Origin of the sequence: Streptomyces sp. NPDC006997 (assembly GCF_040635175.1) — a bacterium.
In the GTDB taxonomy this organism is placed as follows: domain Bacteria; phylum Actinomycetota; class Actinomycetes; order Streptomycetales; family Streptomycetaceae; genus Streptomyces.
In genome coordinates, this window is record NZ_JBEYHH010000017.1 from 1 (window position 1) to 57671 (window position 57671).

General features: G+C 71.5%; 50 protein-coding genes, 9 tRNA genes and 1 other RNA gene (1 of these 60 running past the window's edge). 37 read left to right on the forward strand and 23 right to left on the reverse strand.

The window, feature by feature from the left end:
* From ABZ659_RS18280 to ABZ659_RS18335, 12 genes are all read left to right on the forward strand, one after another.
* Positions 1–298, forward strand: a 298-nt coding sequence (locus ABZ659_RS18280; protein WP_360220562.1) for a hypothetical protein, incomplete at its 5' end; no start/stop codon positions are given.
* A complete protein-coding gene (locus ABZ659_RS18285; RefSeq protein WP_360220565.1) occupies positions 298–816 on the forward strand; it encodes a hypothetical protein in 519 nt (172 codons plus the stop codon). The genes ABZ659_RS18280 and ABZ659_RS18285, both read left to right, overlap by 1 nt.
* 20 nt (positions 817–836) lie before the next feature.
* Entirely contained in the window at positions 837–1121 is a 285-nt protein-coding gene (locus tag ABZ659_RS18290) for a hypothetical protein (RefSeq protein ID WP_360220568.1), read from the forward strand.
* Between the two features lie 37 nt (positions 1122–1158).
* Positions 1159–5235: a phage tail tape measure protein gene (locus tag ABZ659_RS18295; protein ID WP_360220571.1), complete on the forward strand. Its 4077-nt coding sequence runs from the start codon at positions 1159–1161 to the stop codon at positions 5233–5235.
* Positions 5236–5244: 9 nt separating this feature from the next.
* Complete coding sequence (locus ABZ659_RS18300; protein WP_360220574.1) at positions 5245–6114, forward strand: hypothetical protein; 870 nt, start codon at positions 5245–5247, stop codon at positions 6112–6114.
* A gap of 13 nt (positions 6115–6127) precedes the next feature.
* Entirely contained in the window at positions 6128–7192 is a 1065-nt protein-coding gene (locus tag ABZ659_RS18305; RefSeq protein WP_360220577.1) for a hypothetical protein, read from the forward strand.
* Positions 7189–8262 (forward strand): hypothetical protein, encoded by a 1074-nt coding sequence (locus ABZ659_RS18310; RefSeq protein ID WP_360220580.1) that lies wholly within the window; start codon positions 7189–7191, stop codon positions 8260–8262. Before ABZ659_RS18305 ends, ABZ659_RS18310 begins: the two co-directional genes overlap by 4 nt.
* A 3-nt stretch (positions 8263–8265) precedes the next feature.
* Positions 8266–9030, forward strand: a complete 765-nt coding sequence (locus ABZ659_RS18315) for a hypothetical protein (protein ID WP_360220583.1) — start codon at positions 8266–8268, stop codon at positions 9028–9030.
* A 2-nt stretch (positions 9031–9032) separates the two neighbouring features.
* Entirely contained in the window at positions 9033–9266 is a 234-nt protein-coding gene (locus tag ABZ659_RS18320; protein WP_360220586.1) for a hypothetical protein, read from the forward strand.
* 62 nt (positions 9267–9328) lie between these two features.
* Complete coding sequence (locus tag ABZ659_RS18325; RefSeq protein WP_360220589.1) at positions 9329–10297, forward strand: N-acetylmuramoyl-L-alanine amidase; 969 nt, start codon at positions 9329–9331, stop codon at positions 10295–10297.
* 12 nt (positions 10298–10309) lie between these two features.
* The gene (locus ABZ659_RS18330) at positions 10310–10540 is read left to right on the forward strand and encodes a hypothetical protein (protein ID WP_360220592.1); all 231 of its coding nucleotides are present in this window, start codon (positions 10310–10312) and stop codon (positions 10538–10540) included.
* On the forward strand, positions 10537–10797 hold the full coding sequence (locus ABZ659_RS18335) for a hypothetical protein (protein WP_360220595.1): 261 nt from the start codon (positions 10537–10539) through the stop codon (positions 10795–10797). The genes ABZ659_RS18330 and ABZ659_RS18335 overlap by 4 nt, the downstream gene beginning before the upstream one ends.
* Before the next feature lie 51 nt (positions 10798–10848).
* On the opposite strand, the gene ABZ659_RS18340 is transcribed toward ABZ659_RS18335, so the two are convergent.
* From ABZ659_RS18340 to ABZ659_RS18350, 3 genes are read right to left on the reverse strand one after another with little or no spacing between them, the layout of a single operon-like run.
* Entirely contained in the window at positions 10849–11703 is an 855-nt protein-coding gene (locus ABZ659_RS18340) for a helix-turn-helix transcriptional regulator (protein WP_360220598.1), read from the reverse strand.
* Between the two features lie 24 nt (positions 11704–11727).
* Positions 11728–12255: a DUF6879 family protein gene (locus ABZ659_RS18345; RefSeq protein ID WP_360220601.1), complete on the reverse strand. Its 528-nt coding sequence runs from the start codon at positions 12253–12255 to the stop codon at positions 11728–11730.
* Complete coding sequence (locus ABZ659_RS18350; RefSeq protein WP_360220604.1) at positions 12227–12487, reverse strand: hypothetical protein; 261 nt, start codon at positions 12485–12487, stop codon at positions 12227–12229. The genes ABZ659_RS18345 and ABZ659_RS18350 overlap by 29 nt, the downstream gene beginning before the upstream one ends.
* A gap of 232 nt (positions 12488–12719) precedes the next feature.
* Between ABZ659_RS18350 and ABZ659_RS18355 the strand changes: the two genes are divergently transcribed.
* The 4 genes from ABZ659_RS18355 (at position 12720) to ABZ659_RS18370 (ending at position 15140) form a co-directional block, all read left to right on the forward strand.
* Positions 12720–12962 (forward strand): hypothetical protein, encoded by a 243-nt coding sequence (locus ABZ659_RS18355; RefSeq protein ID WP_360220607.1) that lies wholly within the window; start codon positions 12720–12722, stop codon positions 12960–12962.
* Positions 12959–13156, forward strand: coding sequence for a hypothetical protein (locus tag ABZ659_RS18360; RefSeq protein ID WP_360220610.1), 198 nt, complete (start codon positions 12959–12961; stop codon positions 13154–13156). The genes ABZ659_RS18355 and ABZ659_RS18360 overlap by 4 nt, the downstream gene beginning before the upstream one ends.
* 313 nt (positions 13157–13469) lie before the next feature.
* Complete coding sequence (locus ABZ659_RS18365; protein ID WP_360220998.1) at positions 13470–14678, forward strand: IS701 family transposase; 1209 nt, start codon at positions 13470–13472, stop codon at positions 14676–14678.
* 123 nt (positions 14679–14801) lie between these two features.
* Positions 14802–15140 (forward strand): hypothetical protein, encoded by a 339-nt coding sequence (locus ABZ659_RS18370; RefSeq protein WP_360220613.1) that lies wholly within the window; start codon positions 14802–14804, stop codon positions 15138–15140.
* A gap of 536 nt (positions 15141–15676) precedes the next feature.
* Here the strand turns inward: ABZ659_RS18370 and ABZ659_RS18375 are convergent.
* The 4 genes from ABZ659_RS18375 to ABZ659_RS18390 form a co-directional block, all read right to left on the reverse strand.
* A tRNA-Lys gene (locus ABZ659_RS18375) sits at positions 15677–15752 on the reverse strand.
* Positions 15753–16491: 739 nt separating this feature from the next.
* On the reverse strand, positions 16492–18633 hold the full coding sequence (locus ABZ659_RS18380) for a DEAD/DEAH box helicase (RefSeq protein WP_360220616.1): 2142 nt from the start codon (positions 18631–18633) through the stop codon (positions 16492–16494).
* 239 nt (positions 18634–18872) lie between these two features.
* The gene (locus ABZ659_RS18385) at positions 18873–19427 is read right to left on the reverse strand and encodes a hypothetical protein (RefSeq protein ID WP_360220619.1); all 555 of its coding nucleotides are present in this window, start codon (positions 19425–19427) and stop codon (positions 18873–18875) included.
* A gap of 96 nt (positions 19428–19523) precedes the next feature.
* Positions 19524–19874, reverse strand: coding sequence for a metallopeptidase family protein (locus ABZ659_RS18390; protein WP_360220622.1), 351 nt, complete (start codon positions 19872–19874; stop codon positions 19524–19526).
* A gap of 123 nt (positions 19875–19997) precedes the next feature.
* Here ABZ659_RS18390 and ABZ659_RS18395 point away from each other — a divergent pair, with 123 nt between their 5' ends.
* From ABZ659_RS18395 to ABZ659_RS18425, 7 genes are all read left to right on the forward strand, one after another.
* Entirely contained in the window at positions 19998–21647 is a 1650-nt protein-coding gene (locus ABZ659_RS18395; RefSeq protein WP_360220625.1) for a metallophosphoesterase, read from the forward strand.
* An 80-nt stretch (positions 21648–21727) separates the two neighbouring features.
* A tRNA-Glu gene (locus ABZ659_RS18400) sits at positions 21728–21800 on the forward strand.
* Between the two features lie 37 nt (positions 21801–21837).
* Positions 21838–21912: transfer RNA gene (locus tag ABZ659_RS18405), tRNA-Asp, on the forward strand.
* Positions 21913–21936: 24 nt separating this feature from the next.
* Positions 21937–22010, forward strand: a tRNA-Phe gene (locus ABZ659_RS18410).
* 117 nt (positions 22011–22127) lie between these two features.
* Positions 22128–26072 (forward strand): ATP-dependent RNA helicase HrpA, encoded by a 3945-nt coding sequence (gene hrpA, locus ABZ659_RS18415; protein ID WP_360220628.1) that lies wholly within the window; start codon positions 22128–22130, stop codon positions 26070–26072.
* Between the two features lie 93 nt (positions 26073–26165).
* Positions 26166–26240, forward strand: a tRNA-Asp gene (locus ABZ659_RS18420).
* Positions 26241–26359: 119 nt separating this feature from the next.
* Positions 26360–26560, forward strand: coding sequence for a DUF6274 family protein (locus tag ABZ659_RS18425; RefSeq protein ID WP_360220631.1), 201 nt, complete (start codon positions 26360–26362; stop codon positions 26558–26560).
* Between the two features lie 570 nt (positions 26561–27130).
* Here ABZ659_RS18425 and bldC read toward each other — a convergent pair.
* Entirely contained in the window at positions 27131–27337 is a 207-nt protein-coding gene (gene bldC / locus ABZ659_RS18430; protein WP_003949541.1) for a developmental transcriptional regulator BldC, read from the reverse strand.
* 523 nt (positions 27338–27860) lie between these two features.
* Positions 27861–28718, reverse strand: a complete 858-nt coding sequence (locus ABZ659_RS18435; protein ID WP_360220634.1) for a hypothetical protein — start codon at positions 28716–28718, stop codon at positions 27861–27863.
* A 232-nt stretch (positions 28719–28950) separates the two neighbouring features.
* Here ABZ659_RS18435 and ABZ659_RS18440 point away from each other — a divergent pair, with 232 nt between their 5' ends.
* A complete protein-coding gene (locus tag ABZ659_RS18440; protein ID WP_360220637.1) occupies positions 28951–30054 on the forward strand; it encodes a Glu/Leu/Phe/Val dehydrogenase dimerization domain-containing protein in 1104 nt (367 codons plus the stop codon).
* 303 nt (positions 30055–30357) lie between these two features.
* Positions 30358–30612 carry a DUF3073 domain-containing protein gene (locus ABZ659_RS18445; protein ID WP_360220640.1) on the forward strand — a complete coding sequence of 85 codons (255 nt, stop codon included), beginning with the start codon at positions 30358–30360 and terminating at the stop codon, positions 30610–30612.
* A gap of 81 nt (positions 30613–30693) precedes the next feature.
* Here the strand turns inward: ABZ659_RS18445 and purM are convergent, their stop codons facing one another.
* The 7 genes from purM to purS form a co-directional block, all read right to left on the reverse strand.
* The gene (gene purM / locus ABZ659_RS18450) at positions 30694–31770 is read right to left on the reverse strand and encodes a phosphoribosylformylglycinamidine cyclo-ligase (RefSeq protein ID WP_360220643.1); all 1077 of its coding nucleotides are present in this window, start codon (positions 31768–31770) and stop codon (positions 30694–30696) included.
* A 43-nt stretch (positions 31771–31813) separates the two neighbouring features.
* Positions 31814–33340: an amidophosphoribosyltransferase gene (gene purF / locus ABZ659_RS18455; RefSeq protein ID WP_360220646.1), complete on the reverse strand. Its 1527-nt coding sequence runs from the start codon at positions 33338–33340 to the stop codon at positions 31814–31816.
* A gap of 73 nt (positions 33341–33413) precedes the next feature.
* Positions 33414–34235, reverse strand: a complete 822-nt coding sequence (locus ABZ659_RS18460) for an META domain-containing protein (RefSeq protein ID WP_360220649.1) — start codon at positions 34233–34235, stop codon at positions 33414–33416.
* Between the two features lie 39 nt (positions 34236–34274).
* Positions 34275–35072, reverse strand: coding sequence for a sterol carrier family protein (locus tag ABZ659_RS18465; RefSeq protein WP_360220652.1), 798 nt, complete (start codon positions 35070–35072; stop codon positions 34275–34277).
* A 125-nt stretch (positions 35073–35197) separates the two neighbouring features.
* Complete coding sequence (gene purL / locus ABZ659_RS18470; protein WP_360220655.1) at positions 35198–37456, reverse strand: phosphoribosylformylglycinamidine synthase subunit PurL; 2259 nt, start codon at positions 37454–37456, stop codon at positions 35198–35200.
* The gene (purQ, locus tag ABZ659_RS18475; RefSeq protein ID WP_360220658.1) at positions 37453–38133 is read right to left on the reverse strand and encodes a phosphoribosylformylglycinamidine synthase subunit PurQ; all 681 of its coding nucleotides are present in this window, start codon (positions 38131–38133) and stop codon (positions 37453–37455) included. The genes purL and purQ overlap by 4 nt, the downstream gene beginning before the upstream one ends.
* Entirely contained in the window at positions 38130–38393 is a 264-nt protein-coding gene (gene purS / locus ABZ659_RS18480; RefSeq protein WP_360220661.1) for a phosphoribosylformylglycinamidine synthase subunit PurS, read from the reverse strand. Before purS ends, purQ begins: the two co-directional genes overlap by 4 nt.
* Before the next feature lie 294 nt (positions 38394–38687).
* On the opposite strand from purS, the gene ABZ659_RS18485 reads away from it, so the two are divergent.
* The 8 genes from ABZ659_RS18485 to ABZ659_RS18520 all read left to right on the forward strand — a co-directional run bounded on the left by ABZ659_RS18485 (position 38688) and on the right by ABZ659_RS18520 (position 43219).
* The gene (locus ABZ659_RS18485; RefSeq protein ID WP_360220664.1) at positions 38688–39005 is read left to right on the forward strand and encodes an Lsr2 family protein; all 318 of its coding nucleotides are present in this window, start codon (positions 38688–38690) and stop codon (positions 39003–39005) included.
* A gap of 118 nt (positions 39006–39123) precedes the next feature.
* A tRNA-Gly gene (locus tag ABZ659_RS18490) sits at positions 39124–39195 on the forward strand.
* Between the two features lie 80 nt (positions 39196–39275).
* Positions 39276–39351, forward strand: a tRNA-Gly gene (locus tag ABZ659_RS18495).
* A 149-nt stretch (positions 39352–39500) separates the two neighbouring features.
* Positions 39501–40475 carry an ABC transporter ATP-binding protein gene (locus ABZ659_RS18500; protein WP_360220667.1) on the forward strand — a complete coding sequence of 325 codons (975 nt, stop codon included), beginning with the start codon at positions 39501–39503 and terminating at the stop codon, positions 40473–40475.
* Positions 40472–41248: an ABC transporter permease gene (locus tag ABZ659_RS18505; protein WP_360220670.1), complete on the forward strand. Its 777-nt coding sequence runs from the start codon at positions 40472–40474 to the stop codon at positions 41246–41248. The genes ABZ659_RS18500 and ABZ659_RS18505 overlap by 4 nt, the downstream gene beginning before the upstream one ends.
* Before the next feature lie 46 nt (positions 41249–41294).
* Positions 41295–42518: a histidine kinase gene (locus tag ABZ659_RS18510; protein ID WP_360220673.1), complete on the forward strand. Its 1224-nt coding sequence runs from the start codon at positions 41295–41297 to the stop codon at positions 42516–42518.
* Positions 42519–42520: 2 nt separating this feature from the next.
* Positions 42521–43123 (forward strand): response regulator transcription factor, encoded by a 603-nt coding sequence (locus ABZ659_RS18515; RefSeq protein WP_360221001.1) that lies wholly within the window; start codon positions 42521–42523, stop codon positions 43121–43123.
* A gap of 23 nt (positions 43124–43146) precedes the next feature.
* Positions 43147–43219: transfer RNA gene (locus ABZ659_RS18520), tRNA-Gly, on the forward strand.
* A 43-nt stretch (positions 43220–43262) separates the two neighbouring features.
* Here ABZ659_RS18520 and ABZ659_RS18525 read toward each other — a convergent pair.
* The 6 genes from ABZ659_RS18525 to ffs all read right to left on the reverse strand — a co-directional run bounded on the left by ABZ659_RS18525 (position 43263) and on the right by ffs (position 52003).
* Positions 43263–44162 (reverse strand): phosphoribosylaminoimidazolesuccinocarboxamide synthase, encoded by a 900-nt coding sequence (locus tag ABZ659_RS18525; RefSeq protein WP_360220676.1) that lies wholly within the window; start codon positions 44160–44162, stop codon positions 43263–43265.
* A 68-nt stretch (positions 44163–44230) separates the two neighbouring features.
* Positions 44231–45727 carry a N,N-dimethylformamidase beta subunit family domain-containing protein gene (locus ABZ659_RS18530; protein ID WP_360220679.1) on the reverse strand — a complete coding sequence of 499 codons (1497 nt, stop codon included), beginning with the start codon at positions 45725–45727 and terminating at the stop codon, positions 44231–44233.
* A 206-nt stretch (positions 45728–45933) separates the two neighbouring features.
* A complete protein-coding gene (locus ABZ659_RS18535) occupies positions 45934–47832 on the reverse strand; it encodes a hypothetical protein (protein ID WP_360221004.1) in 1899 nt (632 codons plus the stop codon).
* Between the two features lie 363 nt (positions 47833–48195).
* A complete protein-coding gene (gene purD, locus ABZ659_RS18540) occupies positions 48196–49449 on the reverse strand; it encodes a phosphoribosylamine--glycine ligase (RefSeq protein ID WP_360220682.1) in 1254 nt (417 codons plus the stop codon).
* Between the two features lie 123 nt (positions 49450–49572).
* Positions 49573–51846: a DNA polymerase III subunit gamma and tau gene (locus tag ABZ659_RS18545; protein WP_360220685.1), complete on the reverse strand. Its 2274-nt coding sequence runs from the start codon at positions 51844–51846 to the stop codon at positions 49573–49575.
* Positions 51847–51904: 58 nt separating this feature from the next.
* An RNA gene (gene ffs / locus ABZ659_RS18550) (signal recognition particle sRNA small type) lies at positions 51905–52003 on the reverse strand.
* 71 nt (positions 52004–52074) lie between these two features.
* Here ffs and ABZ659_RS18555 point away from each other — a divergent pair.
* Positions 52075–52159, forward strand: a tRNA-Ser gene (locus ABZ659_RS18555).
* A 418-nt stretch (positions 52160–52577) separates the two neighbouring features.
* On the opposite strand, the gene ABZ659_RS18560 is transcribed toward ABZ659_RS18555, so the two are convergent.
* A complete protein-coding gene (locus ABZ659_RS18560) occupies positions 52578–54917 on the reverse strand; it encodes a 2OG-Fe(II) oxygenase (protein WP_360220688.1) in 2340 nt (779 codons plus the stop codon).
* Positions 54918–55154: 237 nt separating this feature from the next.
* On the opposite strand from ABZ659_RS18560, the gene ABZ659_RS18565 reads away from it, so the two are divergent.
* The 3 genes from ABZ659_RS18565 to ABZ659_RS18575 all read left to right on the forward strand — a co-directional run.
* A complete protein-coding gene (locus ABZ659_RS18565; protein WP_360220691.1) occupies positions 55155–55883 on the forward strand; it encodes a hypothetical protein in 729 nt (242 codons plus the stop codon).
* Entirely contained in the window at positions 55880–57196 is a 1317-nt protein-coding gene (locus ABZ659_RS18570) for a helicase-associated domain-containing protein (protein WP_360220694.1), read from the forward strand. The genes ABZ659_RS18565 and ABZ659_RS18570 overlap by 4 nt, the downstream gene beginning before the upstream one ends.
* 174 nt (positions 57197–57370) lie before the next feature.
* Positions 57371–57671: the 5' portion of a DUF234 domain-containing protein gene (locus tag ABZ659_RS18575; protein ID WP_360220697.1), read on the forward strand. The gene runs 1121 nt beyond the window's last position; the window shows 301 of its 1422 coding nt (coding positions 1–301); the start codon lies at positions 57371–57373; its stop codon lies beyond the right edge, outside the window.

Consider the following 57671-nt stretch of genomic DNA (forward strand, 5'->3'; position numbering starts at 1 on the left):
CGGCGGACGGGACCGCAAGGGCGACGCCGTCAACATCTCCCACCAGTGGGGCGGCCCGCGCGGGCGCTGGTGGCAGGGCGAGCAGGGTCTGTTCCACCGCGACTGCTCATCCATCGAGCGGGCCCACTCCACCTGTGTGTGCACGCGGCCCGTACTGGACCACGACGTCTACGGGGCGTGCGCCCGCTGCAATGGGTTCCGGCCCTTCGGGTTCACCGACGCCGACCTCGCCCATGCACGGGCGCTGCGAGCCGTCCCCCACGGCGGCCGACGTATCGACGAGGAGGCCACGGTCTGATGCCGAGCATCAAGGACATCCTGAAGCAGGCCAAGCCCCGCCAGCGCACCGTCAACGTGTGCGTGCGGGGCGACCTGGCGGGTGAGGCCGAGCGGCTGTCCGCGGAGCTGGCCCGCGCCGCGGAGGACTGGGAGCCCTCCGACCTCACCGAGGTGCACCCGGGCCGGGAGCTGGCCGCGAAGCTGAAGGCGGTACGCGAGCAAGTCCGCGAGGCCGAAGTGCCGTTCCTGCTGCGGTACATCGGGGACCGGGCGTACAGCGACCTGGTGGCCGCGCACCCCTCGGAGAAGGACGAGGAGCTGTTCGACAGCGACACCTTCCCCAAGGCCCTGATCGCGGCGTCCTGCGCCGATCCGGTCATGACCGAGGACGAGGTCGCCGAGCTGTTCGAGGTCATCAACGAGGGCGAGATCAAGAAGCTGTTCGATGCCGCCTGGGACGTCCACCACGCCTCCGACGTCGTCCCTTTCTCGCTGGCCGCCTCCGCACTCCTGGCGGGCCTTGGCGGCGAGAGCTAGAAACCGCCCGCGCCTGGGGGGTGCCCCGCTCGGTCTTCCTCGGCCGCGTCGTCGCCGACGGCGAGCCGCTGTGGCTGGAGGAAGACCGGGCCTGGGCGCTGGCGCTGACGCAGGTCGAGGCGGACATCTGCCCGGACTGCGGACAGCCCTGGGCTGAGGCCACCAGCACGGACGCCGAGTTCGCCTACCGGGCGGAGCTGATCCGGTGCCACGCCTGCACCGCCTCGGCGCAGGCCGTGAAGGCGTACCAGGACCAGGGCGGCGCCTCCGAGGGCCTCCACGTCCACCTCACACGCTCCACCTGACGGCCGCGCGCGGCCCTCTGTACCCGGGGAGGTCGCCGTGGCCGTCCGTACCGTCACCGTCCGGCTCCGCGCCGACGTCAGCCAGTACACCCGCAGCCTGCGGCAGGCGTCCGACCGGACCAGCCGCCTGGCGGGGGCCGGTGCGAAGGTCGGCGCGGTCATGCTCACCGGTTTCGCGGTCGCCGCCGCGGCGGCAGCGCGCTTCGACAAGGCCCTGTCCAACGTCCGCGCCGTGTCCGGCGCCAGCTCCGCCGAGATGGCCAAGCTGCGGGCCTCCGCTCTGGCAGCGGCCAAGACCACCCAGTACACCGCCACCCAGGCCGCGGACGCTCAGGCTGAGCTGGCGCGTGCGGGTATCTCGGTGGCGGACATCACCGGCGGCGCCCTGAAGGGGTCGCTGGCCCTGGCGGCGTCCGGACAGCTCGACCTGTCCGAGTCTGCGATCATCTCCGCGCAGGCGATGAACACGTTCGGGCTGAAGGGCAAGGACGTCACCCACGTCGCCGACGTGCTGTCCGCCGCGGCGAACAAGAGCGCCAGCAACGTGCACGGACTGGGCATGTCGCTGCGGATGGGCGGTCTGCTCGCGCACCAGACCGGCCTGTCCATCGAGGAGACCGTCGGCACGCTGGCCGCGTTCGCCGACCACGCCCTCATCGGCTCGGACGCCGGTACCTCGCTGAAGGTCATGCTTCAGCGGCTGGTCCCGCAGTCCAAAGAGGCCGCAGGGATGATGGACCGGATCGGCTTCTCCGCCTACGACTCCACGGGCAAGTTCGTGGGCCTCACCGAACTGGCCGCCCGGATGAAGACCAGCTTCAGCAAGCTGACGCCGGAAGCACGCAACGCGGCGATGGCGACCATCTTCGGTGCGGACGCGGTGCGCTCGGCGACCATCCTCTACGAGCTGGGCGCCGAGGGCATCAACCGGTACGTCCGGGCCGTCGACGACCAGGGCGCGGCCGGGCGGATGGCCTCGATCCAGACCGACAACCTCGTCGGTGACCTGGAGCGTCTGCGGAGCGCCATCGAGGTCGCGCTGATCGAGGGCGGGTCCGCAGCGAACGGAACGCTGCGGGCCATGACGCAGTGGGTCACCCGCCTGGTGAACGCCTACAGCTCCCTGCCCCCGGAGTTGCAGCGCGCGGTGACCGGGTTCATGGGGATCGGGGGTGCCGCCGCCCTGGTCGGGGCCGCGATCCTGCTGCTGATCCCGCGGATCGCGGCGACCCGGGCCGCGCTGGTCTCCCTCGGCGTGACCGCGCAGACAACCCGGTCCGCGCTGTTGGGCCTGGGCCGCTTCGGTGTGGTGGTGGCCGGTCTGGCCGCCATGTCCTGGGGCACCGAGAAACTGATCAGCCAGTTCGACGCCGCTCCGCCGAGCGTCACCAGGCTCCAGAACAGCCTGCTGAACTTCGCGAAGACCGGCAAAGCCGCCGGTGAACTGACGAAGACCTTCGGCGAGGACCTGGACGGCTTCGGTGAGGCCGTCGCCCGTATCGCGCACCCAGGCGTCCTGGACCGGGTCGGGGACTCGCTGTACACAATCACGCACCTGGGCAGCGACTCCTACGGCCTCGACGACGCCCGCACGAAGATCAAGGGCGTGGACGAGGCGCTGAAGGGGCTCGTTGAGGGCGGGGCGCCGGATATCGCGGCGGACGCCTTCGCCCGGATGGCCACCGAGGCCGAGAAGCAGGGCACCAGCACCGAGAAGCTGCGCACGCTGCTGCCCGGCTACGCCGAGGCCCTCACCGCGGCGGACACCCAGACCCAGGTGTCCGCCGAGTCCCAGGCCAAGCTCGCCAAAGAGGCTGGCCTGACAGCAGACCAGCTTCAGGACCAGCGCACCGAGGCGGAGAAGCTGTCCGACGCCCTGAACACGCTGAACGGCGTGTCCATCGGCGCGGCCGAGCGGGAGATCTCCTTCCGGCAGTCCCTGGCCGACCTGACCGAGACGGTCAAGGACAACGGGCGCTCGCTGGACGTCACGACCGAGAAGGGCCGCAAGGTCAAGAGCGCGTTCCTCGACGCGGCGCAGGCCGCGATGGACCACGCTGAGGCGGTCGCTGAGCAGAAGAACAGCCAGAAGACCGGGCAGAAGGTGCTGGAGAAGGACATCAGTCTGCTGCGCAAGCAGATGGACCAGGCCGGGTTCTCCAAGGACGCCATCAACGACCTCACCAAGGCGTATCTGAATCTGCCCGGGTCGGCGACCACGAAGGTGGACGCCGAGACCAAGGACGCCATCCGTGACCTGGAAGCGGTGAAGGCCAAGGTCGCCTCCACCAAGGGCAAGACCATCACCATGGCGGCGCCGACCGCCGAGGCCCGCAAGCAGCTCGAAGCCCTCGGCTTCAAGATCAAGAACACCAAGGGCAAGAAGGTCGAGATCACCGTCCCCACGGGCGGGCAGAAGGCGGGCGTGGACGCGCTGCGCCGGGCGATCGAGGCCCTGCGGTCCAAGACCGTCACGCTCACCACCCGGCACGTGGTGACGGGCACCGGCGAGGCCACCCACGGCAGCAAGCTGGCCCCCGGCCACTACGCGACGGGCGGACGGGTCCGCGGCTACGCCAGCGGCGGCTCCCCGGTGCAGTTCGCCCCCAGCGGCCTGCTCAGCGGGCCCGGAACCGGCACCTCGGACAGCATCACGGCGGTGCTCGCGTCCGGCGCCGTGGCCCGGGTGTCGAACACCGAGTTCGTGGTGAACGCCGCGGCGACCAAGCGGTACCTGCCGCTGCTGACCGCGCTCAACAGCGGCAAACTCCCCGGCTTCGCGGGCGGGGGCCTGGCAAGTGGGGGTCTGGCCGGGTTCACGTACACGCCGACCGGCAGGCCGGTGCTGGGCGGCCCGACCGACGCCAAGCAGCGCTACGACCAGGAGGTGGCCGACCTCAAGAAGGCGTGGGCCGACCTCACCCGGGCGCTGTCCGACCAGCGCAAGGCGGCCGACAAGCTGAAGGACGCCGAGCGGGACCTGGCCAGGACCCGCAAGCGCAAGCACACCAAGGCCCAGCTGGAGAACGCCCAGGACCGCGTCGACGACGCCCGCAAGGCCAAGCGGCGCTCCGATGCCGCGGTCAGGCGGGAACGCTCCGACGTCGCCGCGGCGAACCGGGAGCTGGGCCGCCGCGGCAACGCCGGACCCCTGAAGGGCTTCAGCCTGTCCGCGTACCAGACGCAGCTGGCGGAGTCGGTGAAGGCCACCGAGAAGTGGCGCCGCAACCTCACCCGGATCGGGCAGCGGGGCGGGTCCGAGCTGCAGGCCATGCTGGAGGGCATGGGCGAGGAGGGCTACCACCTCGTCAACGCCCTGGCCGGGGCGAGCAACAAGCAGTTCCAGTCCATCGTGGCGAACCTGACGAAGACCGGGGACCTCGCCAAGGCGACCCTGGCCGACTTCACCCAGCAGCTCGGCGCCAGCACCAAGGAGAGCCAGCAGTTCGCCGCGGATCTCCAGACGCTGGCCGCGCGCGGCTTCGGGGACCTCGCGCAGGCCCTGGCCGCGCAGGGCGACGCCTCCGCCATGACGCTCGCCCACCAGGCCGCGACCGACCGCAAGGCCGCGTCGCAGGCGAACGCCCAGGTCGGCAAGGCCGAAAGCGTGCTCACCGGGGAGGAACTGGCGGCATCGCTGACGCTGCTGTCCACGCTGCGCGGGGCGCCAGGCCGCGGCTACGCCGACCTGATCGCCGCGGGGCTGGACGTCGCCGTGATCAAGGCGATCGTGCCGAAGATGACCCGGCAGATCGGCGCCCTGCCCGCACCGTACAAGGACACCTTCGTGCGGCAGTGGGTGGCGCAGGGAGGCACGGCCATGGCGAGGGGCGGCATCCTCAGCCAGCCGACGATGGTCCTCGGCGGCGAGGCCGGGGTGCCGGAGACGTGGATCCCCTGGAACAACTCCCGGAGGTCTGCGGCTCTGCTGGCCACGACCGCGGCCGCGATGGGCTACCAGCTTGTCCCCGCCCGCCGGTACGGGACGGCGCCGTCCGCCGCGGCGTCGGCGCGGGAGGTGACCCGGCACATCGAGGTGCACCTGCACGGCGCCAAGCAGACGGCCGCCGAGCAGGCCCACGACATCGCCCGCTACATCACGTTCGTGGGCTGAGGAGGCCAGATGCCGTACACGCCGGGCGCCGCCCTGGACGGTCTGCGGGCCACCCTGGGCGACGTCGCCCTCGGGGCGGTCGACTCTGCCGGGGTGGCCTGGCGCCTGCAGACGCTGGAGGGCTGGGACGCACCCGACGTGCGTGCCGAGGTCACCGAACGGGAGGGCGACCACGGGGCGTGGGCGTCGCCCGTCTACCTCGGCGCTCGCCCCATCACGCTGGCGGGCACGATCGTCGCGCCGTCGCAGCGCCAGCTGGAGCAGGCGATGGACCGGCTGCGGGTGGCGGCCGGGCTGTCCGACACGCTGCTGACGGTGTGGGAGACCACACCCAAGCAGGCTCTGGTACGGCGGTCGGGCAAGCCGCTCATGCAGTACGTCACCGACACCACGGCGACGTACTCGGTGATGGTGACGGCCGCCGACCCCCGCCGATACGGCACCGACCTGCAGACCCTGACCACGGGACTGCCGACCGTCACCGGCGGTCTGACCCTGCCCGCCACCACACCGTGGCTGCTGTCGGCGACGACGACGGACGGCCTGCTCCAGACCGTCAACGAGGGCGACTTCGAGACCCGGCCCATCCTCACGGTGACCGGACCGGTCCTCGCCCCGGTCATCCAGGCGCAGATGCCCGCCGGCCACGTCCGCATCCTGACCTACAGCCAGGACCTCGCGGACGGGGACGTGCTGACGATCGACACCGACGCGCACTCCGTCATCCTCAACGGCGACGTCTCCCGTAGGCGGTTCCTGGCCGCACCGTCCGGGTGGCCCGTCATCCCGGCCCAGTCGGCGACCACGTTCTTCTTCACGTCCACCGCCTACAACCCGACAGCGACGCTGACCGCCACCTGGCGTTCGGCCTGGCAATGAGAGGGAGGAACCAGTGGCGGACTCGCTGCCGAAGTTCATCGACGGCCTCAGCTACACCGGGCTGAGCCTGCGCCGGGGAGACCTGACGACGGTGATGCACGACGGAAACGGCACAGGCGGCCGGACCGGGGTCCGGCCGGGCGGTACCGGCCTGGCCGTCACCCTGGCCGGTACCACCATCACCGTCGCCGCTGGCGTCGCCTGCCTGCAATACCAGCCAGGGCAGGGCGTCTACCGGGCGTGCCTGGCGTCCTCCACCGCCCTGACGCTCACGGCCGCACACGCCACCCTCTCCCGCATCGACCTGGTGTACCTGCGAGTCTGGGACAACCTGGTCGACGCCTCCGGCCAGAACCTGGCGGACGCCGTCTACCTCGCCGGGACCCCGGGCGCCTCCCCGTCCGCGCCCGCCCCCAGCGCATCCGAGATCTACATCCCCCTCGCCACCATCACCGTGCCCCCCTCGGGTGGCGGAGCACCGACCGTGTCCACCGCGGTACGCCCGTACACGGTCGCTCCGGGCGGCATCCTGCCAAGCAGCACCGCCCCGGACGGGCCTTACGTCGGGCAGTACTACGACGACGGCACGGGTCTGCGCCGCTGGAACGGCAGCACCTGGGACACCTACCTCAAGGCGCCCACCAGCTTCACCTCCTGGACCCCGGTCTGGTCGACCACCACCGGCGTCCATCTGCCGTCCTACGGCAACGCGACCGTGAACTGTCGGTACGTCAAGCTCGGGCGCCTGGTGACGTACACCATGCTCATCGTCTTCGGGTCCACCACGAACTTCGGCAGCGGCGCCACCACGGCGGACAACTGGCAGCTCTCCCTGCCGGTCGCCGCCGCGCAAGCCTCGTACCCGATCGGCACCGCGACCCTCGACGCGGGCGCCAGCAGAGGACTCATCGCCCTCGCCCAGTCCAGCAGCGACGGCACCACCCTGGTGCTGTACCCGGCTTCCGGCACGGTGAACGCCTCCGCCGTGTCCTCCGCTGTCGTCGACAGCGTCTCGCCCTGGACATGGGCGTCGGGCAGCCAGCTCACCGTGATCGGCCAGTACGAGGCCGTCTCGTGACCCCCTACCGGCTGGCCTGGTACGGCGTCGACATGCGCAGCGGCGGCATCGTCGAGGATCTGCCGTCCCTGCGCCCGACCGGCGCTCTCTCCCGGCGGCTGGGCACCTACACCACCCTCCAGCTCGACCTTCCCCTCAGCGGCGCCCCCCGGGAGTGGGAGGCCGCCACCGCACCCGGCAGGTCCCTCCTCGTCGCTGTCGACACCGCCACGGACGTGCCGCTGTGGGCGGGTGCGGTCCTGCCCCGCGACGGCGGCAGCGCCACCACCGTGCAGCTCGGCGCCGCCACCCTGGAGGCGTACCTGGACGCCCGCTACCCCGGCACCCAGACCCTCATCGGCATAGACCAGGCCGACGTGATCGCCGCCCTCGCGGCGCCTGCCCTGACCGACGGCCCGCCCATCGTCCTGGACACCGTCGCGACCGGCACGGCCATGACCTACCTGAGCGACGACGGTGATGACCGGTCCTGCCTGTCCTGCCTCCAGGAGATCATGGGCATGGACGGTGGCCCCGAGTGGACCATCGATGCCGCCTGGAACTCGACGCACACCGGCTTCGAGTTCCCGTTGCGGGTGCGCTCGACCATCGGCGCCCAGGTGGAGCCGGATGCCGTCTTCGACTTCCCCGGCTGTGTCGCCGAGTACGGGCTCGCCGAGTCCTACGAACAGGGCAAGGGCGCCACCCGGGTCATCGCCCGCGGCGAGGGAGAGGGCGCCTCCCGCCTCACCTCCCCTCCGCAGGACGCCACCAACCTGATCGCGGGCGGGTGGCCCGTCTGGGAGTACCGGTACACCCCGGCCACCGGGATCACCGACCCTGACCAACTCACCGCCCACGCAGCCCAGTCCGTGGGGCTGATGGCGCCCGGCGCGCAGGTGTGGACGGTCCAGGGCGTGGCTTCCCGGTCGCCGCGGCTGGGCACCGACTGGGGCCTGGGCGACACGGTCCGCTTGGCCGTCGCCGACTCTCCCCGGCACCCGGCAGGCGCCGACGTCGTGGCCCGCTGCTGGGCGTGGGAGCTGGACCCCGGCGCGGACCGTGTCCGGCCCATCCTCGTGGAGGACTGACTGATGCCGCGCCAGCTTGAGCAGCTCCCGCCCGACGCCACCACCCTCGCCCGCGAGGTCGCTGCCCTCCGACGGGAGATGCGGGAGCTGCGGGCCGCACGCCGCGCCTCCTATACGGCGCTCGAAGCGGGCGGCTTCAAGGTCTACCAGCCTGGAACTGAACGGGTCTCGGCGCAGATGAGTGCCGACCTCGGTAACGGCGAGGCGGGGTTCCAGACGTCCAGCGCCGACGGCACCCGCTACGCGCGGATGACGGCCGGAGAACTGACCTTCGGGTCCCCGGATGTGCCGCAGGTCGTACCGACCGGCATCGCCGCCCGCGCCGACGGGGCCACCCTCGACATCACCTCCGGCATGGTCTCCGGCGGATCCCAGGCGCACATCCTCCTCGCGGGCGGAGACAGCCCCCTCGCCGAGAGCAACGGCGCCCCGCTGATCTCGCTGTTCTGGGACGGCACCGGCGGCGCCGACATGGTCGTGGACGTCTCCGGCATCCTCCTCCCCAGATCGTTCGCCTGGGGGATAACCAGCGTCACCCCGTCCGCGGCGAACACGCCCACCTCGGCCCAGGTCACCGGCCTGGACCTGCGGGGGAGCACCTTCCAGGCGTGGGTGACCCCGGCGACCGTCGTCCCCGGCAGCACCGTCAACACCAACGGCGTGACCGGCGTCGGCTACAGCGCGGTCTCCAGCAACGGGCTGACCGTCTGGCTGACCAGGCAAAACACGACTACTACCCCAGTCAGCTGGCTGGTGATAGGCAGGTGACGATGAGCGCGAGCGACATCACCGAGTTCGAGCCGTACACGTACTACGCGGTCACAGCTCAGGACAACAACCCGGACTGCGTCAACTACATCAACGGGCCGGACGGCAAGGTCTGGGAAGTCCCCGAGTTCTACAGCAACGCGGGCACCAACTGTTCCGTCACCTGCGGCCGGTGCGGGCAGCGCATGGAGATCCTCACCGCGGTCCGCCTCGACCCCCAGCCCGACCCCGCCTGACCCACCCCCCCTTCAAGCCCCGGGCCGCCCGGCCCGGGGCCCTCTCATATCCAGGAGGACGCGTGCGCACTGGACCGCAGCGCTACCCCGGCGCCTCGACGGCGTACTGGCACCAGAGCGCCTACCCCGGCTCTGCCATGGAGACCAACGTCATCCTGTGGCACGCCACGGAGGGCACCTCCCTGCCGTCATACGGGGGTGGCGCGTCCGCGCCGAACTTCACCGCGAAGCCCGACTTCGCCGCCAGACGGCTGGTCTGGTACCAGCACTTCGACTTCGACACCTCAAGCCGGGCCCTGCGCAACCTGGCCGGCGGGGTGGAGACGAACACCATGAACGTCTGCCAGGTGGAGATCGTCGGCACCTGCGACCCGACCACCCACCGAAAGTGGGGGTCGACCCCCCACCTCTACACGCCCGAGCTGCCCTCCTGGGTGGTGCGGGACCTGGCCGCGTTCGCGCGCTGGGCGCACGAGCAGCACGGCGTGCCGCTCACCTCCGGACTGACCTTCAAGCCGTACCCCAGCTCCTACGGCTCCAACGGCGTGCGCCTGTCGGCGTCGCAGTGGCTCAACTTCAAGGGCCACTGCGGGCACCAGCACGCCCCCGAGAACGACCACGGCGACCCGGGGGCGTTCCCCATGGCCGCCATCCTCAATGCCGCCAAGGGCACCCCTCAGGAGGACGACATGGCACTGACCGCAGACGACGTGAGCAAGGTGGCCAAGGCGGTCGTGGACCTGCTGACCGGCCCCCGCCGCGCGGACCTGGTCGAGGCGGTGTTCATGACGGACAACGTCCTGGACAACCCCGACCCGGCGACGGCCCCGGACAACCCGAAGGTCTGGGCGTACACCCTGCTCAAGACCACCCAGCGGACCGCCCAGCAGACCAACAAGGCGGTCGACGCCCTCACGGTCGGCGGCGTGGACCTGGACGCGCTGGCGGCGAAGGTCGCAGCAAGCCCGGCGCTGGCCGACCGGATCGCCGAGAAGGTCGCGGAGAAGCTGGCCGCCCGGCTGGCCGACTGAGAGGAACAGCCCATGAACAGCCGATTCCTGCTCGACCTCGGCGAGCGTGCGGGGTGGACCGGCGCCGAGGCCGCGCTCGGCCTGGTCGCCGTCGAGGTCGCCGACCTGCCGGTGTGGTGGGCGGCGCCGGTCGCCCTGCTGGCCGCCGCGGGCAAGTCGTGGGTGGCGAAGCACCTGGGCCGGAAGGGCACCGCGTCGACGCTGCCCGCGAGCGCCGACCCGGCGTCGAGGGCTGTCAGATGACGACGCCCGATCCGGGCGTGTACATCAGCACCGCCCAGATGTACCAGGAGGTGAGGGACCTGGCTCAGACGGTCGGCCGCATCGAATCGAAGGTGGACAACTTCCTCGACGAGGCCAAGGACATCCGCTCGGACGTCCATGACCACGAGATCAGGATCCGCACCCTCGAACGTGCCCGATGGCCTCTGCCCACGATCGGTGTCCTGGCTGGTGTCGGTGGCGCCGTGACGGGTGCCCTCGCCTTGTTCGCCAGATGACCGCGGCCCCGCCCTCTTCGGAGGGCGGGGCCGCTTTCGTCATGCCGGGGGTCAGTGCAGAGTTTCGATCGCCCGGAGGATCAGTGCGCGGGCCTCGCCGCCGTACACGGCCATGCCTCGCAGTTCCTCGAAGGCCTTCACGTAGAGAGCGATCTCGGAGGGCTGGTTGATGCGGACCCGGGCGGAGACGAGTTCCACCGACACCAGGCGGTCGTCGTACACGTGGAAGGTCTCACGCGGCCACTGGGTGCGCAGCCGTGTTGCTGCCGGGATGATCCCGAGGGACACGGCTGGGACCGCTCCGGCGGTCAGCAGGTACCCCAACTGCGCCGCCATGTCGTCCGCGTCGGCGATCTGGCAGTACAACACGGCCTCTTCGACCAGCAGCAGGAAGCGGCGGCCCGGCTCGTGAATGATGCGCGAGCGGTCAACCCGGGCCCGGGCTGCCTCGGCGCTGTCGTCGATGGGGAGTTCGCGGAAGCGCGCGGCGGTCGACAGTACGCTCGCCGCGTAGCCCTCGGTCTGGAGAAGCCCGGGGACGAGCGTGGACGAGTAGACGCGGAACAGCTCGGTGGACCGGAACAGCTGAGCCGTTCCGCTCTGCAACTCGGTCAACCCGCGGCGGACCTGGTGGCGCCACTCCTTGTACATGGACTCGGCGTTCACCGACTGCACGATGAGGTCCTGCGCCTGGTCCTCGGCGTCCGTGGCGGCGCACCAGCGGCGTATGTCCTTGGCGGTGGGGCCGGTGAGCGCATTCTCGATGCGGGAGGTCTTGGAGTGGTGCCAGCCGCACCGGTCGGCCAGCTCAACGACCGTCAGCCCTGCCTCCTTCCGGAGGTCACGCAGGCGTCGGGCGACGGCCTCACGCGCGGCCTGGGCGGACGAGGATGGGAAGGTGGGCATGAGCTGGCCTGTCGGGACGGCGTGTCAGCGGATGTCGTACTGCTCGTGCGGGATGGCGCGCTCCCACACCGCTTCGAAGGCCTCCACGCACAGCTTGGCGGCCGTTGAGTCCTCGGAGAGTTCCTGCCCGGCCGATGCGCCGTCGCCGGTGAAGTGGTTCCAGCGGATCAGACGACCGTCGAACAGCCAGAAATCGTTGCCGGGCAGCGCGATGTCCGAGGCCTGCCGCCTGGGCAGCCAACGCACCTGCTCGCCCGCGGCGATGTTGGTGAAGGTGTTGGAGTGCTCGAAGCGGATGTACTCGCTGACGGGCTCGGAGACAATACGGGCGCGCCGCACCACGACGCCGCGGCCCACGGTCTCCTGCATCAGGTCGAGCCACGGCCGCCACCATGAGGCGCGGTCCGCCGGGTCGTGGCGGAACCCCGCCCGCCACTGGGCGAAGGGCCCCTTCTCCTGGTCGACGGCGTAGGAGTCGCGCATCTCCAGGTGGATGGCCGAGTGCTCGCAGCGGGCGATCAGCTCACTGAACGGTGGCGCGCTCGACGGCATCACAGGCCTCCCTGATCATGTCGACCATCCTGGCGGGGATGCGGATCACGGCCTCGCCCTGGGGGATCCCTTTGCCGTGGCCAGGGGCCTCGAAGGCGGCGCACTCCGCTTCGAGTTCGGGCCCGGGCTTCCAGCCCTGGAAGACGAGTTCGTGCTTCTCCTGGTCGACCCATACGGTCGGGCTTTCGTCGTCCCCGGTGTTCGGGTCGATCCCGATGAACAGTAACGGCACGTCAGACTCCCATCACAAGGTGTGCACTTTTCTGCACAACGGTGGAACGGCTGGGTGACGGCGTCAAGGGCGCCCGCTCGGCGATGGCTCTGGCGAGGGCACTGGCTGCACACATCTGCACATCGCTGGCTGTGGTGCACAGCACACTCCTAGCGTCGGCAGGTGCGAGAAGACCCCGGCGAGGTGGCGACCTCCCGGGGCGTGGCCAACGCTGCGAAGGAGCGTCAACACGATGAACGCTACCGCCCGCCCACCCCTCCACGAACCGCGTCTCGGCGACACGGTCCGAGACATCGAGGCGGACCGCATCGGCAAGGTGATGGGCTTCGTCGGCCCGCACGTGCAGCTCCGCCCCATCGGCGGAGGCATCGAGTGGGACGCGGACCCGGGGAACCTCCGGCCGGTCTCCCCCTCGGAGGCCCTCAGCGCTGGAGTATCAGAGGCCAACGCCCGCTCGCGGGGTGAGCTGGCGTGACCGCGTCCCCGGCCGCCGATACGGCCGTCGAGCGGTCCGCGGAGTGTGCGCTGGCGGCGCAGCGCCCGGAGTACCGCGACCTGCACGCCACCTGCCGGCGGACCGAGGACATACCGCTGCCTCACAGCCGCGGGGTGCTGCTAGTGCCCCGCTGCCGCTGCGCCTGCCACCGGAAGCCCCACAAGGGCGCCTGAGACTCCCGCCCCGGTCCGCCAACCCTGGACAGGTCGAGACCGGGGCGGGTCCACGATGCACGTCAAGCCGCCGACCGACTTTGGTCCAGGTCGGCCCGAGCAGCAGAAGGGAGGTGTCGGCTGTGACGTGGCCGCCCGTGCCGAAGCCGGACGACGACCCGCCCACCCCGCCACCGGACGACAACAACTAGTAGTGCTTGGTCAGGTGCATTCGCCGGTGGCGTGTCTGTTTGATCGGGTGTGTCGTTGACCGGGTGTGCTGGGTGGGGAGTTGGCCGCGGTCCGGTGTGATCTGGAGGACTTCGCGGCGGAGATGTTCGAGCCGTTCGCGCGGGCGGATCAGCGCCGGTGGGGCGAGGTCTATGTGCGAGGGTTGCTGCTGGACGGGCGGCGCAAGTCGGTGGAGCCGATGGCCGCCCGGCTGGGTGAGGACGGCAACCGGCAGGCCCTGGCCCACTTCATCACCACCAGCCCGTGGGACGCGGCGCATGTGCGGGCCCGCCTTGCCTGGCGGATGCAGCAGGTGATCAAGCCCACCGTGCTGATCGTCGATGACACCGGCTTCCTCAAGGACGGCGACGCCTCGGCGTGCGTGGCCCGGCAGTACACCGGCACCGCGGGCAAGGTCACCAACTGCCAGGCCGGGGTGTCGCTGCATCTGGCCTCCGACGTGGCGTCGGCGGCCGTGGACTGGCGGTTGTTCCTGCCCGAGAGCTGGGATGCCGCCTCGCCGAAGGCCGATCCGGCCAAGGTGGCCCGCCGCACCAAGTGCGGCATCCCCGAAGAGGTCGGTCATGTCGAAAAATGGCAGCTGGCCCTGGACATGATCGACGAGACGAGGTCGTGGGGCATCGAGGTCCCGCTCGTCGTGGCCGACGGCGGCTACGGCGATGCGGCAGCCTTCCGCCTCGGCCTGGAAGAGCGCGGCCTCAGCTACGCGGTCGGCATCTCCACCACGACCACCGCCCAGCCGGAAGAAGCCCAGCCGCAGACTCCGCCATACAGCGGTCGCGGCCCGAGGCCCCGGCCTGTCTATCCCGAGCCGGCCCAGGCGGTGAAGAAGCTGGTCATCGCCGTCGGCAAGCAGGCCGCCCGGCCGGTGCAGTGGCGGGAAGGCTCCCGGCCGGGCAGCGGCCGCAACGGCCTGAAGCGGATGTACTCACGGTTCGTGGCCCTCCGGGTCCGGCCCGCAGGGCGCGAGATCCGCAAGACCGCCGACGGACCCGAACTGCCGGTGCGCTGGCTGCTGGCCGAATGGCCCGTCACCAAGCCCGAACCCGTCCAGTTCTGGCTGTCCAACCTGCCCGCCGACACCCCGCTGGCCACCCTCGTGCGCACCGCGAAACTCCGGTGGCGCATCGAGCACGACTACCGCGAGATGAAGCAGACCCTGGGCCTGGCCCACTTCGAAGGCCGCACCTGGCGAGGCTGGCACCACCACGTCACCCTCGTCTCCGTCGCACACGCCTTCTGCACCCTTCAGCGCGTCACCCGGTCCCCAAAAGAGACGGCGTCGGCCTGAGCCTCTACCAAGTCGCCCGCGAACTGCAGCTACTCCTCGCGGCCTGGACCGGCGCCTGCCCCACCTGTCACCGCGACATACCCACAGCGATACCGACCTGACCAAGCACTACTAGGAGCGCCCATGGCCGCCAGGTACCGACCGATGACCCCACGGCAGCTGGCCGAGGACGAGTACCGCATCGACCACGCGCGGGGGCGACGGTACTGCCGGGTGCACCGCGATCAGCAGATGATCTCGATCCTGCCGGGCGTGGACGTCTGCCCCGGCTGCGGCCCCGTGAGCGAGACCCCGGAGCACCGAGTGAGCAAGAGCAAGAAGAGCGTGGACGCCGCCAAGGGGCGCCGAGACCGGGACTCCAAGGAGGCCGGTGCGACCACCCCGCAGGAGCGGCAGGAGCAGGTGTCCACGAACCTCCACAAGAAGGGCTATCGCGAGGGGCAGCGCTTCTACGGAGACTGACCGGCGCCCCGGCCGCGCTCCCGTCCAAAGGTCGCAGCCGAGACGCCAGGAACCCGACCCCACAGAAGGGAGGGGAACACCATGAGGGTAGACGCCACACCGCCAGGCCCCGGGCCTGATCCGCCGGGCGGCCCGCTCCCGCCAAGGCGGCCCCGAAGCCAGCACACGCGGACTGGCTGACACGGAGTCACAACCCACGAACGCCCCTCCCGTCGGGACCGCAAGCCCGGCGGGAGGGGTCCCAGACGCCCGCCCCGTAGGTCCGGAAGCCTGCGGGGCGGGTCCCGACCGGCCCCGGCCGTACGTCCTCCCCCGTGACGTCGGCCGGGGCCTTCCCGTGCTTGCAGCCCACCAGCAACGCATCAGCCCTCGAGGGGCGTTGGCGGGCTTCCAGGCGCACGGCGCGTACGGCTGACGCGGACCATGATCGGCTGCACTTCGGGCGAGCAGCGGGCGAGCAAACGATCACTATGCCCTCTCGGGAGCGATTCAGCCCCTGATCTACGGCCTCCGCCGCAGGTCAGGGGCTGATCGCCTGGTAGGCCCTGTGGGACTCGAACCCACAACCAATGGATTAAAAGTCCACTGCTCTGCCAATTGAGCTAAGGGCCCAGGCGATGTTGCCTCCACGAGCATAGCCCGACGACGCCGTGTCTCCGATCGGGTATCGGAGACACGGCGTTCCCCGTCGCTACCAGAGGCGCTGACGGCGTTGCAGCGGTCGCCGCTCAGGTCGCCGAAGGGGACGGCCGTGAGGGGGGTGGGCCAGTCGGTGCCGGTGGTCCTGCCACCGAACCCTCCGGTGCCGGTGCCCCGGTGGAAGCTCAGGCTGCCGGAGGAGCTGAGGGTGAGCAGGTCGCCGGTCGCGTCGCCGCCGAGGTGGTCGTGGCGTACCGGGCTGCCCCCGCGCAGGCGTACGGCGCCGTTGACCATCGGTAGCCCGTCCCGGCCCAGCCCGGCCGGGACGCGCAGGCTGCGGGTGGTGCCGTCGGTCGCGTCCCAGAAGCCGACCCTGCCGCCGCTGTACTTGTACGCCAGCACGTCGGTGCCGGTCGGGGCCGGGCCCGTCCCCGCGGGCGTCGGCAGCGGCGGAGTCGGTCCGGCCGCCAGAACGGCCGAGGCCGCTACGAGACGCCGACGTAGGTACGCGTGACGCGCCAAGGAGCCTCTCCCCAGAAGCACCGGCGGGCGGCCCGCACCCCTTGGCACCCCCGGGCCTTCACGTCCGCCTCACAAGTCGGCTGATCCGACAGCCGCGTGACGAACGCCGTGGCCCCCATCCCGACGGATGGGGGCCACGGCGTCTTATCGTTCTACGGCGTCGGCCACTCGGGCGTCAGCGCTCCCGGCGTCAGCCGTTGCGCTTCCAGCGCGGCTTGTCCTCGCGGCGGCCGAAGGAGGAGGAGCCGTTGCCCCGGTGGTCGTCACGGCGGCCGTACGGACGCTCGTGGCCGCCGGTGCGGAAGCCGGGGCGGTCGCCCTGGCGGTCGCGGTTGAAGGGGCGGTCGCTGCCACGGTGGCCACCGCGGTCGTCGCGGCGGAAGCCGGGGCGGTCGCCTTCGCGGCGCTCGAAGCCACGGCCACCACGGTCGCGGTCACGGTCGAACGGACGGCGGTCATCCCGACGGTCGTCCCGACGGAAGCCACCACGGTCCCCGCCACGGTCCCCGCCGCGGTCGTCCCGGCGCTCGAACGAACGGCCGCCACGGTCACGGTCGCGGTCGAACGGACGGCGGTCGTCGCGACGGTCGTCACGACGGAAGCCACCACGGTCCCCGCCGCGGTCCCCGCCGCGGTCGTCCCGGCGCTCGAACGAACGGCCACCCCGGTCGCCGTCACGGCGGTCGAAGCCACGGCCACCACGGTCGCGGTCACGGTCGAACGGACGACGGTCATCCCGACGCTCGTCACGACGGTCATCACGGCGGTAGCCACCACGGTCACCGCCACGGTCGTCGCGGCGCTCCGCGCGGTCCACGTCCTGGGCCGCCGGCTGCTCCGGCACCGTCACCGACTGCGCCTCGCTCTGCGCGGCGACCTCCTGCTCGGCCTGCGCCGCGGCGACGGCCGTCTCCGGGTCCTCCCCGCGCTCGCGGGCGACCCGCGCGACCAGGCGGTCGGCCTCCTCGCGCAGCTCGCTGGCGCGGCGCTGGGCGCGCTCCAGCTGCTTGGTGAGGTGGGCGACCTCCCGCTCGGCCTGCTGGGCGGCGTTGCCCGCGGACTCGGCCTGCACCTCGGTCATGGACCGGGCGCCGGTGATCTCGGCGACCTCGGGGTCGAAGGCGCCCGCGCCCTGGATGATGTGGCGCGAGGCGTCGACGCCCGCGTCCTCCATCAGCCGGAAGATCTGACGGCGCTGGTGCGGGAGCGCCAGCGAGACGACCGTGCCGGTGCGGCCGGCGCGCGCGGTGCGGCCCGCGCGGTGCAGGTAGTCCTTGTGGTCACCGGCCGGGTCCACGTTCAGGACCAGGTCGATGCCGTCGACGTGGATGCCGCGGGCGGCGACGTCGGTGGCGACCAGGACGTTGACGTAGCCGTCCTTGAAGTCGGCCAGCGTCCGGGTGCGGGCGCCCTGGGTCATGCCGCCGTGCAGCGCGTCGGCCTTGGCACCGGCGTCGCGCAGCTGCTCCGCGACGCGGTCGGCGCCGAGCTGGGTGCGGACGAAGATGATGGTGCGGCCCTTGCGGGAGGCGATGGCGGCGGTGACCGGCGCCTTGTCCTTGGGCTTCACGATGAGGATGTGGTGCGACATGGTCGTCACCGCGCCCTGCGCCGCGTCGACCTCGTGCGAGACCGGGTCCTTCAGGTACCGGTCGACGAGGGTCTTGATCTCGTTCTCCATCGTGGCGGAGAACAGCATCCGCTGACCGCCCGCGGGGATCTGGTCGAGCAGCTCCGTCACCTCGGGCATGAAGCCCAGGTCGGACATCTGGTCGGCCTCGTCGAGGACGGCGATCTGGATGTTCTCCAGCGAGCAGGCGCCGCGGTTGATGATGTCGCGCAGTCGGCCCGGCGTGGCGACGAGGATGTCGACGCCACGCTCCAGGGCGTAGATCTGGTTGCCCATCGAGGTGCCGCCGCAGACGACCTTCATCTTCAGGCCGAGGACGTCGCCGTACGGCTGGAGGGCGTCGGCGACCTGCATGGCCAGCTCACGGGTGGGGGTGAGGATGACCGCGCGCGGCTTGCGCTTCTCGGTGTGCCCGCCGGCCAGCGTGGCCAGGGCGGGCAGACCGAAGGAGAGGGTCTTGCCGGAGCCGGTGCGGCCACGGCCGAGGATGTCCTTCCCGACCAGGGCGTCCGGGATGGTCGCGGCCTGGATGGGGAAGGGGGTGGTCACGCCGTTCTGCGCGAGCTTGCGGACGACGCCCTCGGGCAGACCGAGGTCAGCGAAGGTGATCTCGGGGGCCTGCTGGGTGTCGGTGTCCTGGATGTCCTGGGTGTCCTGGGTGTCCTCGGACACGACGGCATGATCGGTACTGGCGAAAGACATACGTCTGCGAAACCTTCCGGAGTCTCATCGGCACGCGCCCGTCAACTCCGTGTTTCGCACACGACCGCCTCAATGCGGTCCGCCACGGCAAGGGAGAGTACGCGCCACACGGCGCGCTCTGCGTTGGCGCCGGGCAAATGGGATCAAACGATCTACCACCATACGCACCCCCACCCCCAAAAGGCAAACCGCGCCCGAAAGCGCAGGCCGCCGCCCCGCGGCACCCCGGCCGCCGGCCCCTACACGGGCGTCCCCGCCTCCGGTGCCGGTTCCCGCTGCGCCAGCTGCGGTGCCGTCTCCTCGTGGGCCGACGACGACGGCTCAGCGGTCGTCGGCTCGGGCGGCTGCGGCGGCTCCGGCGACTGCGGCGGCGGTTCCGGCGCCGAGGTGGTCCGGGTCGGCGTGGGCTGACCGCCGGTCGGCCCGGGCGGCGCCGGGCGCGGCGTGACCCGTCCCGGCCCGCCCTCGCCAGCCGACGCCGACGCGCTCGACCCCGCGGACGGCGCCTGCGAGGGCCCCGCGGACTTCCCGGCCCCGTCCCCGTCGGCCTCGTCCTCGCCCCGCTCGCCCTTGCCCCTGTCCCGGCCGTCGTCCGCGCCGCCCGCGACCTCGCCGTACCCGGCGCCGTCGCTGGACACCGCCGACCCGCCGGACTCCGCGCCGCCGCGGTCGCCCGCCGAGTGCGACGGCTGGGCCCGGTCGCCGTCACCCTCACCCACGCTCATGCAACCGGCGGCAGCGGCGACGGCCACGAAGGTGACGGCCAGGCGGGCGGGAACGTACAAGGGGCGCACGGGGGCCACCTCCGGGAAGCGGGGCGGGAGCAGGAGTCAACCTGCCCAACTCCCGCCGCCCACAAGAGGACACGCGCCGCGTGCGTCCGGCAGGGCTCAGCCGTAGCCGAGGGCGTGCAGCCGGGCGTCGTCGATCCCGAAGTGGTGGGCGATCTCGTGCACGACGGTGATCTCCGTCTCCGCCACCACGTCCTCCCGCGACGCGCAGAACCGCAGCGTCGGACCCCGGTAGACGGTGATCCGGTCCGGCAGCACCCCGGCGTACCACTCACCGCGCTCGGTCAGCGGGGTGCCCTCGTACAGCCCGAGCAGCTCGGGATCGTCGCTCGGCGGTTCGTCCTCGACGAACACCGCGACGTTGTCCATCAGCCGTGTCAGCTCCGGCGGGATCCGGTCCAGCGCCTCGGCGACCAGTTCCTCGAACTCCTCGCGCGTCATCTCCAGCACAGGCCCATTGTCCGGTACGGCGCCCCCGAACGGGCCCGCCCGGGCCCGTACGATCCACACGCGGCCCACCCGGAAGCCGCACACCCCCGCATACGCCCCCGGGGACATGGGCATACGGCTCCAATGGCCCGCGTCCCAGCCACAGTCCTGAACGCCCTGCACCGACTGAACCGCCTACGGAAGTCGCGCCGCCGCGCCCTGACCTCCCGCCGCGCCCACCGCGCCCACCGCGGCCGCCGTACCGCGCCGCCCGCGCTCGAACTGGCCCCCCGGGCCACCCCGTGGGCCCGTGCGTTCAGCCTGGTCGGGGTCGTCGTCATGGGCGCCTGGCTGGGCCTGCTGGTCGTCGGCAACGTGCGGACGCCGGTCGGTCCGATGGACACGACGATGACCCTGCGGCCGTCCCTCACCGGCGGTACGAAGATCAACGTCTCCCCGCTGGGCGCCCTGCACCTGGACAGCCACGTCGCCCCCGTCCGCCTGGACGTCAACGTCGACCAGCTCGACCCGGTCCGCTCCCAGGCCCTGGTCGACCACCCCGAGCGCCTCTCCGGCCTCCAGGACGAGGTCACCCGCGACGTCGGGCACGGCACCCTCGACCTGGCCGTACGCTCCACCGTCGCCGTCGTCACCGGCGCCGCCGCACTCGGTCTGGCCGTCTACCGGCGCCCTGGCCGCGCCCTGGCCGCGGGCGGCCTCGCGCTCGCCCTGCTGGCCGCCTCGGGAGCGACGGCGTACGCCACCTGGAACCCCAAGTCCGTCCTGGAACCCAGGTTCTCCGGCCTGCTCTCCTCGGCCCCGTCCCTGGTCGGCAACGCCCGCAGCATCGTCACCGAGTTCGACGTCTACCAGAAGGAACTCGCCCGCCTGGTCACCAACGTCACCAAGCTGTACGACGTCACGTCCACGCTGCCCGCGTACGCGCCCGACCCGTCCACGATCCGGGTGCTGCACGTGTCGGACATCCACCTCAACCCCGCGAGCTGGGCGATCATCGCCTCGCTGGTGGAGCAGTACGAGGTCAACGTGATCGTCGACTCCGGCGACACCATGGACCACGGCACCGCCGCCGAGAACGGCTTCCTCGACCCGATCGCGGACCTCGGCGCGCCCTACGTCTGGGTCCGCGGCAACCACGACTCGCTGGTCACCCAGGAGTACCTGGAGGGCATGAAGAACGTGCACGTCCTCGACGAGGGCCGTGCCGAGACCATCGCCGGACTGCGGTTCGCGGGCATCGGCGACCCCCAGTTCACCCCCGACCGCTCGACCCGGCCCGGCGCCGAGGCGTCCCAGGAACTGGCGGGCGCCCGGCTCGCCTCCGCCCTGCGGGACCACCGCGGCCGGGGCAGGCCGGTGGACGTCGCCATCGCGCACGAACCGTCCGCGGCCCGGGAGACGGACGGCGAGGTCCCGCTGGTCCTGGCCGGGCACATCCACCACGACGAGATGGAGGTGCTGCCCTACGGCACCCGGCTGCGCGTCGAGGGCTCCACGGGCGGCAGCGGTCTGCGCGCGGTGGAGGGGAAGCATCCCGACCCCATCGAGGCGTCGATCCTCTACTTCGACCGCGACACCCGCCGCCTCCAGGCGTGGGACGAGATCGAGCTGGGCGGGCTGGGCCTGACCACGGCCGAGGTCAGCCGCCATCTGCCGGAGGAGAACACCCCGGGGGCCACCCAGTCGCCCTCACCGTCCACGACGGGCTCCCCGTCGGCGCCCCCGACGGGGTCCCCGGCCAGTCCGGCGAACCCGGCCTCCCCCTCCCCGTAAACCGTTTTGGCGATCCCTCCCGCCATCCCATATGCTTCTCACGTCCCCGACGCGCTGAGAAGCGCCCAGGCGGGCCGATAGCCCTCATCGTCTAGCGGCCTAGGACGCCGCCCTTTCAAGGCGGTAGCACGGGTTCGAATCCCGTTGGGGGCACGCAGTACGGTGTGCGACACTGTCGTACACCACGCTTGGTCCTGTGGAGCAGTTTGGAGTGCTCGCCACCCTGTCAAGGTGGAGGCCGCGGGTTCAAATCCCGTCAGGACCGCTGAGGTTTCACGTGAAACCTCGTGGCTGGGTAGCTCAGTTGGTACGAGCGATCGCCTGAAAAGCGATAGGTCGCCGGTTCGACCCCGGCCCCAGCCACAGTGACAACCCCCGTCGAGCGATCGGCGGGGGTTTTGTCGTGTCTGGGCTGTCGCCGGGTAGCCGCGGACAAATCGTTCGCCACGGATTTCCCGGGGATGAGATCCTGGAACCCGTATGTCTACGCACCCTGCCCCCATCCTCGGCGCCCTCGCCCCCCGCCTCAACGAGCTGTCGCTGCGCGACGCGCACCGGCTCGGGCGGAGGCTGGAGGGTGCCCGGAAGATCCGTAAGCCGGAGGCGCGGGCCGCCGTGCTCGCCGAGATCGAGGCCGAGGTCGCCAAGGCCGGGGCCCGGATGGACGAGCGGCGGGCGCGCGTGCCCTCCGTCTCCTATCCCGAGCAGCTGCCGGTCAGCCAGAGGAAGGACGCGATCGCCGAGGCTATCCGCGATCACCAGGTGGTGATCGTCGCCGGTGAGACCGGGTCCGGCAAGACCACGCAGATCCCGAAGATCTGTATGGAGCTGGGGCGCGGTGTGCGCGGCATGATCGGGCACACCCAGCCGCGCAGGATCGCCGCCCGGACCGTCGCCGAGCGGGTGGCGGAGGAGCTGCGGACGCCGCTCGGGGAGGCCGTCGGCTGGAAGGTGCGGTTCACCGACCAGGTGAACCCGGACGCCACCTTCGTCAAGCTGATGACGGACGGCATCCTGCTCGCCGAGATCCAGACCGACCGCGAGCTGCGCGCCTACGACACGATCATCATCGACGAGGCGCACGAGCGGTCCCTGAACATCGACTTCCTGCTGGGGTACCTCGCGCAGCTGCTGCCGAAGCGGCCGGACCTGAAGGTCGTCATCACCTCCGCGACCATCGACCCCGAGCGGTTCTCGCGGCACTTCGGGGACGCGCCGATCATCGAGGTCAGCGGGCGGACGTATCCGGTGGAGGTGCGGTACCGGCCCCTCCTTGAGGAGGACGGGGACGACTCCGACCGGGACCAGATCACCGCCATCGTCGAGGCGGTCGAGGAGCTCCAGGCGGAGGGGCCCGGGGACATCCTGGTCTTCCTCTCCGGCGAGCGGGAGATCCGGGACACCGCCGACGCGCTGACCAAGAGGAAGTTCCGGTTCACCGAGGTGCTGCCGCTGTACGCGCGGCTCTCGCACGCCGAGCAGCACCGCGTCTTCCAGCAGCACGGCGGACGCAGGATCGTTCTGGCGACCAACGTCGCCGAGACCTCGCTGACCGTGCCGGGCATCAAGTACGTCATCGACCCCGGTTTCGCCCGCATCAGCCGCTACAGCCACCGCACCAAGGTGCAGCGGCTGCCCATCGAGCCGGTCTCGCAGGCCAGCGCCAACCAGCGCAAGGGCCGCTGCGGGCGGACCAGCGACGGCATCTGCATCCGGCTGTACTCCGAGGACGACTTCCTCGCCCGGCCGGAGTTCACGGACGCGGAGATCCTGCGGACGAACCTCGCCTCGGTCATCCTCCAGATGACCGCGGCCGGGCTCGGCGAGATCGAGAAGTTCCCGTTCATCGACCCGCCGGACCACCGCAACATCCGCGACGGTGTCCAGCTGCTCCAGGAGCTGGGCGCCCTCGACCCGGCGCAGAAGGACCCGCGCAAGCGGCTCACCGACACCGGGCGCAAGCTGGCCCAGCTCCCCGTCGACCCGCGGCTGGCCCGGATGGTGCTTGAGGCCGACCGCAACGGCTGTGTCCGCGAGGTCATGGTCATAGCCGCGGCGCTGTCCATCCAGGACCCGCGTGAGCGCCCCGCCGACAAGCAGACCCAGGCCGACCAGCAGCACGCCCGCTTCAAGGACGAGACCAGCGACTTCCTCGCCTTCCTCAACCTCTGGCGGTACGTCCGCGAGCAGCAGAAGGAGCGCGGTTCGTCGTCCTTCCGGCGGATGTGCAAGCAGGAGTACCTGAACTTCCTGCGCATCCGCGAGTGGCAGGACATCTACACGCAGCTGCGCACGGTCGCCAAGCAGATGGGCATCCACCTCAACGACGACGACGCCCCCGCCGACCGTGTCCACGTCTCCCTCCTCGCCGGTCTGCTCTCGCACGTCGGCATGAAGGACGTGAAGGACGGCAACAAGAACGACTACCTCGGCGCCCGCAACGCCAAGTTCGCGATCTTCCCCGGCTCGGCCCTGTTCAAGAAGCCGCCGCGGTTCGTGATGTCGGCGGAGCTGGTGGAGACGTCCCGGCTCTGGGCCCGCGTCAACGCGAGGATCGAACCGGAGTGGGTCGAGCCGCTCGCCCAGCACCTGATCAAGCGCACCTACAGCGAACCGCACTGGGAGAAGGACCAGGCGGCCGTGATGGCGTACGAGAAGGTCACGCTGTACGGCATCCCGATCGTCGCCCAGCGCAAGGTGAACTACGGCCGGATCGACCCCGAGGTCAGCCGGGAGCTGTTCATCCGCAACGCCCTGGTCGAGGGCGACTGGCGCACGCACCACAAGTTCTTCGCCGACAACCGCAGGCTGCTCAGCGAGGTCGAGGAGCTGGAGCACCGGGCCCGGCGCCGGGACATCGTCGTCGACGACGAGACCCTGTACGACTTCTACGAGCAGCGGGTCCCCGAACACGTCGTGTCCGGCGCGCACTTCGACTCCTGGTGGAAGCGCAAGCGCCACGAGCAGCCGGACTTCCTCGACTTCGAGCGGGCGATGCTGATCCGGGAGTCGGCGGAGGCGGTCACCAAGGCCGACTACCCCGACTCCTGGCGGCAGGGCGACCTCAAGTTCCGGGTGACGTACCAGTTCGAGCCGGGAGCGGACGCCGACGGTGTCACCGTGCACATTCCGCTCCAGGTGCTCAACCAGGTCACCGATGAGGGCTTCGACTGGCAGATCCCCGGCCTGCGGGAGGAAGTGGTCACCGAGCTGATCCGGTCCCTGCCGAAGCCGATCCGCCGCAACTACGTGCCCGCGCCGAACTTCGCCAAGCGGTTCCTGGAGCAGGCCGTGCCGCTCCAGGAACCGCTGACCGTCACCATGGCCCGCGAGTTGAAGCGGATGGTCGGCGTGCCCTTCGACGCCGAGGACTTCGACTGGGCCAGGGTGCCCGAGCATCTGCGGATCACCTTCCGGATCGTCGACGAGCGGCGCCGCAAGCTGGCCGAGGACAAGGACCTGGAGGCGCTGCGGCTCCAACTGAAGCCGAAGGCGCGGCAGGCCCTGTCGCGGGCCGCCGCGGCGACCGCCGAGCGGCAGGGCGGGCCGTCGCTGGAGCGCACGGGGCTGACGGACTGGACGATCGGCACCCTCGACCGCGTCTTCGAGACCCGCAGGGCCGGGCAGCCGGTGAAGGCGTACCCGGCGCTCGTCGACGACGGCGACACCGTCTCCGTACGCCTCTTCGACACCGAGGCCGAGCAGACGGAGGCGATGTGGCGGGGCACCCGGCGGCTGATCCTGCGGAACATCCCGGTCAACCCGGCGAAGTTCGCCAGCGACCGGCTGACGAACCCGCAGAAGCTCGCCCTGTCCGCGAACCCGCACGGCTCTACGCAGGCCCTGTTCGAGGACTGCGCCACGGCCGCCGCGGACCGGCTGATCGCGGACTTCGGGGGGCCCGTGTGGGACGAGGAGTCGTACCGGAAGCTGTACGAGAAGGTCCGCGCCGAGATCGTCGACACGACGGTCCGTACGGTGGACCAGACGCAGCAGGTCCTCGCCGCCTGGCAGGCGTGTGAGCGCCGTCTGAAGGGCGTCCGCAGCACCGCGCTGCTGGCGAACCTGGCGGACGTGCGCAAGCAGCTGGACGCGCTCGTGAGGCCGGGCTTCGTGACGGCGACGGGGCTGCGGCGGCTGCCTGACCTGATGCGCTACCTGGTGGCCGCGGACCGGCGTCTCCAGCAGATGCCGACGAACGCCCAGCGGGACACGTCGCGGATGCACAAGGTCCACGAGATGCAGGACGAGTACGCCTGGCTGCTGGAGCAGTTGCCGCAGGGGCGGCCGGTGCCGTCGTCGGTGCGGGACATCCGCTGGATGATCGAGGAGCTGCGGGTCAGCTACTTCGCGCACGCCCTCGGTACGGCGTACCCCGTCTCGGACAAACGCATCGTGAAGGCGATCGACGCGGCGGTCCCGTAGCGGTCCTCGCACGTTGAGTGAGTTCGACCAGGCGCCCGCCCTCCTGTAGAGTCCTTTCTCGCAGCGCAACGCACGAATAGCGCCGCGAAACCTGGTCCTGTGGAGCAGTTTGGAGTGCTCGCCACCCTGTCAAGGTGGAGGCCGCGGGTTCAAATCCCGTCAGGACCGCACGGAAAGTGAGAGCCCGGATCTTCGGATCCGGGCTCTCCTGCTTGTTGACGGCGTCACATTCGCTCGGTACCCAGAGAAGAGGGCGGCGTGCCCGTGCGGGCCTGCGGAGGTGGCTTATGGCGGCATCGGCGAGGCACGAGACACGGGCTCTGCTCCGCGCGCATCTGTCGGCCGCCTCGTCGTACCGGCATCTCACCCGCCACTGCCCCATCTGCCACCAGTTGCTGCGGCTGGCCCTGGAGAGCCCGCCCAGGGCGCCGGAGGGCCGCCAGGGCGAGGAGGGCGCCGAGCGGGAGCACCCCTCGGCGACCGGCTGAGATCCCAACACCCTTGCGTCCAGGGGCGGGTGGAATCCGCGCCTCCAGTAGCGCACATACGCCAGAGGCAACAAGTACTGTGGCATGTGACGGGTGTCACCGTATGAGTTTTGACCGTGGTGGTACTTACACCTCACCTACAACAGGTCAATTTAATATGTGCCATTGCACCACCCCTGACGGCACCCCAGAGGCAGCCCCCAGACTCCGACAAGGCCGCTCACGGAGCACCGCGCCCGCGCCCCGCGACCCCACCCCAGGGCACAAAAAGATCGCGCTGGACCCGGCGGAGTCCAGCGCGATCGACGACGCACCCTGTCACTTGCCCGACGACGATGGGCGGGGGCCCTGTTGGGGCAGGACCCGCGTCGCTTGGAGCTGTGTGGTTCCGGACGTCGCGGCTGATGGGGGACCGACCGCTTTGCCCGGGTATTCAGTTGTTCGGACCCCTTGGGGTCCGTTCGTGCTGTTCGGGCCCGCTAGGGCCCGGTCAGACCCGTTAGGGCCTGGTCAGACCCGTTAGGGCCTGGTCAGACCCGTTAGGGCCTGGTCAGACCCGTTAGGGCCTGGTCAGGCCTCGCTGCGCTGCTGCGGGATGCCCGCGAGCAGCGCGCGGACCTCCGCCTCGCGGTAGCGGCGGTGCCCGCCGAGCGTGCGGATCGACGTGAGCTTGCCGGCCTTCGCCCAGCGCGTGACCGTCTTCGGGTCGACGCGGAACATGGTGGCGACCTCAGCCGGGGTCAGCAGCGGCTCGGCATCAGGGGTGCGAGCGGTCATGAGCGGCCTCCTCGGGAGAACCGAACCTTCTCGGTTCTTTCCTCTAAATTCTGCACCTTGACCCGCGTTGCCCGAAATGGCGGACGCGAGTCGAGTCGGTTATAGGACGAACGGCTTGTCCTCGGCACTACAACTACACCATCTGTCCAGCCGCGTCGGCCAAACCGATGGAATTGCCCCCCCAGGCGTTCATCACCGACGGAAGCCGATGGACCATGCCATAGCGGACAGTCACGCCACTGTGACGATCAGTCACAGGACGATCAGGAGTCACGAGACCCCCCAAAGCGTGCAATGCTGAGATAGAGCCCTCCCCGGGCCCCTTGTCCTATTTTGACACGAGGGGGGGCAAGGGGCGCAAGAGCCGTGTACGTGCGGTCTGTCACGCTTGACACAAACGCCCGGATCGGGACCTACGTCCCGTCAACTCCGAGAAGAAGGTAGACCGTAGCTGTTCGTGGGTGCGGCAACCGTGACGCACATCACGTGCGCCGGATCACATCCGCCGGGACCTGCCACCCCGTCAGTTCGCGGACCGCAGATCGCGGATCGCGCGCCACCGCTCCACCAGCCGCCCGTACGCGCGCCCCGCCCGCGCCTCGTCGCCGCCGCGCAGCGCCTCGATGCCCTCGGCCACGTCGGCCGCCGAGTGGTCGCCCTCCAGCTCCCCGGCGGGCAGGGCGTGCACCAGGCCGCCGTAGTCCACCTCGACCAGGGACCGCGGGTGGAACTCCTCCAGCCAGCGGCCCACGTCCACCAGGCCGTCGATGAGCGGGCCCTCGTCCACGGCCTCCCGCAGCGCCCGCAGCCCGCGGGCGACCCGGCGCCGGGCCTGGACCATGGGGGTGCGGTAGCGCAGCACCGGCACCGGCGGTTCGTCGCCGACGTCCGCGGACCCCTTGTCGTACTCCCGCTCCTCGTCGGTCACGAGGACGAACCAGTTCAGCGGGACCTGCCAGGTCGCGGTGCGGATCCACGGGCGGGCGTCGGGGTGGTCGGCCAGCCACCGGTCGTAGTCCTGGGTGGCCTGGCGGCGCAGTACCGGCGGCAGCACGGCGTCCAGGACCGGCGGCGGGAGTTCCTCGGCGAGATCGCCCAGCGCCTGCCAGCCGCGCAGCCGGGTGCGCCAGGGGCACACGTACGTCACGCCGTCGAGGTCGAGGACGAAGGCGTCACCCGACTCGTGCACCGGCACCGGGATCGGCGGGGTGGGGATCAGGTCGGCCAGCGAGCGGCGGAGTTCGTCCTGGTACGAGGGGTGCTCGGGGTGCCGGGCGTAGCGCGCCCAGTGGGTGCGCTCGGGCTCCGGGAAGGCGGCCAGGGGCTCGTACACGCGCAGGTACGCCGCGTACGGGACGATCAACGAGGACACCTTGGGCACGCCTGCTCCCTCCCCCGCCCGCCGCCGGGGAAACCTGCCGTGGCCGCTCCGGGACGGATGGGAAATCCCCGCGAATCCTCCCATGAACGGCCGCGAGGGTACTCCGTGCGGAGGTGATCTGGACCACTCGGCGGCCTAGGCTCGGCAGCAGGCCCTAACCTCCTGCTACGGACCCCGCCACCCGTACGGAGCCCGTCCCCCAACCGCCGCTATGTACTCAGGAGTCACCACCGTGACCGACGTAACCGGCGCACCTGCTGATGTACTGCACACCCTGTTCCACTCGGACCAGGGCGGTCATGAGCAAGTCGTGCTCTGCCAGGACCGCGCCAGCGGTCTGAAGGCCGTCATCGCCCTCCACTCCACCGCTCTGGGCCCCGCCCTCGGCGGTACCCGTTTCTACCCGTACGCCAGCGAGGCGGAGGCCGTCGAGGACGCGCTGAACCTCGCGCGCGGGATGTCGTACAAGAACGCCATGGCCGGGCTGGAGCACGGCGGCGGTAAGGCCGTGATCATCGGCGATCCCGAGACGATCAAGACCGAACAGCTGCTGCTCGCCTACGGCCGGTTCGTGGCCTCGCTCGGCGGACGTTACGTCACCGCGTGCGACGTCGGCACCTATGTCGCCGACATGGACGTGGTGGCCCGCGAGTGCCGCTGGACCACCGGGCGCTCCCCGGAGAACGGCGGCGCGGGCGACTCCTCCGTGCTCACCGCCTTCGGCGTCTACCAGGGGATGCGGGCCTCCGCCCAGCACCTGTGGGGCGACCCGACGCTGCGCGGCCGCAAGGTCGGCGTCGCGGGCGTCGGCAAGGTCGGCCACCACCTGGTGGACCACCTGCGGGAGGAGGGCGCCGAGGTCGTCGTCACGGACGTCCGCGAGGCCGCCGTACGGCGGATCCTCGACCGGCACCCGGAGGGCGTCACGGCCGTCGCGGACACCGAGGCGCTGATCCGCGTCGAGGGCCTGGACATCTACGCCCCCTGCGCGCTCGGCGGCGCCCTGAACGACGACTCCGTGCCGGTGCTGACCGCCAGGGTGGTGTGCGGCGCGGCCAACAACCAGCTCGCCCACCCGGGCGTCGAGAAGGACCTCGCCGACCGCGGGATCCTCTACGCGCCGGACTACGTGGTGAACGCGGGCGGGGTCATCCAGGTCGCCGACGAACTGCACGGCTTCGACTTCGACCGGTGCAAGGCGAAGGCGTCGAGGATCTACGACACCACGCTTGCCATATTCGCACGTGCGAATTCGGACGGGATTCCGCCCGCCGCGGCGGCCGACCGGATCGCCGAGCAGCGGATGCACGAGGCCGCCGCGCAGCGCGGTTGGTGATCCCGCGGCAGGCGACTGCCGCGGGTTTGGGCGGTACCGGCCGGTGGAAGTTAGAGAGAACTCTCACTTCCACCGGCGGGTCGCCCGTCGGGAAGTGGTTAAAATCGCCACTGACCAGCGAGGACGGGGCGTCTCGCAGGTTCTGGGCGCGGGCACGTCATGCGGGCGACGTACCGTATGGGCTTGGGCTCAGGTACCGTGGAAGCCCTACGGACCGGTCTCTCCACGGAGAGCCCGTTCCAGACCATGAACGCGTGTCAAGACTCTGGGGCCGTCGAGCCCCGTCGTTGAGGGGGTCGAGCCATGGGGCGCGGCCGGGCCAAGGCCAAGCAGACGAAGGTCGCCCGCCAGCTGAAGTACAACAGCGGTGGGACTGATCTCTCACGCCTGGCCGAAGAGCTGGGCGCATCGACATCGAATCCGCCGCCGCCTAACGGCGAGCGGTTCGAAGACGATGGGCATGAAGACGACGACCTGTACTCCCGGTACGCCGACCTCTATGAGGACGACGACGAGGACGAGGGCGATCAGTCCTCAGCACACCGTCGCGGCGCTTGACCTTGCACTGAGCATTCACCCGGTCGGTGACTTCGGTCACCGACCGGGTTCTGTGCTGCCCACCGGGCGGCACGTCTCCGCTCAGCTCGCGTAGTCACCGACCAGCGCGGCGCCCGTGGGGTGCTCGCCACGGTCGGTGATCTCTCCGGCGACCCAGGCGTCCACGCCGCGGTCGGCGAGGGTCGCGAGGGCCACGTCGGTGGAGTCCTCGGGCACGATCGCGATCATGCCCACGCCCATGTTCAGGGTCTTCTCCAGCTCCAGACGCTCGACGTCGCCGGTCCGGCCGACGAGGTCGAACACCGGTGCGGGCGTCCAGGTCGAGCGGTCGACGACGGCGTGCAGCCCGTCCGGGATGACCCGGGCCAGGTTGGCCGCGAGTCCGCCGCCGGTGACATGGCTGAAGGCGTGCACCTCGGTGGTGTGGGTCAGCGCCAGGCAGTCCAGCGAGTAGATCTTCGTCGGGACCAGGAGTTCCTCGCCGAGGGTGCGGCCGAGGCCGTCGATCCGCGCGTCCAGCGACAGGCCCGCCTGGTTGAGCAGGACGTGCCGGACCAGCGAGTACCCGTTCGAGTGAAGGCCGGAGGACGCCATGGCGATCACCGTGTCACCCGTACGGATGCGATCGGGGCCAAGGAGCCGGTCGGCCTCCACGACGCCCGTGCCGGCGCCCGCCACGTCGAAGTCGTCCGGGCCCAGCAGGCCCGGGTGTTCGGCCGTCTCACCGCCGACCAGGGCGCATCCGGCCAGGACACAGCCCTCGGCGATGCCCTTGACGATCGCGGCGACCCGCTCGGGGTGGACCTTGCCGACGCAGATGTAGTCGGTCATGAAGAGCGGTTCGGCGCCGCACACCACGATGTCGTCCATCACCATGGCGACCAGGTCGTGGCCGATGGTGTCGTAGACGCCCAGCTGGCGGGCGATGTCGACCTTCGTGCCGACGCCGTCGGTGGCGGAGGCGAGCAGCGGACGCTCGTAGCGCTTGAGGGCGGAGGCGTCGAAGAGGCCGGCGAAACCGCCGAGGCCGCCGAGGACCTCGGGGCGCTGGGTCTTCCGCACCCACTCCTTCATCAGTTCCACCGCGCGGTCGCCCGCTTCGATGTCGACGCCCGCTGCTGCGTAGCTGGCACCAGTTGTCTCAGATGTCTCAGACATGGCTTTGAGAACCTTCGTGTCGTACGGCAGGTGGTGCGGGCGCCTACGGGCGGCGGATGGCGTCGGCGGCGGCCGTGGCGGCGGGCCCGGCGGCCAGCTCGGTCTCCAGCAGCTGCTTGCCGAGCAGTTCGGGGTCCGGCAGCTCCATCGGGTACTCGCCGTCGAAGCAGGCGCGGCAGAGGTTCGGCTTGGCGATGGTGGTCGCCTCGATCATGCCGTCGATGGAGATGTAGGCCAGCGAGTCGGCGCCCAGGGAGCGGCCGATCTCGTCGACCGACATGCCGTTGGCGATCAGCTCGGCGCGGGTGGCGAAGTCGATGCCGAAGAAGCAGGGCCACTTCACGGGCGGCGAGGAGATCCGGATGTGCACCTCGGCGGCGCCCGCCTCGCGGAGCATCCGGACCAGGGCGCGCTGGGTGTTGCCGCGGACGATGGAGTCGTCCACGACGACCAGCCGCTTGCCCTTGATGACTTCCTTCAGCGGGTTCAGCTTCAGGCGGATGCCGAGCTGGCGGATGGTCTGGGAGGGCTGGATGAACGTCCGTCCGACGTACGCGTTCTTGACCAGGCCCGCGCCGAAGGGGATGCCGGACGCCTCCGCGTAGCCGATGGCGGCCGGGGTGCCGGACTCCGGGGTCGCTATGACCAGGTCGGCGTCGACCGGGGCCTCCGCGGCGAGCTTGCGGCCCATCTCCACCCGGGAGAGGTAGACGTTCCGCCCGGCGATGTCCGTGTCCGGGCGGGCCAGGTACACGTACTCGAAGACACAGCCCTTGGGCTTCGCTTCCGCGAATCGGGAGGTGCGCAGACCGTTCTCGTCGATGGCGACGAACTCGCCCGGCTCGATCTCCCGGACGAAGCTGGCGCCGCAGATGTCGAGGGCGGCGCTCTCCGAGGCGACCACCCAGCCGCGCTCCAGACGGCCGAGGACCAGCGGGCGGATGCCCTGCGGGTCGCGGGCCGCGTACAGCGTGTGCTCGTCCATGAAGACGAGCGAGAACGCGCCCCTGATCTTCGGGAGGACCACGGGGGCCGCTTCCTCGACGGTCAGCGGCTTGCCGTCGTCGTCGATCTGGGCCGCGAGCAGCGCGGTCAGCAGGTCGGTGTCGTTGGTGGCGGCCACCCGGGTGGAGCGGCCGTTGTCCTTGGGCAGGTCGGCGACCATCTCGGCGAGCTGCGCCGTGTTGACCAGGTTGCCGTTGTGGCCGAGCGCGATGGAGCCGTGCGCGGTGGCACGGAACGTCGGCTGGGCGTTCTCCCACACGGAGGCGCCCGTGGTCGAGTAGCGGGCGTGTCCGACCGCGATATGACCCTGGAGCGAACCGAGCGAGGTCTCGTCGAAGACCTGGGAGACCAGGCCCATGTCCTTGAAGACGAGGATCTGGGAGCCGTTGCTGACCGCGATTCCCGCGGATTCCTGGCCCCGATGCTGGAGGGCGTAGAGCCCGAAGTACGTGAGCTTTGCGACCTCTTCGCCCGGAGCCCAGACACCGAAGACGCCACACGCGTCCTGGGGGCCTTTTTCGGCGGGAAGCAGATCGTGATTGAGTCGACCGTCACCACGTGGCACGGCACCGAGTGTAGGCGAGATCGACCACTGGTCCGAATTGGGGAATCCGGGCGCCGGATCGGTGTGAGGTTGGTCACTGTCCGGCGTTGGCGGTGACGCTGTCGCCGTTTGGGCTGGTCAGGGTGAGGGTGCGGTGGTCCAGGCGGTAGTCGGCCGGGCCGTCGAAGAGGCCGAGGAGCCGCTTCTCGGTGTCCATGAGTGAGGCGTCGCACATCCTTCGGGTGGTGGACGCCGGGCCCAGGGTGACGGTTCCGTCGCTGAACGTGGCGCGGGCGGTGACCCGGTTGCAGCCGAGGCTGCCGGTGACCCTGCCCGTGTCCTGGTCGAAGGTGAGGTGCGCCTTGCCCTCGGTGCCGGCCGGAAGGGACTGGGAGACCTCGCCGCTGCCGGTGCCGGTGACGGTGACGGTCCACCGGGTGCCGTAGAGGGCGGCGTCCTTCTCCTGCGTGAGGCGGACGGTGTCGCCGGTGCTGGTGGTGAGGGTGAGGTGGCCGTCGTCGGTGCGGGCGCTGAGGGTGTCGCCGGTGAGGGCGGCGGAGAGCCGCCGCTCGAAGTTCATCGGGGCGTCCTCGCAGGCCATCTCGGTGGACTCGGCGTCGGTGAGGCGGACACTGTCGCCGTCGACGGTGGCCCGGGCGCTGAAGTGGTTGCAGCCGAGGTTGCCCTGGGCCCGGCCGTTGTCGTCGATCCGGATCCGGGCCGAGGCGGGCGCCTCGTGGGTCGTGCCGTCGACGGTGAGGCTGTCCACGGTCCAGTGGACGCCGGTCAGGGGTGCGCTGGCGGCGGCCGAGCCGCCGCCGTCGGCCTTCTCGGTGCCGCAGGCCGCTGCCAGGGGGAGCAGCGCGAGGGCGGTGAGGGTGAGCGTGGCGGTCGTGCGGTGCGTCTGCCTGTACATGCCGATCCGACGGGGCGAGTGGGGTGGTCGGTTCCCCTCTCAGGAGAGCAGGGGCAACAGGGGGCTGAGGTCGGCGCGCTCGCCGCTGGCGCACACCTTGGCGTCGGTGACGGCGTCCTGCCAGGTCAGCCGTCCGGTGGCGAGCCTGGTCCAGGTCAGCGGGTCGGTCTCGACGACGTTCGGCGGGGTGCCGCGGGTGTGCCGGGGACCCTCGACGCACTGCACGACGGCGTAGGGCGGGATCCGCACCTCCGTCGCGCCGCCGGGCGCCTTGGCGGCGAGGGTGTCGGCGAGGAGCCGGGTGCAGGCGGCCAGGGCCTGGCGGTCGTACGGGATGTCGAGGCCGGGCACGGCGGCGTTCAGGTCGTCGGTGTGGACGACGAGTTCGACGGTGCGGGTGACGACGTAGTCCGCCAGCGGCAGCGCGCCCGCGCTGGTGGGCAGCAGCCGGGTGCCGGGGTGGGTGTCGAGGTCGGCGGTGAAGCGCCGCTCGACCTCGGCGAGGTGGGCGTCGGGGTCCGGGTGCCGGTCGGCCAGCCGCCGGGCGTGGTCGGCGATCTCCGGGGCGTCGGTGACGATCGCGGACGGCCAGTCGAGGAGGGCGCCGGTGCGCCGCGCGGGCTCGGGTTCGGCGAGCAGCCGGGACACGGCCGCCAGCGCCATCCCCACGTGCGCCACCAGTTCCCGTACGGTCCACTCCCCCAGCCGCGTCGGCAGCGCGAGCTGCTCGGGGGTGAGCGTGCGCACGGCGGCCCGGACGTGGCCGAACTGGGCGAGGACGGCGGCGCGGGTCCTGACGGGGTCGTAGGCGCGGGGGCGTTTCCTGACGGGCGGCATGGGGGTGAGCCTAGGACGTGGGGTGGTCCGGTGACGGCGAAGGCCCCGCACTGTCGTCTCGGGTGCGGGGCCTTCGTGTGCCGGGCGCCGCACTGTCGGGTGCGGGGCCTTCGTGTGCCGGGCGGTCAGGCCAGCAGGGCCGGGATCGTGCCCTCGTGGGCCGCGCGGAGTTCCGCCAGGGTGAGGGTGAACTCGCCCTGGACCTCGACCGTGTCGCCGTCGATGACGCCGATGCGGGTGGCGGGCAGGCCGCGGGCGCCGCACATGTCGTTCAGGCGGACCTCCTCCGAGCGCGGCACGGCGACGATCGCGCGGCCCGCGGACTCGGAGAGCAGGAAGGTGAACGCGTCGAGCCCGTCCGGTACGACGAGACGCGCGCCCTTGCCGCCGAGCAGCGCCGACTCCACGACCGCCTGGATCAGACCGCCGTCGGACAGGTCGTGCGCGGCGTCGACCATGCCGTCCCGGGAGGCGGAGATCAGCACCTCGGCGAGCAGCCGCTCACGCTCCAGGTCGACCTCCGGCGGCAGTCCGCCGAGGTGGTCGTGGACGACCTGCGACCAGGCCGAGCCGCCGAACTCCTCCTTGGTGTCGCCGAGGAGGTACAGCAGCTGGCCCTCCTCCTGGAAGGCGACCGGCGTGCGGCGGGCGACGTCGTCGATGACGCCGAGGACCGCGACGACCGGCGTCGGGTGGATGGCGGCCTCGCCGGTCTGGTTGTAGAGGGAGACGTTGCCGCCGGTCACCGGGGTGCCGAGCTGCTGGCAGCCGTCCGCGAGACCGCGTACCGCCTCCGCGAACTGCCACATCACCGCCGGGTCCTCCGGCGAGCCGAAGTTCAGGCAGTCGGAGACGGCGAGCGGCCTGGCGCCGGTCGTCGCCACGTTGCGGTACGCCTCCGCGAGCGCGAGCTGGGCGCCCTTGTACGGGTCCAGCTTGGCGTAGCGGCCGTTGCCGTCGGTGGCGATGGCGACGCCGAGGCCGGTCTCCTCGTCGATGCGGATCATGCCGGAGTCCTCGGGCTGGGCGAGGACGGTGTTGCCCTGCACGAAGTGGTCGTACTGGGACGTGATCCACTTCTTGGACGCCTGGTTCGGGGAGGCGACCAGCTTCAGGACCTGCGCCTTCAGCTCCTCCGCCGTCTCCGGGCGGGGCAGCTTGTCGGCGTCGTCCGCCTGGAGGGCGTCCTGCCAGGACGGGCGGGCGTAGGGGCGCTCGTAGGTCGGGCCCTCGTGGGCGACCGTGCGCGGGTCGACGTCGACGATCTTCCCGCCGTGCCAGTAGATCTCCAGGCGGTCGCCGTCGGTCACCTCGCCGATGACGGTGGCGATGACGTCCCACTTCTCGCAGATGGCGAGGAAGCGGTCCACCTTCTCCGGCTCCACCACCGCGCACATGCGTTCCTGCGACTCGGACATGAGGATCTCCTCGGGGGAGAGCGTCGAGTCGCGCAGGGGTACGTCGTCCAGGGTGACGGTCATGCCGCCGGAGCCGTTGGACGCCAGCTCGCTGGTCGCGCAGGACAGGCCCGCGGCGCCGAGGTCCTGGATGCCGACCACGAGCTTCTCCCGGAACGCCTCCAGGGTGCACTCGATGAGCAGCTTCTCCTGGAACGGGTCGCCGACCTGGACGGCGGGGCGCTTGGACGGCTTGGCGTCGTCGAAGGTCTCACTCGCCAGGATCGACGCGCCGCCGATGCCGTCGCCGCCGGTGCGGGCGCCGTACAGGATGACCTTGTTGCCCGCGCCGGACGCCTTGGCGAGGTGGATGTCCTCGTGCCGCATGACGCCGATGCACCCGGCGTTGACCAGCGGGTTGCCCTGGTAGCAGGGGTCGAAGACGACCTCGCCGCCGATGTTGGGCAGGCCCAGGCAGTTGCCGTAGCCGCCGATGCCCGCGACGACGCCCGGGAGGACGCGCTTGGTGTCGGGGTGGTCGGCGGCGCCGAAGCGCAGCGGGTCGACGACGGCGACCGGGCGGGCGCCCATCGCGATGATGTCGCGGACGATGCCGCCGACGCCGGTCGCGGCGCCCTGGTAGGGCTCCACGTACGACGGGTGGTTGTGCGACTCCACCTTGAAGGTGACGGCGTAGCCCTGGCCGACGTCGACGACGCCCGCGTTCTCGCCGATGCCGACGAGGAGGGCGTCGTTCTCCGGGGCCTTCTCGCCGAACTGGCGCAGGTGGACCTTGCTGCTCTTGTACGAGCAGTGCTCGGACCACATCACGGAGTACATGGCGAGTTCCGCGCCGGTGGGGCGGCGGCCGAGGATCTCCACGACCCGCTCGTACTCGTCCTTCTTCAGGCCGAGTTCGGCCCAGGGCAGCTCGACGTCGGGGGTCGCGGCCGCGTGCTCGACCGTGTCCAGAGGCGTCCTGCTCATGCGGTGACCAGCTTCTTGAGGATCGAGGTGAAGAAGGGGAGGCCGTCGGTGCGGCCGGTGCCGACCAGCGGCTCCACGGCGTGCTCCGGGTGCGGCATCAGGCCGACGACGTTGCCCGCCTCGTTGGTGATGCCGGCGATGTCGTTGAGCGAGCCGTTGGGGTTGAAGTCGAGGTAGCGGAAGGCGACGCGGCCCTCGGCCTCCAGCTGGTCCAGCGTGTACTGGTCGGCGACGTAGCGGCCGTCCATGTTCTTGAGCGGGATGTGGATCTCCTGCCCGCTCTCGTAGTCGCTGGTCCAGGCGGTGGACGCGTTCTCCACCCGGAGCTTCTGGTCGCGGCAGATGAAGTGCAGGTGGTCGTTGCCGAGCATCCCGCCGGGCAGCAGGTGGGCCTCGGTGAGGACCTGGAAGCCGTTGCAGATGCCGAGCACCGGCAGTCCGGCCTTCGCCTGCTCGATGACGGTCTCCATCACCGGCGAGAAGCGGGAGATGGCCCCGGCGCGCAGATAGTCGCCGTAGGAGAAACCGCCGGGAAGGACGACCGCGTCGACCTGCCTGAGGTCCTTGTCCTTGTGCCAGAGGGCTACGGGTTCGGCACCCGCGAGCCGGATCGCGCGCTGTGTGTCCCGGTCGTCGAGGCTGCCCGGGAAAGTGACGACGCCAATACGAGCGGTCACTTCACGGCCTCCGCGACTTCCTCCACCTTCACGGTGAAGTCCTCGATCACGGTGTTGGCGAGGAAGGATTCCGCCAGCTCGTGGATGCGGGCGAGCAGGGCTTCGTCGACCGGTCCGTCCACTTCCAGTTCGAAACGCTTTCCCTGACGTACGTCGGAGATGCCGTCGAAACCCAGACGCGGCAGTGCGCGCTGCACCGCCTGGCCCTGGGGGTCGAGGATCTCCGGCTTGAGCATGACGTCGACTACGACGCGTGCCACTGGCACTCCCGGTGGTGTGGTGCTGAGCAGGTTCCTGCCACTGGCTTCAGACAGGTGCCTTCAGACTACCCGCACAAAATTTCTACGCGCGTCGCCTTGGAGGAACCTACGTGACGCTCACCACGACCTCACGGAAGCCCCGCAGGTGGGAGAAGAGTTCCGGAAAAGATCCCGGATCGACACCCGGTACCTATTGCGCGCGGACACGCGGGAAGATTTAGTCGAGCTTCACATCGCATTGTCGGGCACTGTACAAATGAATTGTCACCGTGCCGTACGAAGGGACCGATATTCGTGGCGCAGAAGGTCGTGGTCACTCTCTTCGACGACATCGACGGCTCGGAAGCGGCGGAAACGATCGCCTTCGGACTCGACGGCAAGTCGTACGAGATCGACCTGAATGAAGCCAATGCCAGCAAACTGCGGAAGGCGCTCGCGCCGTACGTGGAGGCCGGCCGTAAGCGGGCGAAGTCGGGCAAGGCCTATCGGCAGACGGAGGTCGCCCCCGACCCGGCGGCGGTGCGCGCCTGGGCCCAGGCCAACAAGATGGACGTCCCCGCGCGCGGGCGGATCCCCAAGAAGGTCTACGAGGCGTTCGCGGCGGCCCGTTGAGCCGCGACACCCGGTCAGCCACCCCCTGCGGCAACCGACTTGCGCGGCACCCCTGGTGATCAGCTAAAGTCTGGAGCACGCCGCAGGGCGGGGCCGAAGGGCCCAGCTCACGGAGCGTGCGGGTGTAGTTCAGTAGTAGAACATCCCCCTTCCAGGGGGAAGGCGCAGTGTGCAATTCCTGTCACCCGCTCCGCATCGCCGGTCTGACCACTCCTGTGGATCAGGTAGGCTGGTGCTCGCACCGAACAGTGAAAGCTGTTCGGGCGCAGTGCGGACGTAGCTCAGTTGGTAGAGCGCAACCTTGCCAAGGTTGAGGTCGCGAGTTCGAGCCTCGTCGTCCGCTCCAGTTCACAGAAGGACCCGGTCCATTGGACCGGGTCCTTCTGTATGTCGCGGGGCCTTCCCCATGTCGGGGTCGCGGCTTCTGACATTTGTCATGGGGAGCGGTGACAGCGCGCACTGCCGTCCGGAAGCGGGCGCCGGAACGCTTGGGGCATGACGACAAGCGGACACGAGAACGTGATCGAGGTCACTGACCTGCGGCGCGTCTACGGGGGCGGGTTCGAGGCCGTACGCGGGGTGACGTTCCACGTGAAACATGGCGAGGTCCTCGCGCTGCTCGGCACCAACGGCGCGGGCAAGACCTCCACGGTGGAGCTGCTGGAGGGGCTCGCGGCACCGGCCGGAGGGCGAGTGCGGGTGCTCGGGCACGATCCCTACCGGGAGCGGGCCGCCGTACGGCCGCGCACCGGGGTGATGTTGCAGGAGGGCGGGTTCCCCTCCGAGCTGACCGTCGCGGAGACGGTGCGGATGTGGGCGGGCTGTACGAGCGGGGCGCGGCCCGGTGCGGAGGCGCTCGCGCTGGTCGGGCTGGCGGAGAAGGACGGCGTACGGGTCAAGCAGTTGTCCGGGGGAGAGCGGCGGCGGCTGGATCTGGCGCTCGCGCTGCTCGGCGAACCCGAGGTGCTCTTCCTCGACGAGCCGACGACCGGACTGGACGCCGAAGGGCGCCGGGCCACCTGGGAGTTGGTCCGCGCCCTGCGGGACGCCGGTACGACGGTGCTGCTGACCACGCACTACCTGGAGGAGGCGGAGAGCCTCGCCGACCGGCTGGCCATCCTGCACGAGGGGCGGATCGCCGCCGCCGGGACACCGGCCGAGGTGACCGCGGACCGGCCCTCCCGGATCTCCTTCGAGCTGCCCGAGGGGTACTTCGTGGGCGATCTGCCACCCCTCGACGCATTGGGCGTGTGTGGGCACGAGACGCGGGGGCGGGTCGTCCGGCTGCGGACCTTCGCGTTGCAGCGCGCGGCGACCGGGCTGCTGCGGTGGGCGGAGGCCGCCCGGGTCGAACTGCGGGGGCTGGACATGCGGTCGGCCTCGTTGGAGGAGGCGTTCCTGAGCATCGCGCGGGAGGCCGCGGGCGGCGCTGCCGCCGGTGCCGTCGAGGACAAGGAGTACGTGCGTTGAACGGTGCCGTCACCACCCCCGGGGGCCGGATGGCCGCCCTCGCGCGGGCCGAGCTGACCCTGTTCGGGCGGAGCAGGGGCTCGGTGCTCACGGCGCTGCTGGTGCCGCTCGCGCTGCCGTTCACCCTGCGCTCGGCCACGGCGGAGATGGACCTCGCGGAGGCCGGGCTCACGGTCGGGCTGGTGCTGCTGCCCGCCTCGATCGGGTTCTCGCTGCTGTTCGCGGTGTACGGCACGCTGGTCGCCGTCTACACCTCCCGGCGTGAGGAGCTGGTACTCAAACGGCTGCGGACCGGTGAGCTGCGGGACGCCGAGATCATGGCCGGGGCGGCGCTGCCCGCCGTCGTGACCGGGCTGGCACAGTCGCTGCTGCTGGTGGCCGGGTGCGCGCTGCTCCTTGACCTGCCCACGCCGCAGGCTCCGCACCTGGCGGTGCTGGGGCTGCTGTTGGGGCTGCCGCTGTGCGCGGCGCTCGCCGCGGCCACCTCGGCGATGACCCGGACGGTGGAGAGCGCTCAGGTCACCACGTTGCCGCTGGTGTTCGGCTCGATGATCGGCTCCGGGATCGCCGTACCGCTGGAGCTGCTGCCGGACCGGGTGGCCTCGGTGTGCGAACTGCTGCCGCTGTCCCCCGTCATCACGTTGGTGCGGGGCGGCTGGACCGGGAGCCTGTCGGGGTTCGAGGCGCTGGGGGCGGCGGCGACCGCGCTGGCCTGGACGGGGGTCGCGGTGTTTGCTGTACGGCGGTGGTTCCGGTGGGAGCCGCGGCGCTGAGACGGGGCGTTCGGGAGTGCGGAGGACCGGGGAGTTGAGCACGGGCGTGGGTACGGCAGAGGGCTGGTGGCGGCGGAAGAGCACCCCGGCCCAGGTGGAGACGTACACCCGGTGGTCGTTCCACTTCTTCACGGTGATCGAGGTCGCCACGGCCGGGCTGCCCGCCGTCGGACTGACGGGGCCGCGCCTCGGCGGGCTGCTGCTGGCGATGGTGCTGGTCCACGCCGTACTGGGCGGGGTGACCGCGTCACGGGCGCTGGACTGGACCCGTGGGCGGCGGGACCAGCCCGTGCGGCTGCTGTGGGCGCTGGGGGTGGTCACCGCGGTGATCGGGGTCGCGGCGGTCTGGATCTCGGAGCACGGTCCGCGGGGCGAGGACGTCGACGGGGCGACCAGCGCGGTCTTCTCGGCCGTGGTCGTCTTCGGCGCGGGGCTGCTCGCGCTCGGGGTGCGGTCGCGGGCGCGGGTCTTCGGGCTGGTGGCGGGGTTCGCGGCCGGGACCGGGGTGGTGTCGTTCACGCTCGGGCTTTCCGCGGCCCACGCGCTGGTGTCCTCGCTCGCGATGCTGGTAGGTGGCGGCTTCCTCGCCTTCACGTCCGTCTTCTCCGTCTGGCTGCTCAACGCCGTCTACGCCCTCGACGAGGCCCGGGAGACCCGGACCCGGCTCGCGGTCGCCGAGGAGCGGCTGCGGTTCGGGCGCGATCTGCACGACGTCATGGGGCGCAACCTCGCGGTGATCGCCCTGAAGAGCGAGCTGGCGGTGCAGTTGGCACGGCGTGGGCGGCCGGAGGCGGTGGAGCAGATGGTCGAGGTCCAGCGGATCGCGCGGGAGTCGCAGCGCGAGGTGCGGGACGTCGTACGGGGGTACCGCGAGGCCGACCTGGAGGTGGAGATCGCCGGGGCGCGGGGGGTGCTCACGGCGGCGGGCATCGAGTGCGCGGTGTCACAGGTGCCGGGCGGGCTGCCCGGCGAGGTGCAGTCGGCGTTGGCGTGGGTGGTGCGGGAGGCGACGACGAACGTGCTGCGGCACGGGGACGCCCAACGGTGTGACGTGGGGTTGCGGATGCGGGAGGGACGGGTGGTACTGACGGTGGAGAACGACGGCGTGGGCGAGGGCTCGCGGGGCGCGGGCGGTGGTTCGGGGCTCGCGGGGCTGCGGGAGCGGTTGGCCGTGGTGGGCGGTTCGTTGGTGGCGGGCGTCGGTGACGGGGACGCGTTCCGGCTGGTGGCCGAGGTGCCGGTCCGGATGGCCGGGGAGGCGACGGCGTGACGGTGCGGTTGCTGCTCGCCGACGACGAGCACCTCATCCGGGGGGCGCTGGCCACGCTGCTGTCCCTGGAGGAGGACCTCGTGGTCGTCGCCGAGGCGGCGAGCGGGCCGGAGGCGCTGGCGATGGCGCGGGCGCACCGGCCCGACGTGGCCGTGCTGGATCTCCAGATGCCCGGCGCGGACGGTGTGAAGGTCGCCACATCGCTGCGCGCGGAACTGCCCGGCTGCCAGGTGCTGATCGTGACCAGTCACGGGCGGCCGGGGCATCTGAAGCGGGCGCTCGCGGCGGGCGTGCGCGGGTTCGTGCCGAAGACGGTCAGCGCCGAGCGGCTCGCGGAGATCATCCGTACGGTGCACGGTGGAAACCGTTACGTCGACCCCGAGTTGGCCGCCGACGCGATCGCCGCCGGGGACTCGCCGCTGACCGCGCGGGAGGCGGAGGTGCTGGAGCTGGCGGCCGACGGGGCGCCGGTCGCGGAGATCGCCGCGCGGGCGGCGCTGTCGCAGGGGACGGTGCGGAACTACCTGTCGTCGGCCGTGTCGAAACTCGGGGTGGAGAACCGGCATACGGCGGTCCGGCTCGCCCGCGAGCGAGGTTGGGTATAGTTGCTCTCGCGCCACGGCGCTACGCGGACGTAGCTCAGTTGGTAGAGCGCAACCTTGCCAAGGTTGAGGTCGCGAGTTCGAGCCTCGTCGTCCGCTCGTTGTGAAACCCCGGTCCACTGGACCGGGGTTTCGTCGTTCCCTAGCTCCAGTTGGTGCCCGTCAGACGCTCGTACGCCTCCACGTACTTGGCGCGGGTCGCCGTGACGACCTGCTCGGGCAGCGCGGGCGGGGGCTGCTCGCTCCCGCGGTCCCAGCCGGACTCGGCGGAGGTCAGCCAGTCACGGACGTACTGCTTGTCGTACGACGGCTGTGCGCGGCCCGGCTGCCACTGGTCGGCGGGCCAGAAGCGGGAGGAGTCCGGGGTGAGGACCTCGTCGGCGAGGATCAGCTCGTCGCCCGCGAAGCCGAACTCGAACTTGGTGTCGGCGAGGATGATCCCGCGGTCCCTGGCGATGTCCCGGGCCCGGCTGTAGACGGCGAGGGTGGCCTGCCGCAGCTGGGCGGCGGTCTCGGCGCCGACCTGGCGGGCGACCTCCTCGTAGGAGACGTTCTCGTCGTGCTCGCCGACCTCCGCCTTGGTCGCGGGCGTGAAGATCGGGGCGGGCAGTTCGGAGCCGTCGACCAGCCCCTCGGGGAGGGCGAGGCCACAGACCGTACGGCTCTGCTGGTACTCGGCGAGGCCCGAGCCGGTGAGGTAGCCGCGGGCCACGCACTCGACCGGGACCATCCGCAGGGACTTGCAGACCAGGGTGCGGCCCGCCCAGTCGGCGGGGGCGCCCGCGGGGAGTTCGGTGCTCAGGACATGGCTGGGGACCAGGTCGGCGAGCTGGTCGAACCACCACAGGGAGAGCTGGGTGAGGACGCGGCCCTTGTCGGGGATCTCGGTGGGCAGCACCCAGTCGTAGGCGGAGATGCGGTCGCTGGCGACCATCACGAGGTCGCCCGCCTCGTTCTGGTACAGCTCGCGCACCTTTCCGGTGTGCAGGTGCACCAGACCCGGAACCTGACTCGGTTCGGGCTTTTCGACGAATCCGGACACGGTTCCTCCCCGTGGTTCTGTCCAATGGGTCGATTGTCCCGTACAGGGACGTGCTCACGGACGGCGGGTCAGTCGCGTTTGCAGATGCGGTCGAGGAGGTTCGCGGTGGCGCGCTGGACACGGGGGTCGACGTGCCCCGGGCGGTCCAGGGACGGCGTCCACGCGAAGGTTCCGGACGCGAACACCCAGGCGCCTGAGGGGGCGCGGTAGAGGGACGTCTCCTGGTGGCGGCGGACGCCGTCTGCGTCGGCGTACGGGGAGTGGGCGAGCAGGACGCGCTCGTCGTGGTCGGGGAGCGGCGCGCGGGGGAAGTAGCGGTCGGCCTCGCCCGCCACCAGGCCGTCGATCGCGTCGCCCTCGTGGGCGCCGGTGGCCTCCCACAGCCAGTGGTCGGCGTTGCGGACGATCAGGGGGTGCGGCGCGGGGACCGGGCCCTGGTACTGGATGCCGAGCAGGTGCTGCTCGGCGCGGTCGATCTCCCGCCACAGCACCGGCCTGCCGGGACCCCGGCGTTTGCGGCAGGTCAGCAGGCGGTCGGGGACGCCGGAGGGGGACTGGCCCAGCTCCACCTGCCAGTACAGGGTGTTGGCGGAGAGGAAGACCAGGGACGTGCCGTGGTCGCGGGCGCGTTCGACGGCGCCGCGCATGGGGGCCGACCAGTGTTCGTCGCGGCCCGGGAAGACCAGCCCGCGGTAACGGGTGGGGTCGACGTGGCCGGAGTGCAGGTCGCGGGCCTCGGCGTAGGCGAGGTCGTAGCCGTAGCGCTCGGCCCAGCGGACGAAGTCGTAGGCGTGCCCGATGTGCAGCGGCAGGCCCGCGCCCGCGTACGGGCGGTCGAAGGAGACGGTGGTCGCGGCGTCGGCCTCGCCGAGCAGCCGGCCCTCCTCGTCCCAGGCGTGGTAGAGGCTGGCGCCGGTGCGGCCGTCCTCCGGGTAGAGGTTGTACGCCTGCCAGGTCACGTCCGGCAGCACCAGGAGCAGGTCGGCCGGGTGGTCGTCGCGGACCGTGAAGGGGACGTGGGAGCGGTAGCCGTCGGCGGTGGTGAGGACGGCGACGTACGCGCCGACGTTCCAGTACGACGGGATCTGGAGCCGCCAGGAGAGCCACCAGTGGTGGCAGGAGACCGTGCGGTCGGCGGTGAGCGGCGGGGGCTGGACGATCCCGGAGAGGCGGGGACTTGAGGTGATCTTGGCGGCGCCGTCACCGGCGTAGTGGCCGATGCGGTAGACGTCGACGGCGAACTCCTGCGGCGGGTCGACGGTGACGTGGAAGTCGATGGCGTCGCCCGGGGTGACCGCGCCGGTGGCGGTGAAGCCCTTGATCTGGCGGTGGACGTCGTCGGCGGCACGGGGGAACGGGATCCGGGGCGTGGCGGGGTCGGGCCGCGGGGAGTGGGGGTCGGTGGAGGGAGCGGGGCGGTCCACGTACCAGGGGACGGTGCGACCGGTGTCGTCGTCGTGCGTCACGCTGCCGCGGAGCCAGGGGACCGGGCCCTGGCCGAAGGGGTCCGTCGCGGCGTGTGCCAGCGCGCCCGACTCCCAGCGGCGGATCTTGTCCGACCCCATGGTCGCGTCCCTCCCTTGCCCCCGTGGGTGTGGTGTGACACGAGCGTCAGGCGTCGGCTGTCGTAGGTCGTACGCCTTTGCCGTGTGCGCGTTCGGTCCCAGCACATCACATTGCGCACGCGCTCTGTCACTGGTCGTTGCGAATTGACCGAAAGTGGAATGAGGAGTTCCGGTGAGGGCCCCGGTGCTGAGGGAGGCGCGGGCGGTCAGACGAGGCGGACCGGTTTCTCGGGGCGTATCCCCGTCTCCGTCAGCCACTCGCGCAGCGGGGTCGGGTCGCCGTCCTCCAGGAGGCTGAGGACTCTCGGGGTGAGGTCGGCGGCGCGTTCGCCCTTGAGGAGGAGGGCGGGGCCGTCGAGCCAGTCGAGGCCCGGGGTGGCGCCCGCGGTGTCCATGGCGGCGCAGCACACCATCGCCGTGACGTGGTCGGCGAGCAGTTCGCGTGGGGTGCGGGGTGGCTGGAGGGGGAAGAGGGGGAGGGCACCGTCGCCCCACAGGTCGGGGTCGGGGGAGCCCGCGGTCCCGGCGGGGCCGGTGCCAGCCGGGGTCGGGGCGTGCGCCGCCGCGGCGGCTTCCTCGCGGGCCAGCTCGGCGCCGAGGCCTTCGGCGAGGGCGACGCAGCGGGTGGTGGTGGAAGCGGGGGTGGGTGCTGAAGGGGCGGGGGCGGGGTCAGGGGTGGGGGCGGGGTCAGGGGTGGGGGCGGGGTCAGGGGTGGGGGCGGGGTCGGGGGCGGGGACGGGGTCAGGGGCGGGGGCGGGGGCGGGGTCGGCGTCGGCCTTGGTTCCGGGGGGTGCGGCCTCCGCTCCGGGGTACGCCGCCCCCGGCGAGCCGTCCTCCCCCGCGTACTCGCGCGCCGCCAGGTGGTCGACGATGCGGGCCAGCGTGGGGCCCGCGGAGGCCGCGGTGGCGCGGCGGACGCCGAGGGTGTCCAGGACGCGGTGGAGCCGGGCCGCGTCGGTGCGCCACTTGCGGTCGACGACCTCGTCCGGATAGTCGTCCCACTCCACCGGCGCCCAGTCGGGCCCGGGACCGGCGGGCCCGCCGTGGAAGAGCCGGGCGGCGAGGAGCGACGCGGCCTCGTCCACCGTGCCGGGCTCTTCGAGCAGGTCACAGGCGGGACGCTCCCCCAGCCGGGAGGCGAACCCCTCGGCCAGCCGGTCCCGTCGGGACAGTTCCGTGAGGGCGGCGACGACGCCCGCGTCCAGCCGGGACGGCCAGCGGCCCATCCGCCAGGCGGGCAGCGCGACCCGGGTCAGCAGCCGGTCCCAGCCCGCGTAGGCCAGGCCGACCTGTTCCTGGGCGACGATCCGCAGCCCGTAGTCCACCCCCTGGGCGCGCTCGGCCGCCGCGGCGGCGACCCCGCGCTCCATCTCGGCCGCGTGTTCCCGGCAACTGCGCAGCAGCAGCCGCGCCACCCAGCCGACGCCCGCGTACAGCGGACGCAGCACGGGCCGGGTCCTGGCACCCCGGTCGGGCTCCGCGACGGCGGCGACCGCCGCGTCCAGGCCCCGGAGGAAACGCCGGGCCGCGGCTATGTCGGGGTGTGCCGACGGTCCCGTACCCGCGACGACCGGGGCGAGGACCGCGCGCAGTTCGCCCACGCGCATCCACCACAGGAACGGGGAGCCGATGACGAGGACCGGGGCGGCGCTCGAACGGCGCGGGCCGCGCGCCGGGGCGCGCTGGTCGTCGGGCGGGCCGTGCGCCGGATGGGTGCGGTCCTCCAGCCAGCTGTCGCAGTCCGGGGTGAGCGCTATGGCCGAAGGGGCGGGCACGTCGAGGCGGTCGGCGAGGTCACGGACCATCCGGTACAGGTCGGGGGCGGCCTCCTCGGCGATCGGGACGGTCGGGCTCAGGGCGGGCCGGGCCCGCGCGATGACCAGCGCGATACCGCCCGCGGCCAGTAGCACGACCGCCGCGGCCAGGCCCACGGCCCACCGGGCGGCGTCCCAGCCGTGGCCGACGAGGTGGCCGGTGGAGCCGCCCGCGAACAGGATCACGGCCGCGGCGGCGGGCAGCAGTGCCACGGCCAGCGCCCGGCTGCGCACCCGCAGCACGGCCAGGGCCCGGGCACGCGCGGACTGCGCGACCACCTCCACACCCATACCGGTCACGACCGGACGTCACCCCCTCCCTGCTGTCGTGTACGACGACTCGTACGACGGCACGTACGGCGGCAGCCACGGCGCCCGCCGTGACGCTGTCCGTCACGGTGACCGCCGCCGACTGCCCTGGCGTTGCTCACTCCCCCACTGTGGCACCCGTCACTGACATCGCAATGCCGGTGGGCCAAGTGCCGGAACGCTTGCGCCGCACCCTAGTTGGGGGTCTGGCCCCCGTCAGCCGGATGGGGCATTGGTCACTCGATGGAATGGCTTTGGGGAAAGGTGGCTGACGGCGGACACGCATCGGGCCCCGGAGTCCTTGAGGATTCCGGGGCCCGTGAGGATGCCTGCTGACCTGCGCGGTTACGCGCCCGTCGCCGCCTTCGCCGCGATGTCCGTACGGTGCTGGGAGCCGTCGAGGCGGATCCGGCCTACGGCCTCGTAAGCGCGCTCACGCGCCTGTGCGAGGTCCTCGCCGGTGGCGGTGACGGAGAGGACCCGGCCGCCCGCGCTGACGACCGCGTCGCCGTCGCGCCGGGTGCCCGCGTGGAGCACGTACGCGTGCGGGGCGTCCTTGGCGGCCACCTCGTCGAGGCCGGTGATCGGGTCGCCGGTGCGCGGGGTGCCGGGATAGTTGTGCGAGGCGATGACGACGGTGACGGCCGCGTCGTCGCTCCAGCGCAGGGGTTCGAGGTCGGCGAGGTTGCCGGTGGCGGCGGCCATCAGGATCCCGGCGAGCGGGGTCTTCAGGCGGGCCAGCACGACCTGCGTCTCGGGGTCGCCGAAACGGGCGTTGAACTCGATCACCCGCACCCCGCGCGAGGTGATCGCGAGCCCGGCGTACAGCAGCCCGGAGAACGGCGTCCCCCGGCGGCGCATCTCGTCGACGGTCGGCTGGAGGACCGTCTCCAGCACCTCGTCCACCAGCTTCGGATCGGCCCAGGGCAGCGGGGAGTACGCGCCCATGCCGCCGGTGTTCGGGCCCTCGTCGCCGTCCAGGGCGCGCTTGAAGTCCTGCGCGGGCCGCAGCGGCACGACCGTCTCACCATCCGTGACGGCGAACAGCGACACCTCCGGCCCGTCGAGGAACTCCTCGATGACCACGCGCTCACAGGCGGCGGCGTGCGCCTTCGCCGCGTCGACGTCGGACGTGACGACGACGCCCTTGCCCGCGGCGAGACCGTCGTCCTTGACGACGTACGGCGCGCCGAAAGCGTCCAGCGCCTGGTCGGCCTCCTCGGGCGTCGTGCACACGTACGACCGGGCGGTGGGCACCCCGGCACCCGCCATCACGTCCTTGGCGAACGCCTTGGACCCCTCCAGCCGCGCGGCCTCCCCGGACGGGCCGAACACCGGGATCCCCGCCTCCCGCACGGCGTCGGCCACCCCCGCGACGAGGGGCGCCTCCGGGCCTACGACGACCAGTTCGGCGCCGAGCTTCGTGGCCAGCGTGGAGACGGCCGCGCCGTCCAGGGCGTCGACCTGGTGCAGCTCGGCGACCTCCGCGATACCGGCGTTGCCGGGGGCGCAGTGGAGCGCGGTGACCGCGGGGTCGAGGGACAGTGAGCGGCACAGGGCGTGTTCGCGGGCGCCGCTGCCGATGACGAGGACCTTCACGGGGTCAGCCTAACGGCAGCGGGCGCGGCACTTCGTACAGGCCGCCGAGGCGGAGGGGGCGGAGGGGTTGGACTTTCCTCCAGGAGGGAAGCCGACACCCGCCTTGCTGGTCGGGCCGCTGGATCACTCATTGCTGAGTTCCTCCACCACCGTCGCACCGAGTTCCCGCACGATCAGCTCCTGGCCGGAGAGGGCCGACTCGTCGAGGTCGGGGTCGTCGTCCTCGGGGGTGTCGTCCTCGGGGGACACGGGGTCCGGAGCCGCGGGGGCGGGGGCGGGTGAGGGGGCAGGGGCGGATCTGGACGCCGGAGGAGGCGAGGGGCTGGCGGCCGGTGCTGGGGCAGGGGCGGAGGACTGCGGGGGCGCCGGGCGCTGGGACGTCGTGGCGCTGCCACCGCCGCTGGAGGTGCCGTAGCCGGAGGGGGCGCCGGGCGCGCCGCTGGCGACAGGGCCGCCGCCACCGCCGTACCCCCCGGAACCACCGAACCCGCCGGGGGCTGGCGGCGCCGAGCCGCCACCGGACGGGTCGACGACGGCCTCCACCTTCCAGTGGACGTTGAACTGCTCGACCAGCGCCTGCCGCAGTACGTCCTCACTGCCGCTGCTGGCGAAGTTGTCCCGGGCGCCGGAGTTGACGAAGCCGAGTTGGAGGGTGGTGCCGTCGAAGCCGGTGACCTGGGCGTTCTGGCTGAGGAGGATCCAGGTGAAGCGCCGGCGGTTCTTGACGGCTTCCAGGATGTTGGGCCAGAGGGAACGGGGGTCGAGCCCGCCGGGCGCCGGGGCGGCGACGGGCGAGGGGGCTGGCGCGGAGGGCGCGGCCGGGGTGGGTGCCGCGGGCGCCGGGGGACGAGTGTCGTCGGCCCCTCCGGCCGGGGCGGGGGTGGTGGGCCAGCCGCCCGGCCGTCGGCCACCGCCGCCCGCCGTGGTGGCGGTGGGCCAGGCGCCGGGGGCGGGCTGCGAGGGCTCGGCGGGCGCCGCACTGGGACCGGGACCGGCGGCCGGGGCCGCTTGCTCCGCCGGGCCACTGACCGCGACGACCGGGGGCTCGGCAGCCGCGGCCGCCCCCGGAGCGACCACAGAGCCGCCTCGCACCGCAGCCCGGGCAGCGGCGGCACCGCCGCCACCCGGAACGGAGGACGACGCGTCCACGGCACCACCGTCTCCACCATCGGCTCCGCCATGGACACCGGGCGCGGGGACGTACCCCATGGGGGGCGTACCGGCCCCGGTGGAGAAGTTCACGCCACGTTCCAGCCGGTCGAGGCGGGCCATCACGGACCGCTCGTCGCCGTAGGCGGCGGGCAGCAGGACGCGGGCGCAGATCAGTTCGAGCTGGAGGCGGGGCGAGTTGGCGCCGCGCATCTCGGTCAGACCCTCGTTGACGATGTCGGCGGCGCGGGTCAGCTCGGCGGGCCCGAACGACTGGGCCTGGGCCTGCATCCGCTCGACGACGTCGGCGGGGTAGTCGAGGAGACCCTTCTCCGCGGCGTCGGGCACGGCGGCGAGGATGACGAGGTCGCGCAGCCGCTCCAGCAGGTCGGCGACGAACCGCCGGGGGTCGTTGCCACCCTCGATCACCCGGTCCACGACCTCGAAGGCGGCGGCGCCGTCGCCGGAGGAGAAGGACTCGACGACGGAGTCGAGGAGCGAGCCGTCGGTGTACCCGAGGAGGGAGGTGGCCATGGCGTACGTCACACCGTCGGCCCCGGCACCCGCGAGCAACTGGTCCATGACGGACATGGAGTCACGCACGGACCCGGCCCCGGAGCGCACGACCAGCGGCAGGACACCCTCCTCGACAGGGATGTCCTCCTTCTGGCACACCTCGCCGAGGTAGTCACGCAGGGTCCCCGGCGGCACCAGCCGGAACGGGTAGTGATGGGTCCGCGACCGGATCGTCCCGATGACCTTCTCGGGCTCGGTCGTGGCGAAGATGAACTTCAGGTGCTCCGGCGGCTCCTCGACGACCTTGAGCAGCGCGTTGAAACCGGCCGACGTGACCATGTGGGCCTCGTCGATGATGTAGATCTTGTACCGGCTGCGCGCGGGCCCGAAGAACGCCTTCTCGCGCAGGTCACGGGCGTCGTCCACACCACCGTGCGAGGCGGCGTCGATCTCGATGACGTCGATGGAGCCCGGCCCGTTGCGCGCGAGGTCCCGACAGGAGTCGCACTCGCCGCAGGGCGTCGGCGTGGGCCCCTTCTCGCAGTTCAGACAGCGGGCCAGGATGCGCGCGCTGGTCGTCTTGCCACAGCCGCGCGGACCGCTGAACAGGTACGCGTGATTGACCCGGTTGTTCCGCAGCGCCTGCTGCAGCGGGTCGGTGACATGCTCCTGCCCGATGACCTCGGCGAAGGACTCCGGGCGGTAGCGGCGGTACAACGCAAGAGACGACACGCATACGAGGTTATAGGCGCCCACCGACAACGGACCCCGCCCACGGACCCCGCCCGGCAACGCGAGCGCCCCCCACGCACCCGCCAGAGCCAACCTACCCTTGCTGCCTTCCGGCCCTGGGGGAGTTCAGTCAGATAGCGCCGCGTGAGGGGCTCCGCACAGGTTACCCGATCCGACCGGCAGGAACGAGTTCGCGAGCACTCCCCAGCGTCATGTAATGTTCCTGGCGGAGGATTCGCCTAGAGGCCTAGGGCGCACGCTTGGAAAGCGTGTTGGGGGCAACCCCTCACGAGTTCGAATCTCGTATCCTCCGCAGCCGCCTGAACAGGCGAAACGAGCAGCCGAGCCGCAATTGTGGCTCGGCTGCTCGTTATGCGCTGGTTGCAGTTCTGGTTGCATTTATAGGCGACATTCGGGACATGTCGACCGACAGGAGCTTGGCTGTGGACGTCCCGGCGATTGCCGACGGTCAGGACCCACACGATCGACTGACGATCCTCAGCGGGGCAGACAACGCGGCGGTCGCCGGCCCCGGTCAGGGACGTGAGGGCCCTCAACGAGCAGGTCGCCGATTTGGACGAACTCGTCGAAGGCCGGTTTCGCGAACACGAACTCGCTGACAGTCCAGGGCGTCCCCGGCATCGGCGCCACCCTGGGCGGGGAGTTCCTTGCGGCCTTCGCCGGCGTCGCGCCCGTGTCTCGTGTCTCGTGTCTCGTGTCACAGCCTCGACTCACAGCCTCGTGTCGGCTCCGGCATCGCCGGAAAGGTCCCATGTCGAGGCCAGCCAGGCCAGGTCGGCTCCGGCCTGACGGCGGGTCGCCCGCTCGCGCGTGAACAGCTCCTCGGTCTTCGTCAGCACCAGCGTGTACGGGCGTCCCTGCCTCCTGGTCACATGGCTTACGGGCAGCTCGGCCATGTCGATCCTGCTGTGCACGTGCCGCCGCCCGTCCTTCGCCAGCGGCCACTCCAGCGTCCGCCGCGACCGGGAGCCGAGAAACTCGCCCAGGCCGCCGCACAACTCACAGCCGCACCCGGTCCACGCCACCGACCAGTCGTCCGCGGCGCGCGGCGCCCGTCGCGCGAGCGCGCCGAGCCGGTCCCCGCACTCCCGCGCCACCGCTCCGAGCCCCGCCGACCGAAGCTCGCCCTCCGTCTGTTCCCGCGCCGCGTGACGCAGCATCGGCAGCAGGCACTCCAGGACCGTGTCCTGGCAGGAACGCAACGCCGCCATGATCCGGCCGCGCAACTGAGCATCAGCCGCTTCCAGGATGCGCAGCAGCGGCAGGCTCAGCCGGTCCAACCGCGCGCGGCGGATCTCGGCCGGCCCGGTTGCGGCCCACAGCCGCAGCTCACCGTCCACCTGGGTCCAGGCGCCGGTCAACAGCAGCTGGGCCACCGCCGGACTCCGGGCGGAGCACAGCGCCGCGCACAGCTGGGGAAGCCGCTCGGTCCAGTCGTACCGGTGTTCCTCGAAGCGGTTCCGCGCGCCGCCGAACCAGCCCTCGGTGACCTGGCCCAGCCACGGGACGCCGTACCGCTTCGCCACCGCGGCCAGGTCGTCCGCGTGTTCCGGAGTGAGCGCGTCGATCCGGAACGGCTCAAGGAGCATCGCGGCGGTCCCGGGCGCCCGAAGGCCCTCGGCCACCCGCAGCGCGCTCCCCAGCTGCCCGGGCTGTACACCGTTGCCCTTCCAGAACGGCGCGAGGGACTCGGCCGCGGCACGTGCGCCGTCCCGGTCACCCGTGGTGATACGGGCCTGCAGTTCCTCGAGTGCCCACCGTGATCCGGCCTCGCCGCGCGCCGCGAAGGCCCGCTCCCGTGGCCACACCACGACCGCGGCCCGCCGGTACCAGCGGTCCAGTGTGTTGCCGTAGTTGCCCATGTAGCCCTCGTACTGGGAGTCATAGGGCTTCAGGTCCGTACTCGGGGTACTGGCGCAGCTCTCGTAGTCGCGGACGTAGAGCGAGATCTCCTCGCCGTCGGCGCCGTCCGGACCGGTCCACCAGCCGAGGGTGATCTCGTCGTCGATCAGCTCGCCCAGCTCGTAGTCCTCGTCGGCACCAGCGCCGTCGACCGCGGCTGCTTCCTCCCCCTCTTCCTCTCCGTCCTCCTCCTCGTCGTAGCCGTAGTCGTCCCAGGGGTCGTATCCGGCCGGAGTGGCGTCCCAGGTCTCCTTCACCTCTGCGAGGGCGAGTACCGTCTCGCACCCCGCCTGGGCCGCCGCGGCGCGCAGCAGCGCGGCACGCTCCGCGTCGGCGCCCTTGAGCCGGCCCCAGCCGAGACCCCGCTGCGTGTACTCGTGATCGAGCAGGTAGACGAGACGACGGGGCGGATCGGAGTACGGGCCGCCGTAGCGCGGCCTGGCCGGTGTGTCGAAGTGCTGTTCCAGGCAGTGCGCCAGGTCGTCGAGCGGGCCGGACTCCTGCTCCGGGGCGGCCCGCTCGGCCAGCAGGTTGAGCGTGAGGGTCACCCGGTAGCCGGTCCTGACCGGTGTCACCTCGTGCGGGCAGTCGGCGTAGAAGGCCACCAGGCCCAGCTCCGTCCTCGACGCACGGTAGGTCCGGCTCTGCCCGGCGTGCCCGATGACCAGCTCGCCGCCGGTGTGGGCCGAGGGCAGCGACAGCACCAGCGTGCCCACCATGGCGTCGTCCTTCTCCGAGTCCTGGTGGGGGAGGAAGAACTGCCCCTTGCCGTATACGAGGAGCGCGTGCGGCTCGGCCCTCAGCCTGGTCGACGCGGGGAACCCGAGTTCGTCCCGGAAGTACTCCAGCGCGCCGTCGAGCAGTGTCGGCCAGGCCGGGCCGCCCAGCGTGACCTGGTCCGGCGGGATCTGCCAGGTGTCGCGCACACTGCTGTCGCTCAGGGTGGCCTCCCCCCGGCCGAACAGTGCCGGACGCGCCACCGCGATCAGCTTCTTCACCTGCGGCGCGCGCAGCGGCAGACGCACCGGTCCGACCCCGGCCACCTCAAGGCGGACGCCGTCCGCCGGTGCGTCGAGCCGGGCGCTGAACTCCGTCGCCTTCGCGCCGCCGAGGAGCACGCCCAGCCGCTCCCTCGCGCTCTTGGTCATCACTCCGCCCTCCCTGTTCCCACGGCCGTGCCGCCTCGCCCCGACTCTACGGAGCATCGGGACCGCGGGTGGCCGTCTCACCCGTACGGGAACGCCTTGCCCTGCACGGACGGACGGAAGGACGGGGTCGGGATACACCGGCTCGGACCTGCGTGCCCACGTACGTCCCCCATCCGGGGACAACGGGAACAGCCGACTCCCGCACCTAGCGCCCCGGCGCTGCGGAACAATGGCCCCGTGAACGACGACGATGCTCAACTTCTGTCCCAGGTACGGTCGCTGCGGGAGAAGGGGAGCGGACCGAAGCAGATCGCACGGGCCCTCGGGCTGAAGCCGGCCCGGGCCGGCGCGCTGGTGCGCCAGGTGGCCCACGAACAGCAGAGCACGGCCGCACCGGCCGCGCGCCCGGTGGTGGGCTGCTGGGTGAGCGCCGGCTGGAGCACGGACCTGGAGCTGTCCGCGGCCCCCGACTGGGCGCGCGCGGACGACGAGGTCGCCGGGGATCCCGGGGTAGCCGGTTTCGCCCAGGTCCTGATCGCCCGCCAGGAGCGGGCCAGCCGGGTCACCGTCTGCGGGTTCCTCGTCGACGTCTACTGCCTCGGCGTCAAGGACACCGTCGGCCCGCAGGTGATGGGCGGAGGATCACTGGACGCCTACGTACGCGACTACTACCGGGCGTTCGACCGACCTCCGCTGCGGATCGGCCTGGAGCAGGCGCAGAGCATCGTGCACGGTGGGGTGGCCTACGCGCGCGCCCTCGGCTTCGAGCCCGCGCCGGACTTCGCGCAGGTCTCCGTACACCTCGGTGAGCCCGGCCCGGCGGCCCCGCAGGTCGGCTTCGGCCGCCAGGGCAAGCCGCTCTACATCAACGGCCCACGCGACGACGCCCGGAAGATCGTACGGACGCTGGAGCGCACCTGCGGCGCCGGGAACTACGACTACGTCGTGGGTACGGGGCCGCTGTGACCGGCGACCACGACGAGCGTCAGGTGCGCACGACCGAGCACGAGGCACAGGCCGATCTGCGGGCGGTGCTCCAGTTGTGCGCGGTGGGCCGACTGCGCTGCAGCGAGAAGACACTCCGCCCGTCCGCGGCGACGGTCAGGACGGTCGCGGAAGCGCTCAGCAGCGGCGACTTCTACGCCGAGGAACCGATCGCGTCCTTCGCCTGGCCGCTGCTGCTCCAGGCCGGCGGACTCGCCGAACTCGCTTCCGGCAAACTCGCACTGACCGCACGCGGCAGGGCGGCGCTGACCAAACCGGCCCACGACACGCTCGCCCTGCTGTGGCGGCGCTGGCTCAGCCACGGTGTGATCGACGAGTTCTCCCGCGTCGAGGCGATCAAGGGCCAACGCGCGGCGAACGTCCTCACCGCCGTCAGGCCGCGCCGGGCCCAGGTCGGCAAGGCCCTGGCCGCCTGCGCATCCGGTGAGTGGACCGATGTCGACACACTCTTCCGCACCATGCGCAAGGCTGGTCACGATCCCGGGATCGCCCGCACCGAGCGCGCCCTGTGGAAGCTCTACCTGCAGGACCCCGAGTACGGCAGCCTCGGCTACGACGGGTTCCACAACTGGGAACTCCTCCAGGGCCGCTACACCCTCGCCGTGCTCTTCGAGTACGCCGCCGTCCTCGGCCTGATCGATGTGGACTACCGGCCGCCAGTGGGCGCCCGCGACGACTACCGCGACAACTGGGGCGCCGACTGGACCGACCGCATCAGCCGCTACGACGGCCTCCTCGCCCTCCGCCTCAACCCGCTCGGCGCCTACGCCACCGGGCAGGCCGACACCTACCTCCCCGCCCCCGCACCGGCCGACACCGTCCCGAAGGGTTCCGGCGGTCTGAAGGTGCTCCCCAACCACGACGTGGTGGCCCTCGACGGACTCACCCCCGCCGCGACCCTCCTCCTCGACGCCTTCGCCGAGCGCACCGGCGACCGCGTGTGGGCCCTGACCTCCGCCTCGCTGCTCGCCGCCGTCGGCTCGGGCCGCGACCTCGCCGAACTCCGTCACCATCTGGAGGCCGGCGCCGCTCCGCTCCCGCAGACGGTCACCTCCCTGCTGGACGACGCCGCCCGCCGCGTCGGCCAGATCCGTGACACCGGGCCGGTGCACCTCGTCGAGTGCAGGGACCCCGCCGTCGCGGCCCTCCTCGCCACCGACCGCCGCACCCGTACGCACTGCACCCGTCTCGGCGAACGACACCTCGCCATCCCCCTCGACAAGCTCTCCGCCTTCCGCAGGTCCGCCCTCGCCCAGGGCTACCCCGTCGGCTGACACACGTCGTCGCCACCGGTGCGGCCAGCACGGTCGAGTACATCGCCGCCTCCGGCAACCGGCCCGTACGCAGCCTCAGCCGCCTCGTGCTCGACCTGCCCTGCCGCGGAGGAGATGGATGGTATCGATGGAGATAGTATCTCTGCCGATACTCTCACCATCGGGAGGCTTGCCATGCGTCGCTTCATCGGGCGGGACCGCGAGCTGAACGTGCTCGGCAACGCCTTGCAGGTGGTTCACGATGCCGTCGGGACGGCGAAACCGGGGCAGTGCGTCCTCATGCGGGGAAGACGGCGGGTCGGCAAGTCCAGCCTCGTCGAGGAGTTCCTCCGGCGCACCGAGGTGCCGTACCTCTTCTTCACCGCGGCGGGCGGCACCGCGGAGGACGAGCTGACGGAACTGCTCGACGCCGTCGCCAGATCCACCCTCCCGGGACGGGAACTGTTCGCGGAGGAGGCGCCAGAACAGTGGAACG

What these genes read in the sequence shown, in the direction of transcription:
- ABZ659_RS18315 (WP_360220583.1), top strand. Translation starts at nt 8,266, where the DNA reads ATGCCGCGCCAGCTTGAGCAGCTCCCGCCCGACGCCACCACCCTCGCC.
- ABZ659_RS18330 (WP_360220592.1), top strand. Translation starts at nt 10,310, where the DNA reads ATGAACAGCCGATTCCTGCTCGACCTCGGCGAGCGTGCGGGGTGGACC.
- ABZ659_RS18445 (WP_360220640.1), top strand. Translation starts at nt 30,358, where the DNA reads ATGGGGCGCGGCCGGGCCAAGGCCAAGCAGACGAAGGTCGCCCGCCAG.
- ABZ659_RS18395 (WP_360220625.1), top strand. Translation starts at nt 19,998, where the DNA reads ATGGCCCGCGTCCCAGCCACAGTCCTGAACGCCCTGCACCGACTGAAC.
- ABZ659_RS18560 (WP_360220688.1), bottom strand. Translation starts at nt 54,917, where the DNA reads ATGACCAAGAGCGCGAGGGAGCGGCTGGGCGTGCTCCTCGGCGGCGCG.
- ABZ659_RS18530 (WP_360220679.1), bottom strand. Translation starts at nt 45,727, where the DNA reads ATGGGGTCGGACAAGATCCGCCGCTGGGAGTCGGGCGCGCTGGCACAC.
- ABZ659_RS18500 (WP_360220667.1), top strand. Translation starts at nt 39,501, where the DNA reads ATGACGACAAGCGGACACGAGAACGTGATCGAGGTCACTGACCTGCGG.
- purM (WP_360220643.1), bottom strand. Translation starts at nt 31,770, where the DNA reads ATGTCTGAGACATCTGAGACAACTGGTGCCAGCTACGCAGCAGCGGGC.
- ABZ659_RS18535 (WP_360221004.1), bottom strand. Translation starts at nt 47,832, where the DNA reads ATGGGTGTGGAGGTGGTCGCGCAGTCCGCGCGTGCCCGGGCCCTGGCC.
- ABZ659_RS18370 (WP_360220613.1), top strand. Translation starts at nt 14,802, where the DNA reads ATGGCCGCCAGGTACCGACCGATGACCCCACGGCAGCTGGCCGAGGAC.
- ABZ659_RS18365 (WP_360220998.1), top strand. Translation starts at nt 13,470, where the DNA reads ATGTTCGAGCCGTTCGCGCGGGCGGATCAGCGCCGGTGGGGCGAGGTC.
- ABZ659_RS18425 (WP_360220631.1), top strand. Translation starts at nt 26,360, where the DNA reads ATGGCGGCATCGGCGAGGCACGAGACACGGGCTCTGCTCCGCGCGCAT.
- ABZ659_RS18355 (WP_360220607.1), top strand. Translation starts at nt 12,720, where the DNA reads ATGAACGCTACCGCCCGCCCACCCCTCCACGAACCGCGTCTCGGCGAC.
- ABZ659_RS18335 (WP_360220595.1), top strand. Translation starts at nt 10,537, where the DNA reads ATGACGACGCCCGATCCGGGCGTGTACATCAGCACCGCCCAGATGTAC.
- ABZ659_RS18340 (WP_360220598.1), bottom strand. Translation starts at nt 11,703, where the DNA reads ATGCCCACCTTCCCATCCTCGTCCGCCCAGGCCGCGCGTGAGGCCGTC.
- ABZ659_RS18465 (WP_360220652.1), bottom strand. Translation starts at nt 35,072, where the DNA reads ATGCCGCCCGTCAGGAAACGCCCCCGCGCCTACGACCCCGTCAGGACC.
- hrpA (WP_360220628.1), top strand. Translation starts at nt 22,128, where the DNA reads ATGTCTACGCACCCTGCCCCCATCCTCGGCGCCCTCGCCCCCCGCCTC.
- ABZ659_RS18345 (WP_360220601.1), bottom strand. Translation starts at nt 12,255, where the DNA reads ATGCCGTCGAGCGCGCCACCGTTCAGTGAGCTGATCGCCCGCTGCGAG.
- ABZ659_RS18300 (WP_360220574.1), top strand. Translation starts at nt 5,245, where the DNA reads ATGCCGTACACGCCGGGCGCCGCCCTGGACGGTCTGCGGGCCACCCTG.
- purL (WP_360220655.1), bottom strand. Translation starts at nt 37,456, where the DNA reads ATGAGCAGGACGCCTCTGGACACGGTCGAGCACGCGGCCGCGACCCCC.
- ABZ659_RS18460 (WP_360220649.1), bottom strand. Translation starts at nt 34,235, where the DNA reads ATGTACAGGCAGACGCACCGCACGACCGCCACGCTCACCCTCACCGCC.
- ABZ659_RS18285 (WP_360220565.1), top strand. Translation starts at nt 298, where the DNA reads ATGCCGAGCATCAAGGACATCCTGAAGCAGGCCAAGCCCCGCCAGCGC.
- ABZ659_RS18320 (WP_360220586.1), top strand. Translation starts at nt 9,033, where the DNA reads ATGAGCGCGAGCGACATCACCGAGTTCGAGCCGTACACGTACTACGCG.
- bldC (WP_003949541.1), bottom strand. Translation starts at nt 27,337, where the DNA reads ATGACCGCTCGCACCCCTGATGCCGAGCCGCTGCTGACCCCGGCTGAG.
- ABZ659_RS18380 (WP_360220616.1), bottom strand. Translation starts at nt 18,633, where the DNA reads ATGTCTTTCGCCAGTACCGATCATGCCGTCGTGTCCGAGGACACCCAG.